Source organism: Ottowia sp. (assembly GCF_047975795.1).
Lineage (GTDB): Bacteria > Pseudomonadota > Gammaproteobacteria > Burkholderiales > Burkholderiaceae_C > Ottowia.
Genome location: NZ_JBKEEE010000095.1, coordinates 1 through 44,304, shown reverse-complemented (window position 1 = coordinate 44,304; position 44,304 = coordinate 1). Strand labels below are relative to the sequence as shown.

The 44,304-nt window shown below is 61.1% G+C and carries 44 protein-coding genes and 1 tRNA gene; 28 read left to right on the top strand and 17 right to left on the bottom strand.

Annotated elements, in window-relative coordinates; all coding sequences use genetic code 11:
* A partial coding sequence (gene miaB / locus ACK5NW_RS14545; protein WP_416929313.1) for a tRNA (N6-isopentenyl adenosine(37)-C2)-methylthiotransferase MiaB occupies positions 1 to 998 on the top strand: 998 nt, incomplete at its 5' end.
* Between the two features lie 143 nt (positions 999 to 1,141).
* Here miaB and gap read toward each other — a convergent pair.
* The 4 genes from gap to tkt are packed head-to-tail and all read right to left on the bottom strand — an operon-like array spanning position 1,142 to position 6,007.
* Positions 1,142 to 2,143 carry a type I glyceraldehyde-3-phosphate dehydrogenase gene (gap, locus tag ACK5NW_RS14540; protein WP_416929311.1) on the bottom strand — a complete coding sequence of 334 codons (1,002 nt, stop codon included), beginning with the start codon at positions 2,141 to 2,143 and terminating at the stop codon, positions 1,142 to 1,144.
* 25 nt (positions 2,144 to 2,168) lie between these two features.
* On the bottom strand, positions 2,169 to 2,852 hold the full coding sequence (locus ACK5NW_RS14535) for a DUF4276 family protein (RefSeq protein ID WP_416929309.1): 684 nt from the start codon (positions 2,850 to 2,852) through the stop codon (positions 2,169 to 2,171).
* Positions 2,853 to 3,935: an AAA family ATPase gene (locus tag ACK5NW_RS14530; protein ID WP_416929307.1), complete on the bottom strand. Its 1,083-nt coding sequence runs from the start codon at positions 3,933 to 3,935 to the stop codon at positions 2,853 to 2,855.
* 14 nt (positions 3,936 to 3,949) lie between these two features.
* Positions 3,950 to 6,007, bottom strand: coding sequence for a transketolase (gene tkt / locus ACK5NW_RS14525; protein WP_416929305.1), 2,058 nt, complete (start codon positions 6,005 to 6,007; stop codon positions 3,950 to 3,952).
* Positions 6,008 to 6,131: 124 nt separating this feature from the next.
* On the opposite strand from tkt, the gene ACK5NW_RS14520 reads away from it, so the two are divergent.
* Both ACK5NW_RS14520 and ACK5NW_RS14515 read left to right on the top strand, forming a co-directional pair.
* Positions 6,132 to 6,536 (top strand): S-adenosylmethionine decarboxylase family protein, encoded by a 405-nt coding sequence (locus ACK5NW_RS14520; protein WP_416929303.1) that lies wholly within the window; start codon positions 6,132 to 6,134, stop codon positions 6,534 to 6,536.
* Positions 6,533 to 7,312, top strand: coding sequence for a nucleotidyltransferase family protein (locus tag ACK5NW_RS14515; protein WP_416929301.1), 780 nt, complete (start codon positions 6,533 to 6,535; stop codon positions 7,310 to 7,312). Before ACK5NW_RS14520 ends, ACK5NW_RS14515 begins: the two co-directional genes overlap by 4 nt.
* 27 nt (positions 7,313 to 7,339) lie before the next feature.
* Here the strand turns inward: ACK5NW_RS14515 and ACK5NW_RS14510 are convergent.
* A tRNA-Arg gene (locus ACK5NW_RS14510) sits at positions 7,340 to 7,415 on the bottom strand.
* 474 nt (positions 7,416 to 7,889) lie between these two features.
* Here ACK5NW_RS14510 and ACK5NW_RS14505 point away from each other — a divergent pair.
* The 4 genes from ACK5NW_RS14505 to ACK5NW_RS14490 all read left to right on the top strand — a co-directional run bounded on the left by ACK5NW_RS14505 (position 7,890) and on the right by ACK5NW_RS14490 (position 15,081).
* Entirely contained in the window at positions 7,890 to 9,158 is a 1,269-nt protein-coding gene (locus tag ACK5NW_RS14505) for an efflux RND transporter periplasmic adaptor subunit (protein ID WP_416929298.1), read from the top strand.
* Positions 9,159 to 9,178: 20 nt separating this feature from the next.
* The gene (locus ACK5NW_RS14500) at positions 9,179 to 12,373 is read left to right on the top strand and encodes an efflux RND transporter permease subunit (protein WP_416929296.1); all 3,195 of its coding nucleotides are present in this window, start codon (positions 9,179 to 9,181) and stop codon (positions 12,371 to 12,373) included.
* Positions 12,370 to 13,923 carry an efflux transporter outer membrane subunit gene (locus ACK5NW_RS14495; protein ID WP_416929294.1) on the top strand — a complete coding sequence of 518 codons (1,554 nt, stop codon included), beginning with the start codon at positions 12,370 to 12,372 and terminating at the stop codon, positions 13,921 to 13,923. Before ACK5NW_RS14500 ends, ACK5NW_RS14495 begins: the two co-directional genes overlap by 4 nt.
* 177 nt (positions 13,924 to 14,100) lie before the next feature.
* Positions 14,101 to 15,081, top strand: coding sequence for a c-type cytochrome (locus tag ACK5NW_RS14490; RefSeq protein WP_416929292.1), 981 nt, complete (start codon positions 14,101 to 14,103; stop codon positions 15,079 to 15,081).
* A gap of 112 nt (positions 15,082 to 15,193) precedes the next feature.
* Here the strand turns inward: ACK5NW_RS14490 and ACK5NW_RS14485 are convergent, their stop codons facing one another.
* Both ACK5NW_RS14485 and ACK5NW_RS14480 read right to left on the bottom strand, forming a co-directional pair.
* Complete coding sequence (locus tag ACK5NW_RS14485) at positions 15,194 to 15,751, bottom strand: DUF2946 family protein (protein WP_416929290.1); 558 nt, start codon at positions 15,749 to 15,751, stop codon at positions 15,194 to 15,196.
* 67 nt (positions 15,752 to 15,818) lie between these two features.
* Entirely contained in the window at positions 15,819 to 16,265 is a 447-nt protein-coding gene (locus tag ACK5NW_RS14480; RefSeq protein WP_416929288.1) for a YybH family protein, read from the bottom strand.
* 358 nt (positions 16,266 to 16,623) lie between these two features.
* Here ACK5NW_RS14480 and ACK5NW_RS14475 point away from each other — a divergent pair, with 358 nt between their 5' ends.
* From ACK5NW_RS14475 to ACK5NW_RS14460, 4 genes are all read left to right on the top strand, one after another.
* Positions 16,624 to 17,220 carry a LemA family protein gene (locus ACK5NW_RS14475; RefSeq protein ID WP_416929286.1) on the top strand — a complete coding sequence of 199 codons (597 nt, stop codon included), beginning with the start codon at positions 16,624 to 16,626 and terminating at the stop codon, positions 17,218 to 17,220.
* 113 nt (positions 17,221 to 17,333) lie between these two features.
* Positions 17,334 to 17,936, top strand: coding sequence for a TPM domain-containing protein (locus tag ACK5NW_RS14470; protein WP_416929317.1), 603 nt, complete (start codon positions 17,334 to 17,336; stop codon positions 17,934 to 17,936).
* Between the two features lie 104 nt (positions 17,937 to 18,040).
* Entirely contained in the window at positions 18,041 to 18,229 is a 189-nt protein-coding gene (locus ACK5NW_RS14465) for a hypothetical protein (RefSeq protein WP_416929284.1), read from the top strand.
* Between the two features lies 1 nt (position 18,230).
* Positions 18,231 to 18,779, top strand: a complete 549-nt coding sequence (locus tag ACK5NW_RS14460; protein WP_416929282.1) for a TPM domain-containing protein — start codon at positions 18,231 to 18,233, stop codon at positions 18,777 to 18,779.
* Positions 18,780 to 18,815: 36 nt separating this feature from the next.
* Here ACK5NW_RS14460 and ACK5NW_RS14455 read toward each other — a convergent pair whose 3' ends face one another.
* The 10 genes from ACK5NW_RS14455 to ACK5NW_RS14410 all read right to left on the bottom strand — a co-directional run bounded on the left by ACK5NW_RS14455 (position 18,816) and on the right by ACK5NW_RS14410 (position 26,811).
* A complete protein-coding gene (locus ACK5NW_RS14455) occupies positions 18,816 to 19,403 on the bottom strand; it encodes a cyclic nucleotide-binding domain-containing protein (RefSeq protein ID WP_416929280.1) in 588 nt (195 codons plus the stop codon).
* A 116-nt stretch (positions 19,404 to 19,519) separates the two neighbouring features.
* Positions 19,520 to 19,939: a F0F1 ATP synthase subunit epsilon gene (locus ACK5NW_RS14450; protein WP_416929278.1), complete on the bottom strand. Its 420-nt coding sequence runs from the start codon at positions 19,937 to 19,939 to the stop codon at positions 19,520 to 19,522.
* 30 nt (positions 19,940 to 19,969) lie between these two features.
* On the bottom strand, positions 19,970 to 21,376 hold the full coding sequence (gene atpD / locus ACK5NW_RS14445) for a F0F1 ATP synthase subunit beta (protein WP_416929276.1): 1,407 nt from the start codon (positions 21,374 to 21,376) through the stop codon (positions 19,970 to 19,972).
* 38 nt (positions 21,377 to 21,414) lie between these two features.
* On the bottom strand, positions 21,415 to 22,293 hold the full coding sequence (atpG, locus tag ACK5NW_RS14440; RefSeq protein ID WP_416929274.1) for a F0F1 ATP synthase subunit gamma: 879 nt from the start codon (positions 22,291 to 22,293) through the stop codon (positions 21,415 to 21,417).
* A 23-nt stretch (positions 22,294 to 22,316) separates the two neighbouring features.
* Positions 22,317 to 23,876: a F0F1 ATP synthase subunit alpha gene (gene atpA, locus ACK5NW_RS14435; RefSeq protein WP_416929272.1), complete on the bottom strand. Its 1,560-nt coding sequence runs from the start codon at positions 23,874 to 23,876 to the stop codon at positions 22,317 to 22,319.
* 60 nt (positions 23,877 to 23,936) lie between these two features.
* Positions 23,937 to 24,467, bottom strand: coding sequence for a F0F1 ATP synthase subunit delta (locus ACK5NW_RS14430; RefSeq protein ID WP_416929270.1), 531 nt, complete (start codon positions 24,465 to 24,467; stop codon positions 23,937 to 23,939).
* 26 nt (positions 24,468 to 24,493) lie between these two features.
* Entirely contained in the window at positions 24,494 to 24,964 is a 471-nt protein-coding gene (locus tag ACK5NW_RS14425; RefSeq protein ID WP_416929268.1) for a F0F1 ATP synthase subunit B, read from the bottom strand.
* Positions 24,965 to 25,062: 98 nt separating this feature from the next.
* A complete protein-coding gene (gene atpE / locus ACK5NW_RS14420) occupies positions 25,063 to 25,326 on the bottom strand; it encodes a F0F1 ATP synthase subunit C (protein ID WP_416929266.1) in 264 nt (87 codons plus the stop codon).
* 65 nt (positions 25,327 to 25,391) lie between these two features.
* Positions 25,392 to 26,279 carry a F0F1 ATP synthase subunit A gene (gene atpB, locus ACK5NW_RS14415; RefSeq protein WP_416929264.1) on the bottom strand — a complete coding sequence of 296 codons (888 nt, stop codon included), beginning with the start codon at positions 26,277 to 26,279 and terminating at the stop codon, positions 25,392 to 25,394.
* Positions 26,269 to 26,811, bottom strand: a complete 543-nt coding sequence (locus ACK5NW_RS14410) for an ATP synthase subunit I (RefSeq protein WP_416929262.1) — start codon at positions 26,809 to 26,811, stop codon at positions 26,269 to 26,271. The genes atpB and ACK5NW_RS14410 overlap by 11 nt, the downstream gene beginning before the upstream one ends.
* A gap of 257 nt (positions 26,812 to 27,068) precedes the next feature.
* Between ACK5NW_RS14410 and ACK5NW_RS14405 the strand changes: the two genes are divergently transcribed.
* The 17 genes from ACK5NW_RS14405 to ACK5NW_RS14325 all read left to right on the top strand — a co-directional run bounded on the left by ACK5NW_RS14405 (position 27,069) and on the right by ACK5NW_RS14325 (position 44,137).
* On the top strand, positions 27,069 to 27,377 hold the full coding sequence (locus tag ACK5NW_RS14405) for a YbeD family protein (protein WP_416929260.1): 309 nt from the start codon (positions 27,069 to 27,071) through the stop codon (positions 27,375 to 27,377).
* Between the two features lie 79 nt (positions 27,378 to 27,456).
* Complete coding sequence (gene lipB / locus ACK5NW_RS14400; protein WP_416929258.1) at positions 27,457 to 28,149, top strand: lipoyl(octanoyl) transferase LipB; 693 nt, start codon at positions 27,457 to 27,459, stop codon at positions 28,147 to 28,149.
* A gap of 47 nt (positions 28,150 to 28,196) precedes the next feature.
* Positions 28,197 to 29,210: a lipoyl synthase gene (gene lipA / locus ACK5NW_RS14395; protein ID WP_416929256.1), complete on the top strand. Its 1,014-nt coding sequence runs from the start codon at positions 28,197 to 28,199 to the stop codon at positions 29,208 to 29,210.
* Positions 29,211 to 29,290: 80 nt separating this feature from the next.
* A complete protein-coding gene (locus tag ACK5NW_RS14390) occupies positions 29,291 to 29,992 on the top strand; it encodes a glutathione S-transferase family protein (RefSeq protein ID WP_416929315.1) in 702 nt (233 codons plus the stop codon).
* Between the two features lie 74 nt (positions 29,993 to 30,066).
* Positions 30,067 to 30,690: a glutathione S-transferase family protein gene (locus ACK5NW_RS14385; protein ID WP_416929254.1), complete on the top strand. Its 624-nt coding sequence runs from the start codon at positions 30,067 to 30,069 to the stop codon at positions 30,688 to 30,690.
* Positions 30,691 to 30,809: 119 nt separating this feature from the next.
* Positions 30,810 to 31,751: an alpha/beta hydrolase gene (locus tag ACK5NW_RS14380; protein WP_416929252.1), complete on the top strand. Its 942-nt coding sequence runs from the start codon at positions 30,810 to 30,812 to the stop codon at positions 31,749 to 31,751.
* Between the two features lie 6 nt (positions 31,752 to 31,757).
* Entirely contained in the window at positions 31,758 to 32,045 is a 288-nt protein-coding gene (locus tag ACK5NW_RS14375) for a hypothetical protein (protein WP_416929250.1), read from the top strand.
* Complete coding sequence (locus ACK5NW_RS14370; RefSeq protein WP_416929248.1) at positions 32,042 to 32,359, top strand: hypothetical protein; 318 nt, start codon at positions 32,042 to 32,044, stop codon at positions 32,357 to 32,359. Before ACK5NW_RS14375 ends, ACK5NW_RS14370 begins: the two co-directional genes overlap by 4 nt.
* Positions 32,360 to 32,388: 29 nt before the next feature.
* A complete protein-coding gene (locus tag ACK5NW_RS14365; RefSeq protein ID WP_416929246.1) occupies positions 32,389 to 34,080 on the top strand; it encodes a PepSY-associated TM helix domain-containing protein in 1,692 nt (563 codons plus the stop codon).
* A 253-nt stretch (positions 34,081 to 34,333) separates the two neighbouring features.
* Positions 34,334 to 34,678, top strand: coding sequence for a hypothetical protein (locus tag ACK5NW_RS14360; RefSeq protein WP_416929244.1), 345 nt, complete (start codon positions 34,334 to 34,336; stop codon positions 34,676 to 34,678).
* A 201-nt stretch (positions 34,679 to 34,879) separates the two neighbouring features.
* A complete protein-coding gene (locus ACK5NW_RS14355) occupies positions 34,880 to 35,410 on the top strand; it encodes a hypothetical protein (RefSeq protein ID WP_416929242.1) in 531 nt (176 codons plus the stop codon).
* Positions 35,411 to 35,560: 150 nt separating this feature from the next.
* Positions 35,561 to 36,499: a hypothetical protein gene (locus ACK5NW_RS14350; RefSeq protein ID WP_416929240.1), complete on the top strand. Its 939-nt coding sequence runs from the start codon at positions 35,561 to 35,563 to the stop codon at positions 36,497 to 36,499.
* A complete protein-coding gene (locus ACK5NW_RS14345; RefSeq protein WP_416929238.1) occupies positions 36,496 to 39,123 on the top strand; it encodes a molybdopterin-dependent oxidoreductase in 2,628 nt (875 codons plus the stop codon). The genes ACK5NW_RS14350 and ACK5NW_RS14345 overlap by 4 nt, the downstream gene beginning before the upstream one ends.
* An 11-nt stretch (positions 39,124 to 39,134) precedes the next feature.
* Positions 39,135 to 39,872 (top strand): 4Fe-4S dicluster domain-containing protein, encoded by a 738-nt coding sequence (locus ACK5NW_RS14340; protein ID WP_416929236.1) that lies wholly within the window; start codon positions 39,135 to 39,137, stop codon positions 39,870 to 39,872.
* Positions 39,869 to 40,591: a TorD/DmsD family molecular chaperone gene (locus ACK5NW_RS14335; RefSeq protein WP_416929233.1), complete on the top strand. Its 723-nt coding sequence runs from the start codon at positions 39,869 to 39,871 to the stop codon at positions 40,589 to 40,591. The genes ACK5NW_RS14340 and ACK5NW_RS14335 overlap by 4 nt, the downstream gene beginning before the upstream one ends.
* 220 nt (positions 40,592 to 40,811) lie before the next feature.
* Positions 40,812 to 42,740 carry an ATP-binding protein gene (locus tag ACK5NW_RS14330; RefSeq protein ID WP_416929231.1) on the top strand — a complete coding sequence of 643 codons (1,929 nt, stop codon included), beginning with the start codon at positions 40,812 to 40,814 and terminating at the stop codon, positions 42,738 to 42,740.
* Positions 42,737 to 44,137, top strand: a complete 1,401-nt coding sequence (locus ACK5NW_RS14325; RefSeq protein WP_416929229.1) for a sigma-54-dependent transcriptional regulator — start codon at positions 42,737 to 42,739, stop codon at positions 44,135 to 44,137. Before ACK5NW_RS14330 ends, ACK5NW_RS14325 begins: the two co-directional genes overlap by 4 nt.
* Positions 44,138 to 44,304 lie beyond the last annotated feature (167 nt).

The window sequence follows — 44,304 nt, the reverse complement described above, 5'->3', positions numbered from 1 at the left end:
GCCTGCCGCAGATGGAAGCGCGCGTCCGCGCAGGCGAACGTGCGGTCGACACCGATTTCCCCGAAGAGGACAAGTTCGAGCGTCTGCCGAAGCGGCGCGCATCGCGCGGGCCGACCGCCTTCCTGACCGTGCAGGAAGGGTGCGACAAGTTCTGCGCCTTTTGCGTCGTTCCCTACACCCGCGGGGCGGAGGTCAGCCGCCCGGCCGACCGCGTGCTGGCGGAGGCGCGCGCGCTGGTGGAGGCGGGCGTGCGGGAAATCACGCTGCTGGGCCAGAACGTCAACGCCTATGCCGCCGGGGACTGGACGCTGGCAGGGCTGATCCGCGCGCTGGCAGAGGTCGATGGGCTGGACCGCATCCGCTACACCACCAGCCACCCCAACGAATTCACCCCGCGTCTGATCGAGGTGTATGGCAAAGTGCCCAAACTGGTCAGCCATCTGCATTTGCCGGTGCAGCACGGCAGCGATCGCATTTTGATGGCCATGAAGCGCGGCTACACCGCCATGGAATACAAGTCCATCGTGCGCAAGCTGCGCGCCGTGCGCCCCGGCATCAGCCTGAGCAGCGACTTCATCGTCGGCTTTCCCGGCGAAACCGAGCAGGATTTCGACAAGATGATGAAGCTGATCGACGATGTGGGTTTTGATGCGTCATTCAGCTTCATCTTCAGCCCCCGCCCCGGCACCCCGGCCGCCAACCTAGCCGACGACACCCCGCACCAGGTCAAGCTGAAACGCCTGCAACACCTGCAAGCCACCGTCGAGCAGAACGTGCGCGCCATTTCAGCCAGCCGCGTCGGCACCACCCAGCGCATCCTGGTCGAAGGCCCCTCGCGCAAAAATCCGCAAGAGTTGATGGGCCGCACCGAATGCAACCGCATCGTCAACTTTGACGGCGGGCCGAACGGGGCGCGGCTGGCTGGGCAAATGCTGGATGTGACGATCACGGAGGCGCTGCCGCATTCGCTCAGGGGGCGGGTTGCCATTGGGGGTTGATTTGAGCTGCCCTCCACTGCGGCCCACACGAATACCCAGACATCAAACGCCCCGCAACGACCGCCAACAAAACGGCCCAGGCCAGCCAACGCCAGTCTGGGCCACGCTGCAAGTGCTGAGGCACCTGCACGTAAAAAGTGCGCTTACTTGCTGGTGACCACGCGCACCATGTCCAGGCAGCGGTTGGAGTAGCCCCATTCGTTGTCGTACCAGCTCACCAGCTTGACGAAGGTGCCGTCCAGGGCGATGCCGGCCTCAGCGTCAAAGATGGAACTGTGCGCATCACCACGGAAGTCGGTGGCCACCACTTTCTCGTTGGTGTAGCCCAGAATGCCTTTGAGCTTGCCTTCGCTTTGCGCCTTCATCTCGGCGCAGATTTCCTCGTATTTGGCGGCTTTGTCCAGCTCTACCGTCAAATCAACCACCGACACGTCGGAGGTGGGCACGCGAAAGCTCATGCCTGTCAGCTTGCCTTTCAGATCAGGCAGCACCACGCCCACCGCCTTGGCCGCGCCGGTGCTGCTGGGAATGATGTTTTCCAGAATGCCGCGGCCACCGCGCCAGTCTTTGTTGCTGGGGCCGTCCACAGTTTTTTGCGTGGCGGTGGCGGCGTGCACCGTGGTCATCAGGCCGCGCTTGATGCCCCACTTGTCGTGCAGCACCTTGGCCACAGGTGCCAGGCAGTTGGTGGTGCAACTGGCGTTGCTGATGATGGGCTGGCCCGCGTATTGGGCGCAGTTGACGCCGTGCACGAACATCGGCGTGTCGTCCTTGCTGGGCGCGCTCATGATGACCTTTTGGGCACCGGCGTCGATGTGCTTTTGCGCCGTTTCTTTGGTCAAAAACAGGCCCGTGGATTCGATCACCACCTGCGCGCCCACCTCGCTCCACTTCAAGGCAGCGGGATCGCGCTCGGCCGTCAGGCGAATTTTCTTGCCGTTGACGACCAGGGTATTGCCCTCCACAGCCACGTCGCCTTTGAAGCGACCGTGCACGCTGTCGTACTTGAGCATGTAGGCCAGATAGTCCGGCTCCAGCAAGTCGTTGATGCCGACGACTTCGATGTCAGAAAAGTTTTGCACAGCAGCACGGAACACCATGCGTCCGATGCGGCCAAAGCCGTTGATACCGATTTTGATGGTCATGATTTCTCCTTCATATGAAATAGATTCAAACGGTTGATGAGGTCAGTGCCCGCAATTTATTTATCCAGGTGCGAAAGTGCCGACATTCACGCTCGATGACACTGAGCGTAATGCTCTCAGCCGCCAACGGACCATGCCGCGTTTTTTTGTACTTTGGAGTGAGCGTGCTTTCAAGACGCTTTGATGGCTTGGTTTCAAATCCATCGTTGATATGCTCGGGCGTGTCGTAACCGCCGCGAACCTTGGTGAGGTGATGCGCACAGACTGCCCAATCAGGCTCAATCCGGCAAAGCGCTTCGACATCTGAGAACAAAAGCCCTTCATACTCATGCGGCTGAATGTGCGCAATGAATCGCTCAGGGCGACAACCTGCGTGCGCCACCAATGCCTCATGCAAAGATTGATTAAGGCACTCCACCTTTGCATCTAACGTGCCTTTGGTCAGCGCATCGCCAAAACCTGGGAACCGAGTATCCAGCGCATACAAGTCCAAAAAAGTCGTTACGACATCCGTCTTCTGATTTTTGAGTGCGTTTACAGCATGAAACTTGAATCGATCAAAGCTGACTGCACCACCTTTCCCCGTTCTGGACGTGGGCAGGAGTTCAGGTTTGAGAAATATCTTCAAATGACGCAGCGCAGGCGCGACCAATTGTTTGACAAACCGTTCTTCAGTCTGCCCCTCAACGATCACTACGACGGCAACCATTCAGGGCCTCCCACCTAGTACGTTGCGCTTCCAAAGTTCTCCCATGGCGTAATCCTGAAGCCAGCCATCAAGCTCAGTTTGCTCAAACCGACGAAAAGTAGAGGCCCCGTCTTCCTGGTCGACCACTATCACATCTTCGGGTTGAAGCTCGTTGACCAACTCCACGGATTGCGATGACACAATTAATTGCCGCCTTTCTGCAACTTGCTTGAACATGTCAGCCAGCACCGAGATAGCGTAGGGGTGCAGGCCCAACTCGGGTTCGTCGATCAGCACGGTATCGGGCAGCAAGTCCAGAGGCTGTAGCAACAGTGTGGCCAAGCAGATGAAGCGCAGCGTGCCATCCGAGAGCATGTGGGCTTTGAACGGAGTGTCGGTATTGCCCACTTGTGTCCATTCCAGCTCAATGAACTCCGGCTTGCCCGGCCGATGGACAAAATCATCAAAAAACGGAGCCACTAGCCGAATGGTGCTGACGATACGCCCATATTCGGCCTCATGCTCTTGCCGCAGCATGCGCAAATAGGCGGCCAGATTGGCGGCGTCGGTTTTCAGGCGCAGCGTGTCGTTGACCAAGTGCCCTTGCTTGACTTTTGCTTTTTCGCTGGTGTCGTGAAAATGGTAGACGCGCCAGTTGTCGACTGATTTACGCACATAGGGCGAATATGGATCTGTGGCTACCTTGAGCTTGGACTCATCATGTCCTGTGCTTAATACAGCACTTGGAGTGGAGTCGTAATAGACCCCCAGAAACTTGCTGATCTCGCGTTCAAAAATCAAACGGTTGTCGTTGGTCGGAATCAAGTCAAAGGCGTAACCATTGTTGGCGAAATAAAATTCGGCATGCAGTCGGTCTGTTTTTCCGCGCCCAAAGTGCAAAAGCGCGTCCGGACCGCCTTGTGTTTGCACAAAGACACCCAAGTGCTGTTCATACATCTCATTGAGCAGGCGAAACAAACTGATGAAATTGCTTTTGCCCGCCCCATTGGCACCGATCAGCACGTTCAGGTTTTTAAGCTCAAAATTCTTCAGTTCACGGATCGACTTATATCCGGTCACCGTCAAAGAGCGAACCTGCGACATGGCTGCCTTTGTGTTTAGCGCACCCGCAATGCGGCCTGCACCGTCTCGGCCACGTTCTCCGGCGTGAAGCCAAAGAACTTGAACAGCTCGGGTGCCGGGGCCGATTCGCCGTAGCGGTCGATGCCGACCACGGCAGCACAGCCATATTTCCACCAGCCGTCGGTGACGCCCATCTCGACCGCCACGCGCGGCAGGCCGACGGGCAACACCTGCTGCTTGTACTTGGCGGCCTGGCGGTCAAACACGCTGGTGCTGGGCATGGAGACGACACGTACAGCTATCTTTCCATGCGCTAAAAGTTCTTGTGCCTTCAGCGCCATCTGCACTTCGGAGCCGGTAGCGATGATGACGGCCTGCGCTGGTTTTTTCAGGCCCAGGTCGCTTGGCTCGCTCAGCACATACGCGCCGCGGCTGATGTCGCCCAGATCGCGCTTAGGCAAATAGGGCAGGCCCTGGCGCGACAGGCACAGCGCCGTGGGGCGGTCTTTGCTTTGCAGCGCCACGGCCCAGGCGACGGCGGTTTCTGCCGTGTCGGCCGGGCGCCAGACGTCCAGGCCGGGGATCAGGCGCAGGCTGGCGATGTGCTCCACGCTTTGGTGCGTGGGGCCGTCTTCGCCCAAGCCGATCGAGTCGTGCGTGAACACGTGCACCACGCGCTGCTTCATGAGCGCCGCCATGCGGATGGCGTTGCGGCTGTAATCGCTGAAGGTCAGGAAGGTGCCGCCGTAGGGGATGTAGCCGCCGTGCAGGGCCACGCCGTTCATGATGGCGGCCATGCCGAACTCGCGCACGCCGTAGTTGATGTGGCGGCCGATGCGCGAAGTGCATCCTTCTGATGCGTGTCCGTCTTCGGTTTTGACCACCGCACCGTCGTCGTCCAGGCGCAGCGGCGGCGTGCTTTTGGTGTTGGTGAGGTTGGATCCGGTGAGATCGGCACTGCCGCCCAGCAGCTCGGGCAGGGCGGCGGTAAAAGCTTCCAGCGCGATCTGGCTGGCCTTGCGGCTGGCCACGGTTTGGCTTTCAGTGTGGGCGGCGACGGCTGCGTCCACCGCCACCTGAGCAAAGTTTCTGGGCAAGTCACCCGCCATGCGGCGTTTGAACTCCGCCGCCAGTGCCGGGTGGGCGACGGCGTAGGCGGCAAACAGTGCGTTCCACTTGTCTTCGGCCTTGGCACCAGCGGGGCGGGCGTCCCAACGGTCGTAAATGTCGGGCGGAATCACAAACGGCCCGTGCGGCCAGTCCAATGCCTGGCGCGTGAGCAAGATTTCTTCAGCCCCCAGCGGCTCGCCATGCGCCTTGGCGGTGTCTTGCCGGTGCGGGCTGCCTTTGCCGATGTGGGTGCGGCAGATGATCAGCGTGGGGCGGTCGGCGCTCAGTTTGGCCTCGGCAATGGCGCGGTCTACCGCGTTGGCGTCGTGGCCGTCGATGGGGCCAATCACGTTCCACTGGTACGCCTCAAAACGCTGGGCGGTGTTGTCCACAAACCAGGGAGCAACCTGGCCGTCGATACTGATGCCATTGTCGTCGTACAGGGCGATCAGTTTGTTCAACTTCCACGCGCCCGCCAGCGCACAGGCTTCGTGGCTGATGCCCTCCATCAGACAACCGTCGCCCATGAACACATAGGTGTGGTGATCGACGATGGCATGTCCCGGCTGGTTGAACTCGGCCGCCAACAGCTTTTCGGCCAGCGCCATGCCCACCGCATTGGTGATGCCCTGGCCCAGCGGGCCGGTGGTGGTTTCCACGCCCGGCGTCAGGCCCCATTCGGGGTGCCCAGCGGTTTTGCTGTGCAACTGGCGAAAGTTCTTCAGCTCTTGCAACGGCAGGTCGTAGCCCGACAAGTGCAGCAGCGCATAAATCAGCATCGACGCATGGCCGTTGCTGAGCACAAAGCGATCGCGGTTGGCCCATTGCGGGTTGGCCGGGTTGTGGCGCAGGTGGCCACCCCACAGCCCCAAGGCCATCTCGGCCATGCCCATGGGCGCACCGGGGTGCCCGGAATTGGCTTGTTGAACCGCGTCCATTGCAAGGACGCGAACGGCGTTGGCCATGGGTTTGATGTCGGACATGGGGCGCGTGCGGCGTTGGTGGGGGGAAACTGTGAATTCTATCGGCCTCCTTTGTCCTGCTGCTGAAAAATGGCCTCTGACGTACGCACACGCCGTCCAGGCCACCCTTAAACTCACCCGCACCATGCAAGGATTGCACCTGACTGCTGACCTGTACGGCTGCACTTGCAGCCCGCATTGGCTGACCCAGGCCGACGCGCTGGGTGCGGCCTGCGTACAAGCCGTGCGCGACGCGGGGTTAACGCCCGTGGGGCAACTGGTGCATGGCTTTGCCCCCAGCGCAGGCAGCCCCGCCGACAGCCCCGGCGGCGTCACCGCCACCGTGCTGCTGGCCGAAAGCCACCTGTGCGTGCACACCTGGCCCGAGCGCCACGCCGTCACGCTGGACGTGTACGTGTGCAACTTCAGCGCCGACCATTCACGCGCCGCCCAGCAGTTGATGGATGCGCTGCTGGCGCTGTTTCAGCCCACCCACACTGAACGCCATGCCTTGCAGCGCGGGGCGCTTGCCAAGGTACACCGCGCATGACCCACGCCGCCAATGCACCCGCTCCACGCGCATTGATATTGGCCGCCGGCCGCGGCGAACGCATGCGCCCGCTGACCGACCACACGCCCAAGCCCCTGCTGCCCGTGCGTGGCCAGCCGCTCATGCAATGGCCACTCTCTGCGCTGCTGCAAGGCGGCGTGCGCAGTGTGGTGGTCAACACCGCATGGCTGGGCGACAAAATTGAGCGCTATTTTGGCCCTCATCGTTTATCTGAATTGTGTCAAAAGCTACAAATTGAGGAGCAATTCAATCTGCGCTTTTCATCCGAAGGCCAAGATTTTGGCGGCGCGCTTGAAACCTTGGGTGGCATCGTCCGCGCCTTGCCGCTGTTGGCTGCGCAAGCGGATGACATCTTTTGGGTCGTCGCTGGCGACATCTTTGCGCCCGGCTTCAGCTTCAGCCCACAAGCCGTGCAGCGCTTTGCCGCCAGCGGCCTGCTGGCCCATTTGTGGCTGGTGCCCAATCCGCCGCACAACCTCCAAGGCGACTTCGCCATCGGCCCCGATGGTCTGGCGCTGAACGAAGCACCCGCAGGTGGTCAGCGCCAGACTTTCAGCACCTACGCCCTTTACCGCCACGCCCTGTTCGAGCCGCCCTGGTGCAGCATCCCCCCCGGCAACCCGCAAGGCGTGGCCGCCCCCTTGGCCCCTTTGCTGCGCCGTGCCATCTCAGCAGGCCAGGTCAGCGCCGAGCTTTACACCGGCGAATGGGCGGATGTAGGCACGCCCGAGCGGCTGGCAGCGCTGAACGGGTGACGTTCTGGGCTGCTTGAAAATTTGATCTGGCGCGGCTGGCGGGGATCGAACCCACGACCCTCGGCTTCGGAGGCCGATACTCTATCCACTGAGCTACAGCCGCGAAGCTGTGCCAACTAGGCTACTGGCATCAAGCAGGCCCGTTGTGTGCAGGGCCTGCATTATCCCTGATTGGTGATCCCTGTCCGACAGGATGGCCATGATGGCCTTTCTTGAAGTCGATACTGGGGCAGCTGGCAGGCGCGTCTGGCGAATCTTCTGCGCTCGACCCAACCGCATGTTGCGCGCCTCAGCGACGCGGAGAATAATTGGCCCGATCCAAAATTACCGTTCATCACTCGGCGTTTTGTGGATGTTTGTAACTTTATAGCTAGCAAATGATCACTTGCCAAGCTGTTCACGAAAATCAGCACGGCTTGTTATCATTCACCCCCTGAGTATTTTGCTGCAAGGCAAACCATGTTTGTGCTGGTGTCCGATCAAGGGTGCACTGGTACAACTATTGATTTATTTTCAATGAATACTGCGGCTTTAACCCTGTATGGGTTACCAAGGCTGCGCCAAGTGAGAACCAGAAATGAACCATCCCATCCCCGCTCCTCGCCGTGCCCGTGCAGTGCGCAAGACTTTGAGCGCCAGTACGTTGGCTTTGTGCGTGGCAGTTGCGCTGTCGGCCTGTGGCGAAAAGAAAGGCCAGGAACAGGCGGGTGAAGCACCACCACCTGAAGTGGGCGTGGTCACGGTGCAGCCCGGCACGGTGACGCTGTCCACCGAGTTGCCGGGGCGGCTGGAATCGGTGCGCACGGCGCAGGTGCGCGCGCGGGCGACGGGCATTTTGCTCAAGCGCGTGTTCACCGAAGGCTCTGACGTCAAGGAAAACCAGGTGCTGTACCGCATCGACCCCGCACCTTACGACGCGGCCTTGCAAAGCGCCAAAGCGCAATTGGCCCAGGCTGAAGCCGGGCTGGCGCAAAACAGGGCCACGGTCACGCGCTATCGCCCGTTGGTGGAAGTCAATGCGGTCAGCAAGCAAGACTTTGATGCCGCCGTGGCGGCCGAGAAGGCATCCGCAGGTCAGGTGGCTGCGGGCAAGGCCGCCGTGCGCACCGCATCCATTAATCTGGGCTACACCACAGTTACCGCGCCCATTTCGGGTCGCATTGGCCGCTCGATGGTGACCGAGGGCGCGCTGGTCAGCGCCACGGAGGCGACGCAACTGGCCGTCATCCAGCAAGTCAACCCTTTGTATATCAACCTCACGCAATCGGCCGCTGCCGTGTCTGAGTTGCGGCTGGCCCTGCAATCCGGCCAACTGGAGCGCGCAGGCTCGGGCGAGGCCGCCAAGGTGGAAGTGCTGTACGACGATGGACGGCCTTACGATCAACCAGGACGCTTGCTGTTTACCGACATCAGCGTCGATCCGGGCACCGGCCAGGTGAGCTTGCGCGCCGAAGTGCCCAACCCCAAAGGATTGCTGCTGCCAGGCATGTACGTGCGTGTGCGCTTGCAACAAGCCCAAGTGCAAAACGCGGTGTTGTTGCCGCAGCAAGCGGTCACGCGCGGCGGCCCGCAAGGCGACACCGTGCTGGTGGTGGGCGAAGGCAATGCGGTTGAGCAACGCGTGGTCAAGGTGGGCAACGCCCAGGGCACCAGTTGGGTCATCACGGATGGTCTGAAGGCTGACGAACAGGTGGTCGTAGACGGTGTGCAAAAGCTGGGCCGGGGCACCAAGGCCGTCAAGCCCGTGCCATGGTCGCCCAAAGGCAGCGACCCTCAGGCAGCGTCCGGCGCAGCCGCTGAAAGCCAGGCCGCCGCACCGGCACCCGCACAAGCCGCGTCAAACTGAGCTGAAGAAAGCCTAAGGCCATGTCCAACTTCTTCATCCACCGCCCCATTTTTGCCTGGGTCATCGCGATTTTCGTGATGATCGCGGGTGCCATATCCATCACGCAATTGCCGATATCGCAGTTTCCGTCGGTCGCGCCGCCCACCATCACGGTAACCACCACGTATCCGGGTGCCAGCGCCAAGACCATCGACGAGACCGTTATGTCCGTCATCGAGCGCGAGATGAACGGTGCCGAAGGCATGATGTACATGGAGTCGCGCTCGCCCGCTGCCGGCTTCGCACAGCTGACACTAACGTTCGAACAAGGCCGCGACCCCGATTTGGCCCAGGTGGACGTGCAAAACCGCCTGGCCCGCGCCAATCCGCGCCTGCCCGACATGGTGAAACGCACCGGCGTGGTGGTCGACAAGGCCGGTTCCAGTTTCCTACTGGTGGTGTCGTTTCAGTCCACGGGACAGACTACCCGCGAAGACGTGGCTGATTACGTCAATCGCAACATCGTGCCCGAACTCAAACGCGTGACCGGCGTTGGTAATGTGCAGCTGTTCGCCTCAGGTCGCGCCATGCGGATCTGGATCGACCCGGCCAAGCTGGAGGGCTTTGGCCTGACACCGGGCGATGTCAACAACGCCATCACGAGCCAGAGCATGCAGATTGCGGGCGGCAACTTGGGCGATGCACCCACTGTGCCCGGCCAGCCGATCACTGCCAACATCACGGTGCCCAGCGGCCAGTTGACCACGCCGGAAGAGTTTGCCGATATCGTGCTGCGCGCGCGCGCTGATGGGTCCACCGTTCGCGTCAAAGACATCGGGCGCGTAATGCTGGGCACCGAAGACTACAACTTTCTCTCGCGCCAGAATGGCCAACCCTCGGTAGCTGTAGGCATTCAGTTGACCTCGACGGGCAATGCCATGGCAGTGTCCAAAGACATCCGCGCTCTGATGGGTAATCTGGCGGGTTTTTTACCTGCCGGCGTGGAGTGGGACATCCCCTACGACACCTCGACCTTCGTGGCCATCTCGATCGAGAAGGTGGTGCACACGCTGGGCGAGGCGATGGTGCTGGTGTTCATCGTCATGTTCGTGTTTTTGCAGAACTGGCGCTACACGTTGATTCCGGCCATTGTGGTGCCGGTGGCGCTGCTGGGTACGTTTGCCATCATGCTGTCGGCGGGCATGTCGATCAACATCCTGGCCATGTTCGCCATGGTGCTGGTGATCGGCATCGTGGTGGACGACGCCATCGTGGTGGTGGAAAACGTCGAGCGCATTATGGGCGAAGAGCATCTGCCGCCACGCGAAGCCACCATCAAGGCTATGAGTCAGATCCAGGGTGCCGTGGTCGGCATCACCATCATCTTGATCTCGGTTTTCCTGCCGCTGTCGTTCTTCAGCGGCGCTACCGGCAACATCTACCGCCAGTTCTCCATCGTGATGGCAGTGTCAATCGCGTTTTCGGGCTTTTTTGCCCTGACGCTGACACCCGCGCTGTGCGCCACCTTGCTCAAACCTTTACCCGAAGGGCATGACCACAGCAAGAAAACCGGCCCCTTCGGCCCCTTCTTCAACTGGTTCAACCGCAGCTTCAATGGCGTGACCCACGTGTATGAAAAAGGCATGGTGCGCGTGGCGCGCCGTGCGTGGGTGGTATTCGGGGTTTATGTGGCCATCATTGCCTGCGTGTGGCTGATGTTTGCTCGGCTGCCCACCAGCTTTTTGCCCGTTGAAGACCAGGGCTATGTGATGGTGAACGTGCAATTACCTCCGGGGGCCACCCAGGAGCGCACGGTGAATGTGATGGAAGAAGTTGAAAACTACATGATGAAGCAGCCCGAGCTTCAATCCATCATCAGCATCATCGGCTTCAACTTCTCCGGTACCGGCCCCAACATGGCGCTGGCTTTCGGCACACTGAAGGACTGGGAGGAACGCCCAAATGAAGACCAATCCGCCACTACGTTTGCAGGGCGTGCGACGGGCGCGCTCAGCACCATCCGCGACGCCTTCATCATCGTTATCACGCCGCCGGCCATTCCTGAGCTGGGCACGGGCAACGGCTTCTCGTTCCGCCTGCTCGATCGCAGCGGTCTGGGTCACGACGCCCTGCTGGCAGCGCGCAACCAGATGCTGGGCGAAGCAGCGCAAAGCGCCATGATGGTGGCCGTGCGCCCCGAAGGCGTTGAAGATGCGCCGCAGTGGGAGGTGACGATCGACCGCGATGCGGCCTATGCGCAAGGCGTGAGCGTAGCGTCCATCAACACCGTGTTGAGCACGGCGCTGGGTTCCGCCTACGTGGTGGACTATCCCAACTTGGGTTATATGAGCCGCGTGACGGTGCAGGCCGAAGCGGGCAGCCGCATGTCGCCCACGGATGTGTTGACGCTCAAGGTGCCCAATGGAGAAGGTCAGCTCGTGCCGCTGTCGACCATGGTCAGTGCCAAGTGGGTCACCGGCCCCATGCAGTTGACGCGCTACCAGGGCTATCCGTCGATGAACATCACGGGCGAACCCGCGTCTGGGTACTCTTCAGGCGATGCGATGGCCGAAATGGAGCGCATCGCAGGCAACCTGCCCGCAGGCTTTGGTTATGAATGGACCAGCATCTCGCTCGATGAGAAAAAGGCCGGTGGACAGGCGGGCATTTTGTACGCCTTCTCCATCCTGGCCGTGTTCTTGTGTCTGGCGGCGCTGTATGAAAGCTGGAGCATCCCGCTGTCGGTGGTGCTGGTGGTGCCGCTGGGCGTGCTGGGCACGCTGCTGGGGGTAACCATGCGCTTCATGCCCAATGACGTGTACTTCCAGATCGGACTGATCACGGTGATTGGCTTATCGGCCAAGAACGCCATCCTGATCGTCGAATTTGCCAAAGACCTGCAAGCCGAGGGCATGAGCGTGGTGCAGTCGGCCCTGCATGCGGCCAAGCTGCGTTTTCGTCCGATCTTGATGACCTCGTTCGCCTTCATCCTGGGTGTGGTCCCGCTGTACCTGTCTTCAGGTGCCAACGCCGCCAGCCAGCGCGCCATCGGCACGGGCGTGCTGTGGGGCATGCTGGTGGGCACGACGCTGGCCGTGTTCATGGTGCCCATCTTCTTCCTGGTGGTGCGCTCCATCTTCCGCAGCGACCAATCACGCCGGGCGGACAAGGCGCTGGAAGTGTCTGAAGAAGAACATAAAAACGATACCGGCCCCAAGGAGGTCCAGATTCCATGACACCGCACATCAAACCCCTTCCCGGTTCGCGCTCTTTGATCAGCGCTGCCGCCATGGCCGCGCTGATTGGGCTGGCAGGCTGCTCTTTGACGCCAAAGTACGAACGGCCCGAAGCTCCCGTGACTCCCACATGGCCCGCCAACGCCCAGGTCAACGAGCCTGCATCCGCCGTGCCCGCCGCAGATTTACCTTGGCAGCAGTTTGTGCAAGACAAAGACTTGCGCGAGCTGATTGACCTGGGGCTGACCTCCAACCGCGATCTGCGTGTGGCCATTGCCAATATCGAGCAGGCACGGGCGGCTTACCGCATCCGGCGCGCGGATCAGTTCCCGGCGTTAGGGCTATCAGCTTCCGGCAGCCGTTCAGCACCCAATGCGTACGAAGTGTTGGGCGCGGGCAGCGTGGCCTCGCAATACACGGTCGAAATCGGCGTATCGGCCTGGGAGCTGGATTTCTTTGGTCGCGTGGCGGCACTCAAAGATGCTGCACTGGCCAGTTACCTGGCCACCGAAGAGGCGCGCAAATCCACCCAGATCGCATTGGTGGCCGCCATCAGCAATGCCTGGTTGCAGCTCAAGACCGATACTGCCTTGCAAGCTTTGGCCGAACGCACTCTGGTCACGCGCGAGCAGTCGTTGGCCCTGACCAAGCTGCGCTTTGACAACGGCACCAGCTCGGCACTGGACATGCGCCAGGCCGAATCGCTGACAGCCAATGCCCGCGCCACGCGGGCGCAGCAAGTGCGCCTGCACGCACAAGACATCAACCTGTTGACCTTGCTGGTAGGCCAGCCCCTGCCTGAGCGCGTTATTCCGCTCGTGCCGCCAACCCCCAAGGCGGACATGCAGCGCAACCTGGCCCAGCCTGCACCGTCGGTGGCACCGCCAGCGCCCTTGCCCGGTTTTGCCGCATTGCCCGCCGGGCTGCCGTCCGACTTGCTGCTGCGCAGGCCCGACATCCGGGCGGCCGAACAACAGCTCATCAGCGCCAATGCCAACATTGGCGCAGCGCGGGCCAACTTTTTCCCACGCATCACCCTCACTGCGGGACTGGGCCGCGTGAGTGGCGATCTGGATGGGCTGTTTGGCTCTGGTGGGCAACGGGCCTGGTCGTTCGGCCCCAGCCTGACGCTGCCGATTTTTGACTGGGACCGTAACCAGTCCACACTGGACAGCGCACAAGCGGCGCGCGATATCGCCGTGGCCCAGTATGAACAAGCCATCCAGACCGCCTTCCGCGAAGTGGCCGACGCGCTGGCAGGACGCGCCACGCTGGGCGAACAACTGGCCGCACTGCAAGATCAGGTGGCGGCCGAACAAGACCGCTATCGTCTGGCCGACTTGCGCTACCGCAACGGCGTGGCCAACTACCTTGACTTGCTGGACGCCGAGCGTTCGCTGTTTGCCGTTGAGCAAACCTTGGCCCAAGTGCGGCTGGCTCAACGCGCCAACGAGGTCGAGTTGTACAAGGCCCTCGGGGGCGGGTGGACAGAACCGCCTGCATCCAAAGCGGTTGCCGCCAGCCCCAACCCGCCTACGGTACGCCAATAAACGCCGCCTGGTTTGCGGCGAACTGGCATGTTTGGCACATAGGCCAGACTTGGGCAGGGCGGCGCTACCCGCCTATAATGAAACGTTTATTGACACAGCCCCATCACGGGCTGTGCGTTCAACAAATCCGCACGATTTGATTCATTACCACCGACTCGATTCCCAGCAGAGGACGCCATGAGCGACACCACCCACGAACAAGCACATACCGGGCCGATCAAAACGCCAAAACAACTGTTCTGGGCCAGCTTTGCGGCTTTCGTGGTACCGGTTTTCATCATCATTGGGCTGGTTTATTTTGTGGCATCGTCCAACAAGACAGCCCCCGGTGCCTACGATGCCCAGCGCGACGTGGCCTTGCGGTTGCAAAAAGTGGGCACCATCGAAATCCGTGACGCCAACCGTCCCCTGCAATCAGGCGAGCAGGTTTACACCGCGCAATGCGCTGCGTGCCATGCCACAGGCGTGTCAGGGGCACCCAAGTTCCAGGACGCTGCCGAATGGGGCCCCCGACTGGGCCAAGGCTACGAAGCACTGCTAACCTCAGCGCTCAAAGGCAAAGGGGCCATGGCGCCTCAAGGCGGCGGCAACTTCTCTGACCTGGAAATTGGCCGCGCCGTCGTTTACATGGCCAATGCTGGCGGTGGCAAGCTGGCTGAGCCTGAAGCTCCAGCTTCCGATGCGGCGGCCAGTGGCGACGCCGCCCCTGCCGACGCTGCCCCGGCCGATACGACAACGCCAGTCGAGACCGCCAGCCCTGCTGCACCCGCCGAAGCTGCGGCGCCTGCGACACCGCCTGCGACACCGGCACCCACCGAAGCCGCAGCAGCAACCACCGCCGAAACGGCTGCACCCGCAACTGCCGTGGCTGCTGCTACACCTGCTGCGGCAGAAACCAATGGCGGCGGCGCTGCCTCAGGTGCCGCAGGCAAGGCGCTGTACGAAAAATCCTGCATGCTGTGCCACGGCTCGGGTGTGGCCGGTGCCCCAAAACTGGGTGACAAAGCTGCCTGGGATCCGCGCATTGCTGCCGGTATGGACGAGATGCTGAAAATTGCCATCAACGGCAAAGGAGCCATGCCCCCGCGTGGTGCCTCCACCGCCAGCGACGACGAGCTGAAAGCAGCCGTTCAGTACATGGTGGATGCGGTGAAATAAGCGGGCACGCAAGCACAGCGCCCAGCTGCCCGCTCATCCTAAAGCCGACCAGCAGGTCGGTTTTTTTCTTGCCGTCGCAGGACATGGACAAGATGACGCTCTGCGAAAGCGCTCAGTCGGCAGCAGAAGATGCCGACCCTTGTGTCTGAGGACTGACTACAAAAGCAAAGCGCTGGGCCAAGTGGGCCGAACGCACTTCGCGGGGCTGCCAGCGGCCTTGCTCCACTTCATGGGCGGCCAAGGTCATGTCCTGGGTATGCACCAGCCCCAACCCGAGTTCAGTCGCCAGAAAGAGACGCCCTTGTTCATCCAGCAGCACGTCCCGCACATCGTTGATGGGGACACCCGTGTGCGCCGTCACCCGTCCGTCTGAAGCCATGCGCCAGATCCAAGGGGTCACCTCCAGTTCCACAAACACCCGCTGCGGGCCGTTCTGGAAGTACCACCGTCCGTGCGTATCCACGCCGTAGTTGCGGTGAATAAAGTCAATCAGCTTGCGGTGCTCCAGCAATGCGCCTTTGGCACCGGGCACACCGCTGTCAAAACGGCCCAGCGCCTGGGTCTGGGTATCTCGCAGATACCAGTTGCCCCGCGCGCCCAGACCCAGCCAGCCGTAGCAATGCGGCACGTTGGGCCATTTGGCCATGGCTTGTTTGACGATGTCGTCCATGTGCCCATTATGGTTCTGGATGCATGCCGCGCCCCGCGTCAAACCATCGCGCCAGCACCCAGCACGGTCAATGCAGCGGTTGCGATGGTGGGGCCGACTCCGCCACTTCGCTGCGGCTGGCGCTGGCGTGGCGCGCCACCAGCCGCCAGCCCAACGCGGTTTTGAGGTAGACGTTGGTCGACACGACCCAGGCGTGCTGAACGCCCTCGGCGGTGACCATGTCAATGCGCTCCAGCACGCTGTGCACGGCAGCGCCTAGGCTGTCGATACGGCGCAGTCGCTCGGGGTACGCCCGCACCACGCCATGGGCCAGCATTTCTTCAAAAGACGTGCGAATGGCCAGTGCGCCCACCAGACGCGGGCCACCTGGGTGCACGCACACAATGTCTTCCTCGTCGGCCCAGCAGGCCATGATCTGGTCGACCTGGCCGGATTGCAGCGCCTCGTAAAACGCGGACTCTACTTCATCGGCAGAGCCGCCAAAGTGTACGACGCGGTAACGTGCTTTGGACATAGGCGAAGTGGAATTTGGCTGTGCAGGGTTGTCTGAAAGCGGCGTCAACTAGACTATTGTGCCGCGCAACCCAAGCGTATTTACACCAAAACCCCGGTCAGCGTGCGGATTGTCAAACCATAGCGGTCTCACGAAAGTCCACTTGCATAGGTCATGCAGCCGCTGAACCTGCGAAAATCGCTCACTGTCGATCAGCCGGCGGGCTACGATCGCCCCCCAGCACGCTGCCTGCGCCTGCAATCAACGGACAGAACGAGGGGATGGCAAGTGGCCGCTGAACTGAAGCAAGCGTGTCATGGTTGGACACACGCATTCGCACCATGAATGGCCTGATGTTTCAATGAAAAGAGGTGTTTTGATGAAAAGCTGGTTTTTCAAGTGGGGCTTGGCACTGGCCGCTGCGCTGGCGCTGTCCGGTTGCGGCTACAACGACTTTCAGCGTCTGGATGAAGCGGCCAAGGCCGCTTGGAACGAAGTCACCAACCAATACCAGCGCCGCGCCGACCTGATCGACAATTTGGTCGCCACCGTCAAAGGCGAGGCCAATTTTGAACAAGAGACATTGACCAAAGTGATTGAAGCGCGCGCCAAGGCCACCTCAGTACAGGTGACACCCGAGACGCTGGGTAACCCGCAAGCGTTCCAGCAATACCAGGCGGTGCAAGGCGAGTTGTCGAGCGCGCTGTCGCGTCTGATGGTGACGGTGGAGCGCTACCCTGACCTGAAAGCCAACAAGGGGTTTGCAGACTTGCGCGTCGCGCTGGAAGGCACCGAAAACCGCATCGCCGTCGCGCGCGGCCGCTACATCCAAGCCGTGCAGGAATACAACGTGAAGGCACGCGAATTTCCCACCAACATCACGGCCAAGGTGTTTGGCTATGCACCGAAAGAAAGTTTTTCCGTTGCTGATGAAGCTGCCATTTCGCGGCCCCCCAAGGTGGGTTTTGGCCCTTGATGCGTGCTGCATGGAGCTGCTCTTTGGCGGGTATTGATTTTTATAAGAAGAAACACCTTTTAGCGCCAGCATTTAAGGCGTTGACAGCTATTTTATTGATAGCTATCTTGGCAGTGAACGCTGCCGCGCAATCCGTGCTGCCTGTGCCTGCGCTGACCGGGCAGGTGATTGACCAGACCGGCACGCTCGACACCGCACAGATTGCGCAGCTTGAAGCCACACTGGCCACGCTGGAGCGTGACAAAGGCGCACAACTGGTGGTGCTGATGGTGCCCACCACCGTACCCGAAGACATCGCCAGCTACGCCAACCGCGTGGGCAATGCGTGGAAGATTGGCCGTGACGGTGTGGGCGATGGGGTCATCCTGCTGGTGGCGCTGAAAGACCGGCGCGTGCGCATCGAGGTGGCCAAAACGCTGGAAGGGGCTATTCCCGACATTGCGGCGCGGCACATCATTGACGAGGCCATCAAGCCACGCTTTCGTGCAGGCGACTTTGCGGGCGGAATCACGGCAGCCGTGGATCAGTTGAACGCGCGCATCCGAGGCGAGGCATTGCCCCCCCTGTGGCCATCCAAACACAGACAACCCGTTCAGTGGGTGTTTTTGACATCATCTGGCTCATGGCAGCCTCGTATGCACTCGTGCCCATCATCACTTTTTTTGCCTGTGCGACACTCGGTCGCAAGTGGGGTGCCTTGCTTGCTGGCGCAGTGATGGGCGGGATGGCATTTAACGTGACCGCCATTCTGTGGTTCTCCCTCTGCGTGGCCTTGGGGACGATAGTATTTGCGTTTGGTAGCAAAGGCACGCCTATAGGCATGACACAAGGCCGCCGTCAGGACGGGGGCGTGGTGTATTTCCCGTCATCAAGGGGAAGTGGCGGCTGGAGCAGCGGTTCATCATCCTCCAGCTCCAGCTCCAGCTCCAGCGGTTTCAGCTCGGGCGGTGGCGGTGACTTTGGTGGCGGCGGTGACTTTGGTGGCGGCGGTGCCAGCGGGGACTGGTGACATGTTGAAAACCTTGATACGCCTGATTCGCCACCGCTGGCTGGATGCCAGCGATGCCCATCGCGCCGTGCCGCCTGATATGGCTGAACGCCTGCGCAACCGGGTGGCCGCCAGCGAACAGCGTCATACAGGCGAAGTGCGCATTTGCGTCGAAGGCGGCTTGCCACCCAGTTATTTGTGGCGACATTGGCGCGGCGGCACCCCCATGCGCCAGATCGTGCGCGAACGCGCGTTGATGATGTTTGCCAAGCTGCGCCTGTGGGACACCGAGCACAACAATGGTGTGCTGATTTACCTTCTGTTGGCTGAGCACGCGATTGAATTGGTGGCTGACCGCGGCATTGACCGTTTGGTCGGCAAGGAAGGCTGGTCCACCATCATGCAACGCATGGAACAGGCGCACCTTGGAGAGGACCTTGAAAACGGGTTGACGCAGGCGCTGGAAGAAGTGTCCGCCCTGCTGGTCGAGCATTTTCCGCAAGCGGCACAGACAGATGACGCGCTGAGTCACCGCTTGAACCAACTGCCTGACGAGCCGGTGTTGCGGTAAAGCCCGACTGCGTTGCTGGACCAGATCGAGTCAAACTCAGCGAGAAGTCGAGGCTTTGGACATTTGATCCAACAGCCGACGGTTGACCGAATGGGCCGCATCCAACTCTTGCTGAATGGCTTTGGTGACCTGGGCAAACTTGGTCAGCTTGCGGTTGGTTTCGCGCAAATGGTCCGACATGCGCTTGGCCATGGCCAGCAACAGGCGGGCGGCCACAGCAGGCGCATCTTCAATCAAGCGCGAAATCGCATCGCGGGTCAGCACTGCCAAGGCCAGGTCGGTAGCAGCGGTGCAGGTGGCCGAACGCGGGCCGCCGTCAATCACGCCCATCTCGCCAATCAAACTGCCCGATCCCAGTACCGATACCACCATGCTGCCATGGGCAGCGGGTACTGAGCTTTCTACCGTGACTTCACCTTCCATCAGCAAGGCCATGAAGTCGCTGTGCAGCGTTTCGCCTTCGCGAATCAGCACTTCACCGGCTTTGGCCAGCTTGGGCTGCATGTAGCTGACAATTTTTTGCGCATCTGTGAGGCTGAGTTCCACCAAAGCACCATCGGTGATCAGCAACGCAGCCGCATGCATTTGCGCGTTGACTCCGGCTTTGGTTTTGCTGCCAAACATGTTTCTTATTGTAGAAACAAACGCCGCTCAATCAGCCCCAAAAGTCAATACACATGAAAAAGCGGGGCTTGCTTTGCAGCGAAGCTCCGCAATGGTGTGCGTACACCGCAACGGCTTCAGCGTTTTTGGCGGTACTTGCGCAATGCGGCAATTTGCGCCGCCATCACAGCCAGTTCAGACGTGGCGCGGGCCATGTCAATCTCGCTCTTGGCATTTTTAAGTGCCTCTTCAGCTTCGCGCCTGGCGCTGTTGGCTTTTTCTTCGTCCAAGTCCTTGCCGCGAATGGCCGTATCAGACAGCACAGTCACCCGGTTGGGCTGCACCTCCAGAATGCCACCGGCCACAAAGATGAATTCTTCGCCACCGCCTTCGGTTTCAACGCGTACCGAACCAGGCTTGATGCGGGTAATCAGCGGTGTGTGGCGTGGGTAAATGCCCAGCTCGCCTGCCTCACCCGGCAGGGCAACGAACGTGGCCTCGCCGGAATAGATAGACTCTTCCGCGCTGACCACATCGACGTGAATGGTGTTTGCCATGTTTCAAGGGCCTTTTTGTGTGGGATGACCTTAGGCCACCTTCTTGGCTTTCTCCATGGCTTCGTCAATGGTGCCCACCATGTAGAACGCCTGCTCGGGCATGTGGTCGCACTCGCCATCCACAATCATCTTGAAGCCACGGATGGTGTCTTTCAAAGACACGTATTTGCCGGGCGAACCGGTAAACACTTCAGCCACATGGAAGGGCTGGCTCAAAAAGCGCTGGATCTTGCGTGCACGGGCCACGGCCAACTTGTCCTCTGGTGACAGCTCGTCCATACCCAGAATGGCGATGATGTCGCGCAGCTCTTTGTAGCGCTGCAGCGTGCCCTGCACCTGGCGGGCCACGGAGTAGTGCTCGTCACCCACCACCAGCGGATCGAGCTGGCGGCTGGTCGAGTCGAGCGGATCGACGGCGGGGTAGATGCCCAGCGCCGCAATGTCGCGCGACAGCACCACAGTGGAATCCAGGTGGGCAAAGGTGGTGGCGGGCGACGGGTCGGTCAGGTCATCGGCCGGCACGTAGACGGCTTGAATCGAGGTGATGGAGCCGACCTTGGTGGAGGTAATGCGCTCTTGCAAACGGCCCATTTCTTCGGCCAGCGTCGGCTGATAACCCACAGCAGAAGGCATGCGGCCTAGCAGAGCCGACACCTCGGTACCAGCCAGCGTGTAACGGTAAATGTTGTCGACGAAGAACAGCACGTCGCGGCCTTCGTCACGGAATGATTCGGCAATGGTCAAGCCCGTCAGCGCTACGCGCAAGCGGTTGCCAGGCGGCTCGTTCATCTGGCCGTAGACCATCGACACCTTGGAGTTGCCCAGGTTGTCCAGATCCACCACCTTGGATTCAGCCATCTCGTGGTAGAAGTCGTTGCCTTCACGGGTGCGCTCGCCGACGCCCGCGAACACCGACAGGCCCGAGTGCGCCTTGGCGATGTTGTTGATCAGCTCCATCATGTTCACGGTCTTGCCCACACCGGCGCCGCCGAACAGCCCCACCTTGCCACCCTTGGCGAACGGACAAATCAGGTCAATCACCTTGATGCCAGTTTCCAGCAGCTCTTGCGATGGACTCAGCTCGTCATAAGTGGGGGCTTTGCGGTGGATGGAGGCGGTTTGATCCAGGCTGACCGGACCGCGTTCGTCAATAGGGTTGCCCAGCACGTCCATGATGCGACCCAGCGTGGCTTGGCCCACCGGTACCGTGATCGGGTTACCGGTGTTGCTGACCATCATGCCGCGGCGCAAACCGTCGGATGAACCCAGGGCAATCGTGCGCACAATGCCGTCGCCCAATTGCTGCTGCACTTCCAGCGTCAGGGTGGTGCCGTCCATTTTCAACGCGTCGTACACCTTGGGCATCTGGTTGCGGGGGAATTCGACGTCAACCACTGCGCCGATGCACTGAACGATTTTTCCTTGAACTTGAGCCATGTTTTGTTCCAGTAACTTGATTCGTGTGTAAGCCGGTATCAAACGGCGGCGGCACCGGCGACGATTTCTGACAACTCTTTGGTGATAGCGGCCTGGCGGGTTTTGTTATAGACCAGCTTCAGCTCGTTAATCACATTGCCGGCGTTGTCGGTGGCAGCCTTCATGGCCACCATGCGCGCGGATTGCTCGGACGCCATGTTTTCAGCCACGGCCTGATAGACCAACGCCTCCAGATAGCGCACCAACAGGTCGTCAATGACCGACTGCGCATCGGGTTCATAGATGTAATCCCATGCGTGCTGCATGCCGCTGCTGCGGGTTTCTGATTGCATGCGTTCGGCCGACAGCGGCAACAGCGTCTCAATCACCGAATCCTGCTTCATGGTGTTCACGAAGCTGGTGTAGGCGATGTACACCGCACTCAATTCACCTTGGGCGTACAGATCCAGCAGAGCCTTGACCGGGCCGACCAGTTTGTCGAGGTGCGGGGTATCGCCCAGCTGTGTCGCTTGCGAAATGACCTTGGCCCCAACGCGGTTGAGAAAACCCAAGCCCTTGTTGCCAATGGCCACCGCATCGGTGCTGATGCCCTGGCCTTGCAATTCACGCAGCTTGGCGGTGACAGCGCGCAGCACGTTGGTGTTCATGCCGCCGCACAGACCCTTGTCCGTAGTGACCACGATGAAGCCGACGCGCTTAACGTCGTTGACCTTCATGAAGGCATGCACGTACTCGGGGTTGGCTTCGCCCAGATTGGTGGCGATGTTGCGCACCTTCTCGGCGTAAGGACGGGCCGCGCGCATCCGATCCTGCGCCTTGCGCATCTTGCTGGCGGCCACCATCTCCATGGCTTTGGTGATCTTTTTGGTGTTTTCCACCGACTTGATCTTGCCGCGAATTTCCTTGCCGACTGCCATTGATTCAGCTCCTTTGGAAGGATTTAGGCAAAGGTTTTCTTGAAAGCTTCGATCGCCGACGTAAGTTCAGCATCCGCTTCCTTGTCCTTGTCCAGCGCCTTGCCGCCCTCCAGCTTTTGCAGCAAAGCAGCATGCTTGTCTTTCAGGTAGGCGTGCAAACCATGCTCAAACGGCAGCACCTGTTTGACCTCAAGATCGTCCATGAAGCCTTTGTTGACGGCCACCAACGAGGCCGCCATCAGTGCAATCGGCAGCGGGTTGTATTGCGCCTGTTTAAGCAGCTCAGTCACACGCGCGCCACGGTCCAACTGCTTGCGCGTGGCATCGTCCAGGTCAGAGGCAAACTGGGCAAAAGCCGCCAGTTCACGGTACTGCGCCAAGTCAGTACGGATACCGCCGGACAGTTTCTTGATCAGATCGGTCTGGGCCGCGCCGCCGACGCGCGACACCGAGATACCGGCGTTGATGGCGGGGCGGATACCGGCGTTGAACAGATTGGTTTCCAAAAAGATCTGGCCGTCGGTGATCGAGATCACGTTGGTCGGCACGAAAGCCGACACGTCGCCCGCCTGGGTTTCAATGATGGGCAACGCTGTGAGCGATCCGGTTTGGCCTTTAACCTCACCTTTGGTGAACTTTTCAACGTACTCGGCGTTGACGCGGGCGGCGCGCTCCAGCAAACGGCTGTGCAGATAGAACACGTCACCGGGATAGGCCTCGCGACCGGGCGGGCGGCGCAACAGCAACGACACCTGGCGGTAGGCCACGGCCTGCTTGGACAAATCGTCATAGATGATCAGCGCGTCCTGGCCGCGATCGCGGAAGTATTCGCCCATGGTGCAGCCCGAATAGGCGGCCACATACTGCATGGCGGCAGATTCAGAGGCCGAAGCGGCCACCACGATGGTGTAATCCATGGCACCGGCTTGCTCCAGCGCGCGCACCACGTTCTTGATGGACGACGCCTTCTGGCCGATGGCGACGTACACGCAGGTCATGTTCTGACCTTTCTGGTTGATGATCGAATCAATCGCCACGGCGGTCTTGCCGGTCTGGCGGTCACCAATGATCAATTCGCGCTGGCCGCGCCCAATCGGCACCATCGAGTCAATGGCCTTCAAACCAGTTTGTACCGGCTGGCTGACCGACTGGCGCGCGATCACGCCGGGAGCAACCTTTTCGATCACGTCCGTCATCTTGGCATTGATCGGGCCTTTGCCGTCGATGGGCTGGCCCAGGGCGTTGACCACGCGGCCAATCAACTCAGGGCCTACAGGCACTTCCAGAATGCGGCCCGTGCACTTGACGGTATCGCCTTCGGAGATGTGCTCGTACTCGCCCAAGATCACGGCACCGACGGAGTCGCGCTCCAGGTTCAGCGCCAGACCAAACGTGGGCTGACCATCGGCAGTGGGCGGAAACTCCAGCATCTCACCTTGCATGGCATCCGACAGTCCGTGAATGCGCACGATACCGTCGGTCACCGATACCACGGTGCCCTGGTTGCGAACATCGGCGCTGACGCCAAGGCCCTCGATGCGACTCTTGATCAGTTCTGAAATTTCGGTGGGATTGAGTTGCATGACTCTTTCCTTAAAGTCTTAATTAATACCGAGGGCGCTCGTTCTGATGCATGTGATACATCAGGCAGTGAGAGCCTGCTTCATTTGTTGCAAACGGGCTTTGACGGAGGTGTCCAGCACCTCGTCGCCCACAACCACGCGCACGCCACCGATCAAATCGGGGTCGATACGCACCTGCGTTTCCAGATCACGGCCAAAACGCTTTTGCAGCACGGCTTTCAAATCCGCCAGCTCACCACCTTCGATGGGGAAAGCGCTGTAAATCACAGCATCAGAGCGCCCGCTTTGCGCGTTGGCCAGTTGACGAAATTGCTTGGCAACCTCGGGCAACGCAGCCAAGCGGTCATTGCTGATGACCGTCTGCAAAAAGTTGGCGCCCTGCTCTGGCAAAGGCGAAGACAAAGCCGCAGACGCCAACTGGTAAACCTGATCGGCGCTGGCTTTTGGGTTGACCGCAAATTGCAGCAACTGCGGCGTGCTGGCCGCTGCTGCAATGGCGTCCAGCCAACGCTGGGTTTGCGCCGCATCGCTGCGACTGACCTTGAACAGGGCCTCGGCGTACGGTCTGGCAATGGTGGCTAGTTCGGCCATGTCGTTGCGTCCTTAAAGCTTGGGCGTCAAAGCTCGGTTTTCAACTGGCCCAGCAAATCGGCGTGCACGGAAGGATTGACTTCCTTGCGCAAGATTTGCTCGGCGCCGCGAACCGCCAGCTTGGCCACCTGATCACGCAGCGCTTCGCGTGCCTGCACCGTCTGTTGTTCGGCCTCAGCCTTGGCAGCAGCGATGATCTTGGCACCTTCTTCGCTGGCGCGAGTCTTGGCTTCCTCAATGATTTGCTGCGCACGGCGCTCGGCATCGGCCAGGCGCTGGGCGTTGTCATTGCGGGAAGCGGCCAGCTCTTGCTCGACACGCTGGTTGGCTGCAGCCAACTCGCTCTTGGCCTTGTCGGCAGCCGCCAGACCTTCAGCGACCTTTTGGGCGCGCTCGTCCAACGCCTTGGCGATGGGCGGCCACACATATTTCATCGTGAATGCCACCAAGAGCAGAAACACGATGATCTGGATGATTAAGGTACCGGTGATGCTCACGGGAAATCCTTCATGCAGCGGCGCTGGGCCGGAAAACTAAATCACGGGGCACGTCCATCACAGGCGCGCGCACCCGCCCCAACCCGAGACCCGGCTGCTTACTGGGCGATTTGCGCCAGTTGGCCCAGGAATGGGTTGGCCGTGGCAAACCACAGCGCCACGCCGGTACCGATAATGAAGGCCGCGTCAATCAGGCCAGCCAGCAGGAACATTTTGGTTTGCAACTCGCCCATCAGCTCGGGCTGGCGCGCGGCAGATTCGAGGTACTTGCTGCCCATGATGCCGATGCCGATGCAGGCACCAACGGCACCCAGACCGATGATCAGGCCGGCGGCCAGAGCGACAAAGCTGATTACTTCCATGATGACTCCTAAGGGACGTGGTTGGTTAACAAAAAAAGAAAAAGAAACCTGGGGCCAGCAGCCCGTCAGTGGGCGTCATGCGCCTGGCCGATGTAAATCAGCGTCAGCATCATGAAGATGAAGGCCTGCAAGGTAATGATCAGAATGTGGAACACCGCCCAGGCCCAGCCTGCGATGATGTGACCAATGGCCAAGCCAATGCCGGTGCCAGTGAACGCGAACGCACCACCCATCAGCGCGATCAGCATGAAAATCAGCTCGCCCGCGTACATGTTGCCAAACAGTCGCATACCGTGCGACACCGTTTTGGCAATGAATTCGACCAACTGCATGGCCAGATTGACAAGGCCCAACAGGATGGCGAGCACCGGATTCTTGCTGGTCCCGAACGGTGCCGTGAACAGCTCGTGAATCCAGCCGCCCGCACCCTTGATTTTGACGTTGTAGTACAGCGCGATCAGCAACACCGCCACCGACAGCCCCAGGCTGATGGACAAATCGGCCGTGGGCACCACACGCATGTAAGCATGGTGCGGATCGTGGCCCGCAGCGCCATAAATGCCTTGCCAGATCACCGGCAGCAAATCGACCGGCAACAAGTCCATGGCATTCATCAGGAACACCCACACAAACACCGTCAGCGCCAGCGGCCCCACAAACTTGCGGCTTTCGACGTTGTGCACGATGCCCTTGGCCTGGTTGTCCACCATTTCGACCAGAATTTCCACCGCCGCCTGAAAGCGCCCCGGCACACCCGAAGTGGCCTTGCGCGCCGCCAGCCATAGCAACCAGCAGCCCACCACACCGAGTCCGATCGAATAGATCAGCGAATCCAGATTGAACACCCCCAGATCCAGCACGCCAGTGGGCGTGCGGTTCTGCCAGTGCGTCAGGTGGTGGACGATGTATTCGCCAGCGGTGGGGCCTTGCCCTGCAACGGTTTCAGCAGCCATTGGTTTTTACTCTTGCCTGTCCTTGCCTGGACCTCATCGACTGGAGCAGCAGCAAGCCGATCCAGTACACCTTAATTGTCAGCACCAAACCGATCAGCAGCGCTGGCCAGTGGGGTGCCCCCAAAATCTTCGGGGCCGCCATCAGCATCCCCACGGCCAAAATAACCTTGACCGCCTCCCACAACAAAAAACCTGCCAGCGCCGCACCCGGCGGAAACCCAGGTGTGGCCCAGCGGGCCGTTCCTTTTGCAGCCAGCGCCGCTGGAATCACCCCCACCAGCGCACCGTAAGCAGCCGACCAGGCCACTTCCAGCCTGCCCGACAGCAACCACGCCACCACCACCACCACTGCACCCGTGACCACCTGCATGGCCAGCACGCGCGACACAGGCAACTGCGGGTGGCGCGTGCGCCACTGGCTCGCTTGCTCTGCCGTGAGCGGGGTGAATGCCTCCTTAGCGCTGCCAGTGTCCTGCCAGCCGGGAGATTGCCGGGGCGTGTTTCGCGCCGTCTTCGGTGTGATTTTTGTCATGCCATCTGACGCCGCAGTTACGCATTCGCAACCAACTGCAAATCGACGCGATTATACGTAGGAACTTGTACCTTGCGACAGCGCCAGCGTTGTGATCTGCAAAAACCAGTCTCGACGGCCTCTTCCAGCCATGACAGGCTGCCGCTTTTCATGAGCCGCCGGCTGGAAACCGCCTGCGGTGCCCCCACGTGCCATGATGGAGTACTCTGCGTCCGTTCATCGCCAGACTTCCACCCAAAGAACGCCTTTTCAAAACCATGACCCAGCCTCCTGCTCCTGATGCCCCAACTCCTCCAGAATCCGCCCCGCAAAAAGAATTGCTGCAATTTCCGGTGGACTTTCCCATCAAGGTGGCGGGCGTCAACGAAGACGGCTTTGTACACGCCATCACCCACATTGCCCGGCAGTTCGACCCCAAATTCGACGCCAGCACCATCGAGCTGCGCCAAAGCGGCGGCGGCAAATACCTGGGCGTGACCATCACCGTGCATGCCACCAGCCGTGAGCAGTTGGATGATCTGTACCGCGCGCTCAGCACACATCCGATGGTGCGCTGGGCACTGTGATTCATGGGGTTGGATTTCCTGATGACGCTGTATTTACATGCCAATAAAGCTGTAAAAATAGAAGCGAATTGTTTTTGCCATGGACGTTCATTTTCTAGGTCGCGTGGATTACGCCCCCACGTTTGCGCAAATGCAACAACTGGCGCGCCAGCCCCTGGAGGCCGTGGGTGAGCAGTTGTGGCTGTGCGAGCACCCGCCGGTGTTCACCCTCGGCTTGGCAGGCAAGCCCGAGCATGTACTGGCTCCGGGCGATATCCCCGTGGTGCCCACCGACCGCGGCGGGCAGGTCACTTATCACGGCCCCGGCCAAGTGGTGGTCTATCCGCTGATTGATCTGAAAAGTCGCCACATCTTCGTCAGGGAATACGTCTACCGGCTGGAAGAAGCGGCCATCCGCACGCTGGCGCAGTTTGGCGTTATCGGCCACCGGGTAGCGGGCGCGCCGGGCTTGTATGTGCGACTGGCTGATCCTTTCAGCCATGCCGCACTGCCCCAACGGCCACAGCACCGCGTGCCTGGCGCGCCCCCACCAGCGCCCGACTTCACGGGCCTGGGCAAGATTGCCGCCTTGGGCATCAAAGTCACCCACCACCGCACTTACCACGGCCTGGCGCTGAATGTGGCCATGGATCTGGAACCCTTTACCCGCATCAACCCTTGTGGCTACGCGGGGTTAAAAACCGTTGATCTTTCTACAATGGGCGTTTCCGCTGATTGGGATGAAACGGCTCACGCCATGTCAGCCCACCTCAGTCGACTGCTGGCCTCTTAGGGGTTGACCTCTTAGGGCTGGTCTGCTTTTCAGGATTGCACCCGCGCATGAGCACACCCATCACCCCTGCCGCCGCCGGCCCCAACGCCCCTGTGGTGCGCGACGCTCAGCCCGCTGAAACCTACAACGCCCGTGCCAAGCAAAAAGCCGGTGCCAAGCTGGCGCGCATCCCGATCAAGGTGCAAAACGACGGCCCGGCGCTAAAAAAACCCGACTGGATTCGTGTCAAAGCGGGCAGCCCCAGCACCCGCTTTTACGAAATTAAAGAGGTATTGCGCAGCAACAACCTGGTCACCGTGTGCGAAGAAGCCAGTTGCCCCAACATCGGCGAGTGCTTTGGCCACGGCACCGCCACCTTCATGATCATGGGCGACAAGTGCACCCGCCGCTGCCCGTTTTGCGACGTCGGCCATGGTCGCCCCGACCCACTGGACGTGAATGAGCCGGTCAATCTGGCCAAGGCCATTGCGCAAATGAAGCTCAAATACGTGGTCATCACCAGCGTCGACCGCGACGACCTGCGCGACGGCGGCAGCCAGCATTTCGCGGATTGCATCCGCGAAACGCGCGCGCGCTCACCCGGCACGCAGATTGAAATCCTCACGCCCGACTTCCGCGGCCGCGACGACCGCGCGCTGGACATTCTGAAAGCCGCTCCGCCCGACGTGATGAACCACAACCTGGAAACGGTGCCGCGTCTGTACAAACAAGCGCGTCCCGGCAGCGACTACCAGTTCAGCCTCAATCTGCTGAAAAAATTCAAGGCCCTGCACCCCAGCGTACCCACCAAAAGCGGTTTGATGGTCGGCCTGGGCGAGACGGACGATGAAATTTTGCAAGTCATGCGCGACTTGCGTGCACACGGCGTGAACATGCTCACCATCGGTCAGTACCTGGCACCGTCGAACGCTCATATTCCGGTGCACCGCTACGTGCACCCCGACACCTTCAAGATGTTCGAGCGCGAAGCCTACGCCATGGGTTTCACCCACGCTGCCGTCGGTGCCATGGTGCGCAGCAGCTATCACGCTGACAAACAGGCGCAGGGCGTATTGGGGTAGCTCGGTCACGCGCAACGCACACAATCCAGGCACCACCGCTACCATGGCGGCATTGCCTTATGCCAGCGCAGAACGCCGCCATGATCGACCTCTACACCGCCGCCACGCCCAACGGACACAAAGTGTCCATCGCCCTGGAAGAGCTGGGCTTGCCCTACACGCTGAAGGTACTCAAGCTGTCTGAAGGAGAGCAAAAACACCCCAGCTACCTGGCCATCAATCCCAATGGGCGCATTCCGGCCATCGTCGACCACGACCAAGACGGTTTTGCCGTGTTTGAATCGGGCGCGATTTTGGTCTATCTGGCTGAAAAAACCGGGCAACTGATGCCAACCGACGTCAAAGGCCGCTCGCGCGTCATGCAATGGCTGATGTTCCAGATGGGCGGAGTAGGGCCGATGATGGGGCAGGCCAATGTGTTCTATCGCTACTTCCCGGAAAAGATCCAGCCCGCCATCGACCGCTATCAGACCGAAAGCCGCCGTCTTTTTGAAGTGCTGGACCACCAGTTAAAAGATCATGAGTGGCTGGCGGGCACCTATTCCATCGCCGACATCGCCCACTGGGCCTGGGTGCGCACACACCGCTGGTCGGGCGTGTCGATGGACGGGCTGGATCACCTGCGCCGCTGGCGCGACGCCATCCGCACCCGCCCCGCTGTGCAGTGCGGCATCGAGCGGCCCGCTGCCGAGGTGGATTTGACGCGCGATGGCGATGCCGGTGCCGAGCGCTTTTCACGCGACGCCCGCAGCATGGTAACCGGGGCGCAGGGCACGGCTTGAAATACCAAGTCAAATCAGCCTCTAGCGCTTAACTGGCAAGCGCAAGCAGCTATTCATTCAGGAGTCATTCGATCATGAAACTCTACATCGCCCCGCGCGCACCCAACCCCCGCCGTGTGCAAATGTTCATGCACGAGAAATCCATCCCGCCGATGGAACTGGTGGCCGTGGACATCAACGCGGGCGAGCACCGTAGCGACGCTTACCGAAGCAAAGTACCCGTGTCGCGCGTACCTGCACTGGAACTGGACGACGGCCGCGTTTTGAGCGAAACACGCGCCATCTGCGCTTATCTTGAAGGTATTTACCCACAAAACAACCTGATGGGTGAAGACTTTGAAGAGCGCGCCTTCATCGAAATGCACGACCGCCGGGCCGAATGGTATTGGCTGGGCCCCATCGCCAATGCCATCCGCCACACCCACCCGGGGCTGGCCCCACTGGAGCAGCCGCAGTTTGCCGACTTTGGCCGCTCACAGAGCGAAAAGATGCGCGAAGCGGCCCGATGGTTGGATGGAAGCCTGCAAAAACAGACATGGATCGCCGGAGATCGGTTCACGATCGCCGACATTACTGCTTTTTGTGCCCACGAATTCGCCCGCGGGCTACTCAAATTCAAGGCCGGGGAAGAAGGTTTTGCCGCGCTGCAAGCCTGGCGCGACAAGGTGGCGGCCAGACCCAGTGCAGGGGCTTGGTAAACGCATTCACGCCACAGCCGCGCGCATCGTGCGCAGCGCTTGCATCGTCTACACGCATAATAACGAGAATGGTTTGCATCATGGTTTGAGTAATGCGTCTGTGGCTTCGGTGGTTTTTGATGGGAATTGGCCTTGCCAGTGCAACGCTGGCTGCCTGGGCTGAATCCGCGACGGGCACACCGCCTTCTGAAACAGTCCATTGGACGTCCGTCACCTTGCCGCACGCTGTGCAAACGGATCTGACGGCCACCCATACCGGGCACCGCTACCGCATCTTCCTGTCCGCGCCCAAGCGTGCACCACCGCTGGGCGGCTATCCGGTGGTGTACGTGCTGGACGGCAACGGCAGTTTTCCGGTGGCCGCGCTGGTGGCGCGCCAGATCGCGCGGCGCAGCGCGGTGACCGGCGCGCCCGAAGCCCTGGTGGTGGGTGTGGGTTATCCGGGCATGGGAGACACTTTTGTCCAGCAGCGGCGGCGCGATTACACCGTCGGACAAGCGCCAGCAGATGCATCGGCCAACCAGGGCGGTGCTGACTTGCTGCTTGACTTTATTGACGGCCAGCTCAAGCCCCTGGTTGCTGCGCAACACCCGGTCAACCCGCAACGGCAGGCGCTGTTTGGGCACTCGTTTGGCGGCTTGTTCACGCTGCATGCGCTGTTCACCCGCCCTGGCAGCTTTTCGCACTTCATCGCGTCCAGCCCGTCGATCTGGTGGCGCGATCAACTGGTGCTGAAGGGCCTGCCCCGGCTGGCGCAAACCCCGCTCAAGCAGCGCCCGCGGGTGCACATCAGTGTCGGCACGCTGGAGGATGCGCCATCCCAACACCCGTTACCGCCCGAGCGAGCACGCCTGCGGGCAGCGCGGCCCATGCTGGCACCTGCGCGCCAACTGGCTGCCGAGCTGCGCGCGCTGCCTGGCTGGCGTGAACGGGTGCACTACATCGAGCTGCAAGGCGAAGACCACGGCTTGGCCTGGATGCCTGCCCTGACACGCGGCATGCAGTCGTTTCTTGAATCGCCCCCAAGCAGTTCGCACAGCCCTGTGATCCCTGGAAACTGATGCACCATGAACACCAGCGCGCTTTTCATCCTGCTGGCCCTGCTGCTGCTGACAGCCGCTTGCCTGTGCCTTTATCTGGCCTCACCCAACCAGTTGTGGCTGTCGCGCACCTGGCACACCAGCCCCGCAGTGGGCGCAGGTGCCGCGGGCTTGGCGCTGAGTTTTTGGACGCTGTTGCAGGCCATGCAACCGCTGACAGCGGGGTTTTTCTTCATTACTGCGCTGATGCTGATCTTTCCCCTGCTTGCATACCTGGGCGCGTGGCGGCGCGCACGCACGCAAACGCCGTCATGACCACCCACACCACACCCACCCTCGCCACGCCCACCCCACGTATGCGCCTTGCGCGCGACTGGGTATCCAAAACACTGGCCGACCTGCTGCTGGGCTTTGCCCTGGCACTGGGGTGCAGCGGCCTGCTGGCGCAGGCAGCCAGCAGCATCCCGATTTCAGTGCGGGCGCAACTGGCGATGTGGCTGGTGGCCCCGGTGTGGATGGGCGCGCTGGGCGGGGTGTATTTTTTCTCCAGCGGCTGGCGCGCCTGGTTGTGGCTGGGTGCGGCCAATCTGCTGGTGGCGGGCGTGCGGCTGGCATGGCGGCTGGCTTAAGCACGGCAAAGACATGGCAAAGGCATGGCATGAAAGCCGAACACGTTCGCATCTACAAAGCGGTACACACCTGGAGCGGTATTGTGAGCGGCATGGCGCTGTTCATTGCGTTCTACGCCGGGGCGCTGGCAGTGTTCAAAGAACCGATCAACCGTTGGGTATCGCCGCCAGCGACCAGCCCTATGGTGTCGCTGGCTGAAGCGCCAGAGCTGATCACCAAAACGCTGGCGACCGACCCGTCAGCCGCGCGCGCTTTCACCATTTATCTGCGCGACACCGAAGACGTGCCCGCCCGCATGGGCTGGACGGTGCGCGATCCTAACGCCGATGACCACGATCCATCGGCCCACCGTGATTACCAGTCGGCGCTGCGGGCCGACGGTGCAGCGCAGGTGCAGCAGGTGCACCCTACGCCACTGGGCGACTTTATCGACGTGCTGCACCGCGTGGTCGGTCTGCCCACGGATAACGACCCCAACCGCTGGGTGATGGGCGTGGTGGCGCTGCTGTATGCGGTGGCCTTGTTTTCAGGCGTGGTCGTGCTGCTGCCCTCGCTGGTGAAAGATTTTTTTGCCCTGCGCGTAGGCAAGAACCTCAAACGCATGTGGCTGGACGCGCACAACGTGGTGGGCATCATCAGCCTGCCGTTTCACATCGTCATGGCGCTGACGGCGGTGGGATTTGCCTTTCACGATGGGTTTTACGACCTGCAAGACCGGCTGATCCACAACGGCCAGTTGGCCACTGCCTTTCAGCCCCCGGCCACTGCATTCACCAAAACACAGGCCCCGCCCGATCCGGCCACCATGCTGGCACCCACAGCACTGGTGGCGCGCGTCAAAACCATTGCACCGGATTTTGAGGCCACCCGACTCGACTACCAGGGCGTGGCCACGCCGCGTGCCATGGTGCGGGTCTGGGGCAAAGACTCGGCCGAAGTGATGCCGCGTGCGCTGGGCGGCTTTGCGGTGCTCGATCCGTACACCGGCAAAATCGCCAGCGCCGACTTTCTGCCCGGCGCGCAATCCGCCCCCAATCTGGTGATCAGCAGCATCTTTGCGCTGCACATGGCCTCTTTTGGGGGCGCTGCCGTGCAGTGGATGTACTTTCTGCTCGGCATGTGCGGGGCCTGGCTGTTTTACAGCGGCAACCTGTTGTGGGTGGAATCGCGCCGCCGCAGCGCCCGCAAAGCGGGCGATCCTGTGCCAGAGCAGCGCCGGGACACGCGCCTGATGGCCGCCGCCACCGTGGGCGTGTGCCTGGGTTGCGTGTGCGGCATCTCGCTGACCATCGCGGGCGGCAAGTGGCTGTATGGGCACGTCGGTGATCTGGGTTTGTGGCACAAGGGGCTGTACTACACCGCTTTCTTTGCCAGCCTGGGCTGGGCCTTCTGGCGTGGCGCGGCCATCGCAGGCGTGACGCTGCTGCGGGCCAGTGCAGCGTTGACACTGGCGATTCCGCTCACCTCGCTGCTGGCCTGGCTCGTACCCGGCCTGGGGCTGTGGGTGCACACCTCACCGGCCGCGCTCGGCGTCGACGCCACCGCATTGACCGGCGCACTGGCACTGGCACTGATGGCCCGCGCAGCCACACGCCGCCTGCGTCAGGGCACACCCGATAGCGTGTGGGCCATCACCCCACCCACACCACGACCCACACCACGACCCACACCACGACCAGCACCACTGACCACATCCGACAACGCGCCGCGCGCGCCTTGAACCGTTCAGCCCCTTGGACGTTTGGGCACAGGCAACTGCGCAGCCCGCATACCACCCGGCCTTGCGCCAATCTGGCATGACATTTTGGCGAGTGATGCCCTCAAAAGCTGCCAACTTGACATGATTTTTTGCAAAGCCATTCGATTAAGAAGAAAAAAATAATCTGTATCAAGGGCTTAGCGCGCCCACTCTGGCTGGCAAAGAAGTTGCTTTGAAGTGCTTGATCAAGCCACTTCAAGGTGTTCTTGCCACGATGACCAAAACTCTACTTTCACTGGCGCTGGCCTTGGCCGCAGGCGCATCCTGGGCGCAGGCCGAGCCGTATGTGGCGGGCCTGCACTCAGACCGCCGACCAGACAACGCGCCGCGGTTGACCCAGTTCAGCATGACCGATGCGCAAGTGGCGCATGGGTTGCGTGGCGTGGAAGGCACCTTGCCGGGCAACGTGCGCGACATCGCATCTGCCGGTGCATGGTGGACACCCCTGAACCACGAGGGCATGCCCACGCCTTACGACCTGCGCCACATGCACAGCGGCGCGGCAGCGGCGGACTTGTCAACGTCAACCACACCTGCGGCCAACGCTGGCGCGCATTAAGCCCATGCATGCCATGCGCCTTATTCATGCACGCCTGTCGCTCAAGACCAGGCGTGCCCAACCCTATCGCAGCCAACGCCATGAGACAGGCGCGCGCGGTGCTGTCCTTTGTCTGAGGGCAGCGGGCAATCAGCCCATCACTTGTTGCGGGGCAAACGCGCCCTGCGCAAGCGTCTTTTATTGGTAATTAAGGAGATCTCCATGAAAGCAGTTCGTAAAGTCCTCGGTTTGTCGGTGTTGGTGGCTGCTGTCGCTGCCGTCGCTCCAGCCATGGCCCAGCAATCAGGCATGAGCGGCATGTCCGGCATGTCTGGTCAGGAAGGTATGTCCGGCATGTCCGGTATGTCGGGCCAGCAAGGCATGTCTGGGATGTCCGGCATGAGCGGTATGTCCGGCCAGCAAGGTATGTCGGGCATGAGTGGCCAACAAGGCATGTCGGGCATGAGTGGCCAACAAGGCATGAGCGGCATGAGCGGTATGTCCGGCCAGCAAGGCATGTCGGGCATGTCCGGAATGTCGGGCGATAAAGCCAAGACCAAGAAAAAGTCGTCCAAGGCCAAGTCAAGCCAGCAAGGCATGAGCGGCATGTCGGGTATGTCCGGCATGAGCGGCATGTCTGGCCAGCAAGGCATGAGTGGCATGTCGGGCATGTCTGGTCAACAAGGCATGAGCGGTATGTCCGGCCAGGAAGGCATGTCGGGCATGAGCGGCATGTCTGGCGAGAAGAAATAAACCAGGCACGCTGTCTACGGTCTTTCAATAAGAAGCGAAAAGCCAGCCGCGCACCGCTCACCAGGGGGTGACGGTGCGCCCAAGCCGGGTCAGCACAGCGCTGCCCCGGCCCCTCTCCTTATCCATAAGCACCTTGGTCGGAGCAAGGTTATGAAAACACCCACGTTGAGGCCACGCACATGCTGGCCAGTTGCCTTTTTGTTTGCTGCGCTGCTATTTGTTACTGCGTGTTCTGACAGCCAACCCAGCGCGCCCACGACCACTGCCGCAGTCCAACCAGCGGCCAGCGCACCCCTTATCGCCGACGCAACGACGGCCTCCCCACCCGCTGATTACCAGCGCGCCAAATGGGATCCCATTCATTTCAAACCCGCCATTGACCAAGCCAGCGACCAGCAATGTCTGGCCTGCCATGCCGAGGTGCTGAAACCATCGGTACGCAAAACGTCTCCCGCCGGTGTAGAAGCCGCCACGGCTAAAGCCTGGTACCAGCAAACATCGACCTACGAGGGCGAACAAGACACCTTCCATCGCCGTCACCTGCAAACCACGCTGTCCAAGCAACTCATGAACATGCGCTGCACCACCTGCCACCAGGGCAACGAGCCACGCGACGAAGCGCCGGGCAGTTCTGCAACGGTACACGGCGGCAATGGCGAATTCACGCTGCGCAAGATGGTCAACCCCGAAACCACTTGCCTGAAATGCCACGGAAAAATGAATTGGGAGGTGATGGGTTTGCCCGGCCCGTGGGCGCAGTCCAAGGAAACATTTCAAAACAACTGCATGCTGTGCCATGCGGCGATCCGCACCAATCGACATCAGGTCAATTACCTGAACGCCAAGGCCATTGAAGAAGCCGGTCAAACCAACGGCGACGTGTGTTTTGGCTGCCACGGCGCGCGCGCCTGGTACCGCACGAGCTATCCCTATCCGCGCCACGCCTGGGACGGCATGGCCCCTGAAGTGCCTGACTGGGCCAAAGGCCGCCCGACAGAAAGCGAAGTGCGCTTCATCACAGCCACCATGAACACCCCCGCCCAAAGCGCCGCCAAAAACATTGCCGCAGCGCAAGGAGCCTCACAATGAAAAACGACTGGCCCACAGAGCCGCCCACCCGCAGTTCACACACCCGATTTCCCAGCGTCAGCGATTCGATCGACCGCGTGAGCGGTGGCTACAAGCGGCGCGATTTTCTGAAAATCATCAGCGCGGGCGCAGGCGCAGCGGGCCTGGTCAGCCTGGGCGTGACGGTAGCACCCAAGCGCGTGGAGGCATTTGCCTACGAGCCTTACTTTACCGACGACCAGTTGACCACCGTGGTCACCTCGTGTGCGCACAACTGCGGCTCACGCCACGTGCTGGTGGCGCACAAAAAAGGCGACGTGATCGTGCGCCTGTCCACCGACAACGGCGAATACCAGGCTGGCGGTGCCTACGGCAAAGACACGTTTGAAGAGCCACAACTGCGCGGCTGTCTGCGCGGCCGCAGTTACCGCTCACGCCTGTATTCACCCGAGCGCCTGCTGTACCCCATGAAGCGCGTCGGTGCGCGAGGCGAGCATAAGTTCAAGCGCATCAGCTGGGATCAGGCGCTGGATGAAATTGCCCAGAAGATGGTGCAACTGAAAAAAGACTACGGCCCCACGGCGCTGCTGGATCAAAGTTACGCCGGTGCCAGCTACGGCGTGCTGCACAAAAGCGACCAGATCGAAGGATTGCTGGGGCGCTTTCTGGGCATGTTTGGCTGCCGCACCAACTCGTGGAGCGTGCCCAGCTACCAGGGCACCACGTTTTCCAGCCGCATGACCTTCGGCACCATTCAAGACGGCAACGAAGACGACGCCTTTGCGCACAGCAAGCTGATCATCATGTGGGGCTGGAACCCGGCCTACACCTTCCACGGCGGCAACACCTTCTATTACATGCGCATGGCCAAGCAGCGCGGCTGCAAGTTCGTGCTGGTGGATCCGCAATACACCGACTCGGCCGCCGTCTACGACGCCTGGTGGATCCCCATCAAGCCCAACACCGACGCCGCCATGATGGCCGCCATGGCCCACCACATCTTCACCCACAACCTGCACGACCAGAAGTTCATCGACCAGTTCGTGCTGGGCATGGATGCGGGCACCATGGGCGAAGAATTTGCCGACAAGCAAAACTTCAAAGACTACATCCTCGGGAAATACGACAACACGCCCAAGACCCCCGAATGGGCCGAACCGATTTGCGGCGTCAAAGCCGATGACATTCGCAAACTGGCCGACATGTACGCCAAAACCAAGCCCGCCGCACTTAAAGCCAGTTGGGCACCTGGTCGTGCCAGCTATGGCGAGCAGTACAACCGCATGGCCGCCGCCTTGCAGGCCATGACCGGCAACATCGGCGTATTGGGCGGCTGCGCCGAGGGCGTGGGCAAAGCCTGGCACAGCGAAAGCGTGGCCTACCCCTACGACGAAAACGCCAACCTGTGGTGGGCCTCGATCAAGTCCGACCGCTGGGCGCACTGTGTGCTGAATTACCCGAACGTCAAGAGGCAGGAGGTGGGTCTGTGGCCGCGCGGCGACGACCTGGACGGCAAGCTGCCCAACATCAAGGGCATCTTTTGGCAAGGCAGCGACTGGTTCAACCAGCTCACCAACATCAACAAGGAAATCCAGGCCATCGAAAAACTGGAACTGGTGGTGTGCATGGATTCGACCATCACGCCCTCGGGCATTTGGGCCGACTACCTGCTGCCCATCGCCACCCACTTCGAGCGGCACGATGTGGCGCTTCCCTGGTACAAGGGGCACTACTACATTCATCGACCCAAGGTGATCGAGCCGCTCGGTGAGAGCAAGAGCGATTTTCAGGTGTTTACCGAGCTGTGCTACCGGCTTCAAGCGCTTGACCCCAGCCTGAACAACCTAGGCAAACGCTACAACCCGCGCGCCGAGCGCAGCTACTTCGATAACCCCGATGCCGTGGACGAGGCCTATCTGCAAGCCTGGTGGGAAGGCAGCGTGCAGCACCACCAGGGCGTGACCATGTCGTGGGAACAGTTCAAAAAGCACGGCACCTATAAATTTCTTCTGAAAGAGCCGCACGTGGCCTTCCGCGATCAGGTGACCAAGGGCACGCCGTTTGAAACCCCTTCCGGCAAGATCGAGATTTTTTCCACCCAACTGGCCAACATCACCGACTGGACGAAGACGCAGTATGGCTACGAAATTCCGTACATCCCTAAATGGGTGGAGCCGTTCGAGTCGCTCAATCACCCCATCGCCAAGCAGTACCCATTTCATTTGATCAGCCCGCATCCGCGCTGGCGCACGCATTCGATCTTCAACAACATTCCGTGGTTGCGCGAAACCTATGAGCAAGAAGTCACCATCAACGCCAGCGACGCGCGCAAGCTGGGCATACAAACCGGCGACACCGTCGAGGTGTGGAACGACCGCGGCAAATGCGTGGTGCCCGCCTATGTGACCGAACGCCTGCTGCCCGGTGTGCTTGTGCTGTTTGAAGGTGCCTGGATGGACCCCGACAAAAACGGGATCGATCGCGCAGGCAACCCCGACTTCCTCACGCTGGACAACCCCAGCCCGGCCGGGGCATTTGCCTACAACAACGCCATGGTGCAAATCAAGAAGTCTGACTTGGTGCACCGTCCAGGGTGGGACGAACTGGCCGTGGCCCGCTCATCCGTTTTCCGCCGCGACATGTAAGGAGTGCCGCCATGGCAGAAAAACAAGTCATCAATAAACTGGGCATCGACGCCAAGGCACGCGTCAAATACGCACAAGAGCGCCGCGACGCCACCACCTACGAACCGGTCAAACCCGAGCAGCAGTGGGGCTTTATCCACAACAACATGGACTGCATTGGTTGCCGCGCCTGCGAAATCGCGTGCAAAGACAAAAATGGCCTGCCACCAGGGCCGCGCTTTCGCCGCGTCATGTACGTGGAAGGGGGGAGCTTTCCTGACGTGTTTGCCTACAAGGTCAACATGTCGTGCAACCACTGTGCCGAACCGGCCTGCCTGCCCACCTGCCCGACCGGCGCGATCTGGAAGCGCGCCGACAACGGCGTGGTGGACATCGACAGCTCGCTGTGCATTGGCTGCCGCCGCTGCGAAGCGGCTTGCCCGTTCGGCGCGCCGCAATACGACCCCACGGACAACACTGTCAAGAAATGCAACCTGTGCATTGACGAGCTGGAATCCGGGCGCAAGCCGTATTGCGTGTCGGCCTGCATGATGCGCGTGCTCGACATTGGCCCGATCGAGCAATTGAAAGCAGGCACCTGGGACACCAAAGCCATGGTCAAAGGCGTGGACGTGCCGGTGCGGCAGGTGCAGCACATGGCCAACCCTGAGCTGACCAACCCCTCGATCGTGTTTGTGGCGCACCCCAAAGGCAAGGTCGAAGCCCCTGCCGAATCAGCGCCTGCACCATCCAGCAAGGCATCGTCATGAGGGGCGGCACCACAGCTTCATCAGCCCCCGCAGCGCACGACTGGATGCCGGTGGCCGAAGATTTGCGCACCCTGGCCTGGTTGCACGCCCAAGAGCGCACGCCAGAGGTGCTGGCCGAGCTGTACGCCAACGGCTTTCCTGAGACGCTGGCTGTGCTGACCGCTGACGCGCCTGAAGTCCAGGCCATGGCCAAGACACTGCAAGCACTGGCCAGCAGCCACTGCGAAAGCGATGCGGGACTGCCCGGCTCTACCACCGATCAATTGGCCGCCGACTACGCCGCCATTTACCTGACACACGCCCTGCGCGCGTCTCCGCACGAATCGGTGTGGCGCGACGAAGACCATTTGATGCTGCAAGCGCCCACCTTCGCCGTGCGCGACTTTTACCGCCGCCATGGCGTGCAGGTGGCCAATTGGCGCCAGCGTGCGGATGACCACATCACGCATGAACTGGAGTTTGTGGCACTTCTGCTTGAGCGTGGCGAGGCACGTGAAGCCGCCCGCTTTTTAAAAACCCACCTGCTGGCCTGGCTGCCGCAATTCGCCACCCGGGTCGCACAGCGCGCGGACACCCCGTTTTATGCCGCACTGGCGGCGTTGACTTTGGCTGCCTGCAAAGCCTGCCAACAAGCGTTGCCCCAGGTTGCCGTATTACCTCCCGTGGTCACACCCGCGGACGCGCAACGCCAAAGTGGTTGCGGAACCATGCTGCCGTAATGGGGCTGGCGGTGCCCCAACCGTGGGCCGAAATGGCTGCACCAGCCGCTGCCTCTGCGCTGCCCATCCCGTGGATACGCCAGTCATGCAGCGCATGCAAGATTGACTTCCATCAAGGGTCGATCAGTAAAGGTACATCGATCAGCCAGCCGGTGTACCCCACTAGCCAGCACGGGTGGCGCAAGCCGCACAATCGGTTGGTGCAGCAAGAAATCCACCCATGAGCGCCCAGCCAGAAGCCATGACACCCCTGGCGATGCAGCTCCCGCAAAGCCGCTCGGGCTTGCGTGGCTGGATTGCAGCCTCGGTATCCCGGCAATTGACGCTGGGCCTGGTACTCGCCTTGCTGCTGTCTGCAGGGGTCATGCTGGTGTTGGCCGTGGGCATCAGCCAAAACGCGGTGCGCTCAGAACACGAATCGTCCGCGCGGCGGATGGCCAAGTTGTTCGAGGCCAGCTTGCAAAACGCCATGCTCAAGCGCGATCTGACGGGTTTGAGCACCATTGTGGCCGCGCTGGGCGACGTGCCCGGTGTGGAGCGCGCACGTCTGCTTGAACCTCAAGGTGCCGTCCGCTTTGCCTCACAGGCCACCGTCGTGGGCACATCGGCGCAGGACGAATTGAACGGGCTGTGCTTAACCGCAGGCTGCCCCACGCCCCAGCCGCAACTGGTCTGGCGGGCCAATCCCAACGGCGAGCAACTGCACATGGCCTACCCGGTGCTGAACCAGCCGCGCTGCATGCAATGCCACGGCACACCTGATCAACACCCGGTCAATGGCGTGCTGCTGCTCGACTTTGCGCCGGTTTCAACGGCCAGTTTCGGATCACGCTCAGCCGGCATGCTGCTGGGCGCAGGTTTGGCTGCCCTGGCATTGTTTGCCGCGCTGATGAGCATGACGCTGCGCCGCCGAGTCAGCCAGCCTTTGGCGGCGCTGGCTGAGGCGGCCGACCAACTGGCCGTGGGGGACATGGACACGCGCGTCAACTCGTCATCAGAAGACGAGCTGGGCCGTGTCAGCCGCAGCTTTGACCGCATGGCCGGGCGGCTGGAAAACATGGTTGGCACGCTGCGAGAAGAGCGGCGATTTTTGCAATCCATGGTCGACGCCATCCCCGACCCAGTGCTGGTCATCGGCCCCGACTTCCGCATTCGCCTGGCCAACCAGGCCTATGCCCAATTGCTGGGGCATGCGCTGGACGGCGTGGTGGGCCAATGCTGCCACCGCATCAGCCGCGGCAGCGCCGCGCCGTGCCCCAGCACTTTGCTGACCTGCCCGGTGGCCGAGATGCGCCAACACCCTCAGCCTGTGCGCAGCTTGATGACCCTGCAAAAAGCAGGCGGCGGCACGGTGGAAGTGGACATCGAGGCCGCCCCCTTCATCACCAATCAGGGCGAGCGGCTGACGGTCGAGGTCATGCGGCCGCTGGACAGGTCCATCCAGTTTTCTCAGCAGCAACGACTGTCCACCATCGGTTTGCTGGCCAATGGCGTGGCGCATGAGATTCACAACCCACTGGCGTCGATCCGGCTGGCGCTGCAAGCCTGTTTGCGCGGCCTGCGTCATGATGAGATGCGCAGCGATGAACTGATCGATTACCTGCAATTGGTGGACACCGAAATCGACCGCTGTGTGCTGACCACACAGCGGCTGCTGCAAATGAGCCAGGCACCGTCACCCACCCTGCACGCCGTGTCGATCAATGCGGCCTTGGGTGATGTGATGGCCTTGTTGAGCGAAGAATTTCGGGCACGCCACGTCACGGTGCAATTGGAGGGCATGGCCGAAGACGAGCAGGTGCTGGGCGACAAGGCCGAGCTGCGCCAGGTGCTGGTCAACTTGCTGCACAACGCATTGCATGCCATGCCCAAGGGCGGCCAGATTCATGTTCGGACCGAGGCGTCCACCGACGACGCCACGCTGAAGCTGTCGGTGCAAGACACCGGCTCGGGCATTGCCCCTGAAAATCTGCCCTTGATTTTCATGCCATTTTTCAGCCACCGCATCGACGGCCAGCGCGGCACTGGGCTGGGGCTGGCCATTTGCAAGGCGGCCATGGATCGGTTTGGTGGCACCATCGACGTGACCAGCCAACAAGGTGTGGGCAGCACTTTTACACTGACGCTGCGACGCTCCACCCCGCCATGAAGCCGTCGATTCTGGTCGTCGAAGACGATGTGATTCTGAACCGCCTGCTGGTCAAAGAGCTGGGCAAGTGCGGCTATGACGTGGCCAGCGCAGCGTCTTGGCGGGAAGCGCAAAAAATCATCGCCTCTTTTGCGCCTGATCTGGTGCTGCTGGATGTCAACCTGCCCGACTCCACCGGTTTTGGGCCACTGCAAGAAGTGGCGCAGTCGCGTGCCGTGGTCATGCTGACCGCCTACGGTGACGTCAATCAGGCGGTGCAAGCCATGCGCCTGGGTGCGGCCGACTATCTGGTCAAACCCGTCAACCTGGACGAGCTGGAACTGGTGATCCGCGCCGCGCTGGAGCGCAAACAGTTGCAGGCACAAAAGGCAGCCACGCACGGCGATGCCATGACCGCCATGATTGGCGACAGCCCGGCCATGCGCCAATTGCGCCAATTGATCCGCGAGGTGGCGGCCAGCGACGTGACGGTGCTGATCCAGGGCGAAAGCGGCAGTGGCAAAGAACTGGTAGCGCAGGCGCTGCACGCCGCCAGCGCGCGCAGCGACGAACGTTTTGTGGCCGTGGACTGCACCACGCTGCAAGAGGCGTTGTTTGAATCAGAGCTGTTCGGCCACGAACGTGGTGCCTTCACCGGTGCCGACCGGCGCAAGGCCGGGCTGATTGAAGCGGCCGCGCACGGCACGCTGTTTCTGGACGAAATTGGCGAAGCTGGCCCGGCCATCCAGGCCAAGCTGTTGCGGGTGCTCGAATCTGGCCGGTTCCGGCGCGTGGGCGCGACCGCCGATCTGCGCACCGACGCCCGCATCGTGGCCGCCACCAACCGCGATCTGGCGCAGCGTGCCCGGCAAGAGCTGTTTCGTGACGACCTTTATTACCGCCTGGCAGCGTTCGTCATTCAGGTACCACCCTTGCGCGCACGGTCTGAAGATGTGCGCGCTCTGGCAGAACATTTCATCGCACTCAGACGGCGCGCCAGCGCACTGCCACCCATCACCCTGAGCCAGCACGCACTGGATGCCTTGGTGAGCTACAACTGGCCTGGCAACGTGCGCGAGCTGCGCAACGTGATCGAGCGCGCTTTGATTCTGGTGGGCAACGCACCGGAGATCGCGCCCGAACACCTGGGGCTGAACCAGGCCGCGGCAGCCATGCACTGGGCCATGCCAGCCCATACGCCTGAAGCCGTATCAGCCACCGCATCCGCCACCACGTCGGCCCATGTGGCCGACGACACCCTAGTGCTTCAGGGTGAGCCGACGCTGGAACACATCGAGCGCGAGTACCTGGCGCAGTTGCTCAAAAAGTATGATGGCAACCGGCGCAAGGTGGCTGAAGCGCTGGGGGTGTCCGAGCGCACCGCCTACCGCATGATGGACCGGCATGGGTACAAGTAGCTTCTGACCGTCTTGGCCGTTTCGCTGCATCGTCCATCTAGTGTCCTGAGCTGTAAGTTCGTTGAAATGAAAAATCTGCCGAAATCGGCACCAGGCAAGGCGCAAAACGCAGCGATACCGGGCGGTATCGCGAGGCTTTGCAACGCCGCATGGTGTCCGATTCTCGG

Coding starts and splice junctions, on each gene's coding strand:
- gap (WP_416929311.1), bottom strand. CDS start 2,143: ATGACCATCAAAATCGGTATCAACGGCTTTGGCCGCATCGGACGCATG.
- ACK5NW_RS14535 (WP_416929309.1), bottom strand. CDS start 2,852: ATGGTTGCCGTCGTAGTGATCGTTGAGGGGCAGACTGAAGAACGGTTT.
- ACK5NW_RS14530 (WP_416929307.1), bottom strand. CDS start 3,935: ATGTCGCAGGTTCGCTCTTTGACGGTGACCGGATATAAGTCGATCCGT.
- tkt (WP_416929305.1), bottom strand. CDS start 6,007: ATGTCCGACATCAAACCCATGGCCAACGCCGTTCGCGTCCTTGCAATG.
- ACK5NW_RS14520 (WP_416929303.1), top strand. CDS start 6,132: ATGCAAGGATTGCACCTGACTGCTGACCTGTACGGCTGCACTTGCAGC.
- ACK5NW_RS14515 (WP_416929301.1), top strand. CDS start 6,533: ATGACCCACGCCGCCAATGCACCCGCTCCACGCGCATTGATATTGGCC.
- ACK5NW_RS14505 (WP_416929298.1), top strand. CDS start 7,890: ATGAACCATCCCATCCCCGCTCCTCGCCGTGCCCGTGCAGTGCGCAAG.
- ACK5NW_RS14500 (WP_416929296.1), top strand. CDS start 9,179: ATGTCCAACTTCTTCATCCACCGCCCCATTTTTGCCTGGGTCATCGCG.
- ACK5NW_RS14495 (WP_416929294.1), top strand. CDS start 12,370: ATGACACCGCACATCAAACCCCTTCCCGGTTCGCGCTCTTTGATCAGC.
- ACK5NW_RS14490 (WP_416929292.1), top strand. CDS start 14,101: ATGAGCGACACCACCCACGAACAAGCACATACCGGGCCGATCAAAACG.
- ACK5NW_RS14485 (WP_416929290.1), bottom strand. CDS start 15,751: ATGGACGACATCGTCAAACAAGCCATGGCCAAATGGCCCAACGTGCCG.
- ACK5NW_RS14480 (WP_416929288.1), bottom strand. CDS start 16,265: ATGTCCAAAGCACGTTACCGCGTCGTACACTTTGGCGGCTCTGCCGAT.
- ACK5NW_RS14475 (WP_416929286.1), top strand. CDS start 16,624: ATGAAAAGCTGGTTTTTCAAGTGGGGCTTGGCACTGGCCGCTGCGCTG.
- ACK5NW_RS14465 (WP_416929284.1), top strand. CDS start 18,041: ATGACACAAGGCCGCCGTCAGGACGGGGGCGTGGTGTATTTCCCGTCA.
- ACK5NW_RS14460 (WP_416929282.1), top strand. CDS start 18,231: ATGTTGAAAACCTTGATACGCCTGATTCGCCACCGCTGGCTGGATGCC.
- ACK5NW_RS14455 (WP_416929280.1), bottom strand. CDS start 19,403: ATGTTTGGCAGCAAAACCAAAGCCGGAGTCAACGCGCAAATGCATGCG.
- ACK5NW_RS14450 (WP_416929278.1), bottom strand. CDS start 19,939: ATGGCAAACACCATTCACGTCGATGTGGTCAGCGCGGAAGAGTCTATC.
- atpD (WP_416929276.1), bottom strand. CDS start 21,376: ATGGCTCAAGTTCAAGGAAAAATCGTTCAGTGCATCGGCGCAGTGGTT.
- atpG (WP_416929274.1), bottom strand. CDS start 22,293: ATGGCAGTCGGCAAGGAAATTCGCGGCAAGATCAAGTCGGTGGAAAAC.
- atpA (WP_416929272.1), bottom strand. CDS start 23,876: ATGCAACTCAATCCCACCGAAATTTCAGAACTGATCAAGAGTCGCATC.
- ACK5NW_RS14430 (WP_416929270.1), bottom strand. CDS start 24,467: ATGGCCGAACTAGCCACCATTGCCAGACCGTACGCCGAGGCCCTGTTC.
- atpE (WP_416929266.1), bottom strand. CDS start 25,326: ATGGAAGTAATCAGCTTTGTCGCTCTGGCCGCCGGCCTGATCATCGGT.
- atpB (WP_416929264.1), bottom strand. CDS start 26,279: ATGGCTGCTGAAACCGTTGCAGGGCAAGGCCCCACCGCTGGCGAATAC.
- ACK5NW_RS14410 (WP_416929262.1), bottom strand. CDS start 26,811: ATGACAAAAATCACACCGAAGACGGCGCGAAACACGCCCCGGCAATCT.
- ACK5NW_RS14405 (WP_416929260.1), top strand. CDS start 27,069: ATGACCCAGCCTCCTGCTCCTGATGCCCCAACTCCTCCAGAATCCGCC.
- lipB (WP_416929258.1), top strand. CDS start 27,457: ATGGACGTTCATTTTCTAGGTCGCGTGGATTACGCCCCCACGTTTGCG.
- lipA (WP_416929256.1), top strand. CDS start 28,197: ATGAGCACACCCATCACCCCTGCCGCCGCCGGCCCCAACGCCCCTGTG.
- ACK5NW_RS14390 (WP_416929315.1), top strand. CDS start 29,291: ATGATCGACCTCTACACCGCCGCCACGCCCAACGGACACAAAGTGTCC.
- ACK5NW_RS14385 (WP_416929254.1), top strand. CDS start 30,067: ATGAAACTCTACATCGCCCCGCGCGCACCCAACCCCCGCCGTGTGCAA.
- ACK5NW_RS14380 (WP_416929252.1), top strand. CDS start 30,810: ATGGGAATTGGCCTTGCCAGTGCAACGCTGGCTGCCTGGGCTGAATCC.
- ACK5NW_RS14375 (WP_416929250.1), top strand. CDS start 31,758: ATGAACACCAGCGCGCTTTTCATCCTGCTGGCCCTGCTGCTGCTGACA.
- ACK5NW_RS14370 (WP_416929248.1), top strand. CDS start 32,042: ATGACCACCCACACCACACCCACCCTCGCCACGCCCACCCCACGTATG.
- ACK5NW_RS14365 (WP_416929246.1), top strand. CDS start 32,389: ATGAAAGCCGAACACGTTCGCATCTACAAAGCGGTACACACCTGGAGC.
- ACK5NW_RS14360 (WP_416929244.1), top strand. CDS start 34,334: ATGACCAAAACTCTACTTTCACTGGCGCTGGCCTTGGCCGCAGGCGCA.
- ACK5NW_RS14355 (WP_416929242.1), top strand. CDS start 34,880: ATGAAAGCAGTTCGTAAAGTCCTCGGTTTGTCGGTGTTGGTGGCTGCT.
- ACK5NW_RS14350 (WP_416929240.1), top strand. CDS start 35,561: ATGAAAACACCCACGTTGAGGCCACGCACATGCTGGCCAGTTGCCTTT.
- ACK5NW_RS14345 (WP_416929238.1), top strand. CDS start 36,496: ATGAAAAACGACTGGCCCACAGAGCCGCCCACCCGCAGTTCACACACC.
- ACK5NW_RS14340 (WP_416929236.1), top strand. CDS start 39,135: ATGGCAGAAAAACAAGTCATCAATAAACTGGGCATCGACGCCAAGGCA.
- ACK5NW_RS14335 (WP_416929233.1), top strand. CDS start 39,869: ATGAGGGGCGGCACCACAGCTTCATCAGCCCCCGCAGCGCACGACTGG.
- ACK5NW_RS14330 (WP_416929231.1), top strand. CDS start 40,812: ATGAGCGCCCAGCCAGAAGCCATGACACCCCTGGCGATGCAGCTCCCG.
- ACK5NW_RS14325 (WP_416929229.1), top strand. CDS start 42,737: ATGAAGCCGTCGATTCTGGTCGTCGAAGACGATGTGATTCTGAACCGC.